Raw genomic sequence first — 43,391 nt, forward strand, 5'->3', positions numbered from 1 at the left:
GCGTCGCCATGAACACCGGCACCTCCGCCGCCAAGGAGGCCGGGAACATGGTCGACCTGGACTCCAACCCCACCAAGCTCATCGAGATCGTCGAGATCGGCAAGCAGCTCCTGATCACCCGAGGCGCGCTGACCACCTTCTCGATCGCCAACGACGTCGCGAAGTACTTCGCGATCATCCCGGCCATGTTCGCGACCGTCTATCCCGGCCTGGACCGGCTCAACGTCATGCGGCTGCACAGCCCGACCTCCGCGGTGTCCTCGGCGATCATCTTCAACGCGCTGATCATCGTCGCGCTGATCCCGCTGGCCCTGCGCGGCGTGCGCTACCGCCCCGCGTCCGCGGCCTCGCTGCTCAGCCGGAACATCTGGGTCTACGGGCTCGGCGGGCTGGTCCTGCCGTTCCTCGGCATCAAACTCATCGACCTGGCCGTCCAGTTCGTGCCCGGCCTGCACTGATCGCGGAGAGAAGGCGTCACATGCTCCTGCACCTTCCGTCGCTGCTGCGGCAGCACCTGTCGGCCCTGCGCATGCTCCTGGTGTTCACCGTCGTCACCGGCGTCGGCTACCCGCTGGCGGTCGCCGGCGTCGGCCGGCTGGCGTTCCCGCACCAGGCCGACGGCTCGCTGATCGAGGATCACGGCAGGCCGGTGGCCTCCGTCCTGATCGGACAGAACTTCGCCCTGCCGAAGAAGAACCCCGACGACCCCCGGGAACCGCTCCGGCCCGACCCCAAGTGGTTCCAGCCGCGCCCCTCCGCGGCACTGTACGACCCGCTGAACTCCACCGCCTCCAACCTCGGCCCCACCAGCCCCGCGCTCCTCAGCGCGATCGACGAACGGCGGGCCGCCGTGGCCGCGTTCGACGGTGTCGCCCCGTCGGCGGTCCCGGTGGACGCCCTGACGGCCAGCGGCTCGGGCCTCGACCCGGACATCTCCCCGGACTACGCGTACGAACAGGTCCAGCGCGTGGCGCGGGAGCGCGGCCTGCCGCCGCAGCGGGTCGCCCGCCTCGTCGCCGCGCACGTCCAGAGCAGGGAACTGGGCTTCCTGGGCGAACGGCGGGTCGACGTCGTCGAGCTCAACCAGGCCCTGTCCAAGGCCGGTTGACGACTTCTCGGGTCAGCCCCTGGTGTCGAGGGCCGACCCCACCTGGTCCGCGAGGGTCACCGCGACCAGCCGCGCCTGCAGGGGCGGCGTCACCCCCGGGGTCGGCCGGAGCATGAAACGGCCGAGGAAACGGCCGTTGCCGAAGGCCCGCAGTTCGATCTCCTCGGCGGGGAGGCCGTGCCGCTCGACGTCCCACGTCCGCCGCCCGACCACCACGGACCCGTCGGGCTCCAGCCGCGGCGGGTGCCCGAGCAGCGTGCCGTACTCGAAGCGGCACTCCCGCAGCGTCAGCAGGTCGACGAGCTCGCCCCGCACGTGGTCGACGACCGCGGCGCTCGACTTCGTCGACTGCGCCAGGTCGGCCGTCGCGTGCAGCCGGGCGAGGTAGCCCGCGTCGGTGATGGCGACCACCTCCAGGCGCCGGGCGCGGGCGGCCAGTTGCGAGACGGCCACGCCCACGAGCAGCAGCAGGACGGCGGTCCTGATGTCGGCGGACTTGGTGATGGCGAACCGCTCGTAGGGCCGGGTGAAGAAGAAGTCGAACCAGGCCGCGGCCGACACCGCCGAGAGCACCCCGGCGGGCCGGTGCCCGTTGGCGGAGACGGCCACGACGATGACGACCAGGACGAGGGCGACATCCGTGTTCGAGAGGGTGTCGCGCAGTGGCACGAGCACCGCCGCCACGGCGAGCGGTGCGAGCAGAGCGGCCACGAGCGCGATGCGGTCCCTGTGCTGCCGCACGTATCCAGGCATGCGCCACACCTCCAGTCCTGCGTCCAGCATGCCCCTCCGGAGCCTCCCGCGACAGGAGGCTCACCCCGCCCGGTGCGCCGCCGTCGGGAGGCTGAGGGTCACCGAGAAACCGTCCGCGGCCGTGGGCTCCAAGGTGCCGCCCATGGCCTCGGCGAGGTCCCGGGAGAGCCGCAGGGCCAGGCTGGTGGCCCGGTCTCCGCGCACACCCGGGGAGCCGGGGTCCGTCCCGTCGGTCACGCGCACGGCCAGCCGGCCGGCCAGCACGTCCGCGGTGAGGGTGGGCGACCGGTCGGCCGGGCTGTTGCGCAGCGCGTCGGCCGCGAGGGCGGTGAGCGCCCGGGTGAGGAGGGCCGCGTCGGCGATGACGTCGGGGAGCTCCTCCGGCAGGGACAGCCGGAGGGTGTGGCCGCCGGGCCCGAGGTCGTCCAGGACCGTGGTGAGCACCTCGCCGACGTCGACGGGGCGGAGGTAGAGGTCGAGCGCCCCCGCGTGCAGCCGGGCGAGGTCGTCGAGGTCGGTGACGAGCTGCCGGGCGCGGGCCACCGACGCCCGCGCGGACGCGAGCGGCGGTGCCCCGTCCGGGCCGGGCCGGCCGTGCAGCCGGTCGAGGGCGTCGGCCGCCGCGCCCAGGCAGGCCCGCAGGTCGCGGGCAGCGACGTCGAGCACGGAGGCACGGGTGCGCTCGGCGGCGGCCAGGGTGTCCGTCTCGGCGGCCCGCCGGGTGAGCCGTCCCTGGGCATGGGCGACGCCGAGTTGCGCGGCGCACGCGGCGAGGATGCGCCGGTCGTCGGCGCTCAGGCCATGGCCGCGGGCGGCCAGGGTCAGGGCCTCGTCGACGGGGCACTCGACGTCGGCCTCGTAGGGCCGTTCCGGGGGCCGCGGCCCGGCGCTCGCGACGACGAACCAGCGGGGCCGGGCACCGGATCCCGGGTCGCGTTCGAGGAGGCTGACGGCTGTGAGGCCGAAGTTCTCGCGGATCTGCTCGACGAGGGACGGCAGGTCCCGCCCGTGCGTCATCGCGGTCGCCAGCCCGCTCAGCGCCTGGGCCTCGGAGGTGGCGCGGAGCGCCTCGTACGTGCGGCGCGCGGCCGTGCCCGCGGCCGTGCCGACGAGGGCGGCGACGGCGACGAAGACGGCCAGGGCGAGGACGTCGTCGCCGCGCGCGATGTCGAAGGAGTGCCGGGGCGCGGTGAAGTAGTAGTCGGCGAGCAGCCCGGCGGCCACGGCGGTGAGCAGGGCGGGCCACAGCCCGCCGACGAGGGCGGCGACCACGACGACGAAGAGGTAGAGCAGCAGTTCGCTCGCGAGGTGCGGGCCGCCGCGGAGCCGGGTCAGGAGGAGGGTCAGCGCGGGCAGGGCCGCGGCGGCGCCGGCGGTGGCGAGCCAGAAGCGGCGGCGGCCGGTGCCGTGGCCGGGGTGCGGCAGGCCGGGGGCGGCGGAGCCCGCCGCCTTCTCGTGGGTGACGATGTGCACGTCGATCGGTCCGGAGCCGTGGATCGTCCGCTGCCCGACGCCCGCGCGCAGCAGGGAGGACAGCCTGCCCCGGCGGCTCGCGCCCAGGACGATCTGGGTGACGTTCTCCGCCCGCGCGAACTCCAGCAGGGCCTGGACGACGTCGTCGCCGGTGGTCTGGTGGAAGCTGCCGCCCAGTGCCTCGACGAGCGCGCGCTGTTCGGCCAGGACGGCGGGGTCGCCGCCCGGGAGGGCGTCGCCGGGCACGACGTGGAGGGCGAGCAGTTCGCTGCCCGGGGTGCGCGCGGTGATGCGGGCGGCGCGGCGGATGAGGGTCTCGCCCTCCTTGCCGCCGGTCAGGCCGACGAGGATGCGCTCCCGGGTCTCCCACGCGGCGGCGATGCCGTGCTCCGCGCGGTAGCGCTGGAGCCCTTCCTCCACCCGGTCGGCGAGCCACAGGAGGGCCAGTTCGCGGAGGGCGGTGAGGTTGCCGACGCGGAAGTAGTGGGTGAGGGCGGCCTCGATGCGGTCGGCCGGGTAGACGTCGCCGTGCGTCAGGCGGCGGCGCAGGACCTCGGGCGGGAGGTCGACCAGTTCGATCTGGTCGGCGCCCCGGGCCACCTCGTCCGGCAGCCGCTCGCGCTGCTTGACGCCGGTGATCTGCTCGACCACGTCGTTGAGGGACTCCAGGTGCTGGATGTTGAGGGTGGTGACGACGTCGATCCCGGCGTCCAGGAGTTCCTCTACGTCCTGCCAGCGCTTGGCGTTGCGGCTGCCGGGCACATTGGTGTGGGCCAGTTCGTCGACGAGGGCGACCTGGGGGCGGCGGGCGAGCACCGCGTCCAGGTCCATCTCGGTGAACTCCGCTCCCCTGTGGACCATGGTGCGGCGCGGCAGCGTCTCCAGGCCCTCCGCCAGGGCGGCCGTGAGCCGGCGCCCGTGCGGCTCGGCGATGCCGATGACGACGTCGGTCCCCTGGGCCCGCAGCCGCTGCCCCTCCTGGAGCATGGCGTAGGTCTTCCCCACCCCGGGTGCGGCCCCGAGGTGGATCCGCAGTCTTCCGCGCGCTGCCATGGGCGGGCTCCCGCCGGTTCGCCGGTGGCCGTGCGGCCACCGGTTCCATGGTGCTCCGGCGGCGGGGCGGGCGCCGGGGCCGACACGGCGCGGGTCACCTCAGGGCGGGCCTGCGGCCGTGCGGGGCGGTGTCGTGCGCCGGGGCGCCGACGGCGTAGTGCACGTACTCGCGGATCAGGCGGAAGCCCGACGCGGCGGCGAGGCCGCGGCTGGGGTGGTTGTCGCGGGAGCAGGTCCAGCTCGCGGTGCGGCCGCGGGCGGTGATGTCGGCGCAGAGGGCGCGTACGCAGGCGGCGGCCAGACCGCGGCCGCGCTCCTCGGGGAGGGTGGTGACGGCGATGTCCTCGTACCGGCCGCCGGTGAAATAGGTGCAGGCGAGGGAGAGCAGCCGGGTCCCGCGGAAGGCGCCGACGGCCCGGCCCGAGGCGGCGAGGCCGTACGGGCCGCCCCAACTGGCGGCGATCCACGCCGGCTCGGCGCCGAGGTCCCGGACGGCCGGGGCGTCGCGCGGGGTCAGGCGGCGTACGGTCACGCCGGGCGCCGGCCGTACGGCGGGGGCGGGGTCGTGGTGGACCCAGATCATGCGCTCCCACGGCACGATCCGCTCGAACGCGGCGCCGAGGACGGGCAGGAAGCGGTCCGGGGCGGCGATGTGGCTGTGCGCCAGGGGCGCGAGCCCTTCCGGGCGCGTCGGCCGGGGATCGCCGCCGAGGATCGCGTACCCCGCGCAGGACACGGCGGCGGCGCGGGGCCGCGCGGGGTGGTCGGCCCACCAGCGGCCGTGCCCGGTGGACCGTACGTGTTCGGGGAGCACCCCGAGGCCCGGGTGGCCGGTGGCGAACCAGGAGGTCCACGGCCCGGTGGCCGCGGCGGGACGAAGAAGCTCGATCACGGGAACCGCTCCGCTGGTGCGTGGGGAGCGGGCGGGGCGGAGCCGCTGTCCGGCTCCGCGCCGCCCGCCGACCATGGGTGACACTACGTCAGCAATTGACCTTCTTGCCGTGGTTGGCGCTCTTCTTGCGGCGGGCCTTCTTCTTGCGGGCGCGCTTGGACACCTGTGTTTTTCCTTCTTTCGGGTGAGATGAATTCGGGTTTCAGGCGGACTTCGCGACCAACTGGTCGGCGAGTTTGCACAGTCGGCGGACCGTGCGCTCCTCCAGGGCCACGGGGGCCGCCGGGGAGAGCGCGGTGCGGTCGTAGTAAGCGCCGGGGACGAGTTCGGTCGCCGGGTCGCAGAGGCGTGCCACCCGCTCGGCGCCCTCGACGGCGGAGTCGCCCTCGTGCGCGTACAGAGGCAGCAGGGCGGTGTCGCAGACGCCGGGGTGCACGCTGACGGAGGTCCAGGGCGCCTCTTCGCGGGCGAAGATCGTCAGGGCGAGCTGGGACTGGGCGTACGCGGCGAGGCGGGAGTAGCGCTTGGTGCGGTGCGGGTCGCCCCAGGAGATGGACGCGGTGCGGTGCATGGCGGAGGACACGTTGACGACGCGGCTGCCGGGGCGGGCGCCGAGCGGGCCGGAGAGCTCGTGGGTGAGGAGGTAGGCGGCCAGGAAGTTGACCTGGAGCGAGAGTTCGTTGCCGTCGGCGGTGAGGGTGCGGCGCTCCGGGGCGGCGCAGGCCGCGTTGTTGACGAGGACGTCCAGCACCGGGTGCTCGTCGGCGACGCGCGCGGCCATGGCCCGCACCTCGTCGAGCCGGGAGAAGTCGGCGACGGCAAGGCGCAGCCGCAGGGTGTCGGCGCCGGCCGCCACCAGACGGGCGACGGCGTCGTCCCCGGACGCCTGGTCCGGCGCGTGGACGACGACCGTGTCACCTCGCCCGGCGAGCAGGCGGGCGGTCTCCCATCCGATGCCGGAGGTGGCGCCGGTGACCAGCACGGTCCGGGAGGCGGGCGGGACAACTGAAGACATGGTGATCCACTCCGGGAAACGGGTGAAACGGCAGCTCCCGTCAGGGTGATGGGCTGCCGTGGTGGTGGGTGCGGCCGGGCTGAACGCGGCCGCCTGTGCGAACGGTGCGTCAGCGCACCGGGAGCGAACAGGCTGCGGGACCGGGCGTCGCCGTATGAGGCGGCCGGTCGTCATGGCGCAGACGGCTGTTCACAGGGATATCGAATGCGCCGGGCGGCCCGGACTCAAGCGACACGCACGATCCCTGACGCGCCCCTGACGCTTCCGTCCGCGGCGCCGGACGGCCGGGTCCGTGGCACCGGACGGCCGGGTCCGTGGCACCGGACGGCCGGGGCGAAACCACCGACCCGGCAGCCCGCATATCACCGCATACACCCGATATCCGGCATACCCTCGGCCCGTGCTCAACCTGACAGGTCTCCTCAAGCGGCTCGCCATCGGTCCCGCCATGCGCAGCGAAGAGCTGCACGAAACGCTGCTGCCCAAGCGCCTCGCCCTGCCCATCTTCGCCTCGGACCCGCTGTCGTCGGTGGCCTACGCCACGCAGGAGATCCTGCTGGTGCTCACCCTCGGCGGCCTGGCGTACCTGCACTTCACGCCGTGGATCGCGGCGGCGGTCGTGGGGCTGATGGCGGTGGTGGTGCTCTCGTACCGCCAGGTGGTGCACGCCTATCCGAGCGGTGGCGGCTCGTACGAGGTCGTCTCGACGAACCTGGGCGCCTCGGCGGGCCTGGTCGTCGCCGCCTCGCTGCTCGTCGACTACGTGATGACGGTGGCGGTGTCGGTCGCCTCGGGCGTGGACAACATCATCTCGGCGGTGCCGCGGCTGGCGGACCACCGGGTGGCGATGGCGATCGTGTTCGTCGCCCTGCTCACCGCGGTGAACCTGCGGGGCGTACGGGAGTCGGGCCGGGCCTTCGCCGCGCCGACGTACCTCTTCATCACCGGGGTGCTGATCATGGTCGGCACCGGCCTGGTGCGCTATCTGCTCGGGCACGCGCCGACGTCCGAGAGCGCCTCGTTCGGGGTCACGGCGAAGCCCGCGGACGCGGGGCTGGCGGGCTTCGCCCTGGTCATGCTGTGCCTGCGGGCCTTCTCCAGCGGGTGTACGGCCCTGACGGGCGTGGAGGCGATCTCCAACGGCGTACCGGCCTTCCGCAAGCCGAAGTCGAAGAACGCGGCGAGCACCATGAGCATCATGGGCATCATCGCGGTGGTGATGTTCGTGGGCGTCACCGCGCTCGCGCTGATCACCAAGGTGCACATCACCGAGGACTCCTGCCGGCTCACGGGCCTGCCGGGCGACTGCGGCTCGTACACCCAGCGCACCGTCATCGCCCAGCTCGCGGCGGCCGTCCTCGGCGGGGAGAACAGCGTCGGCTTCTACGTCATCCAGGCCGCGACCGCCCTGGTGCTGATCCTGGCCGCGAACACGGCGTTCAACGGCTTCCCGCTGCTGTCCTCGATCCTCGCCCAGCACCGCTATCTGCCCCGGCAGCTGCACAACCGCGGCGACCGGCTCGCCTTCTCCAACGGCATCCTCGCCCTGGCGATCACCGCGGGCCTGCTGCTGTGGTTCTACAACGCGGACGTGACCAGCCTCATCCACCTCTACATCCTGGGCGTCTTCACGTCCTTCACGCTCTCCCAGACCGGCATGGTCCGGCACTGGAACCGCGAGCTGCGCGCCGGGGCCGACCCGGAGGTGCGCCGCCGCGGGCAGGTGGCCCGGGTCATCAACGCGCTGGGCGCCGTGGTCACCGGGCTGGTGCTGGTGATCGTGCTGGCCACCAAGTTCACCCAGGGCGCCTGGCTGGCGGTGGTCGCCGCGGTCGTGCTGTGGGTGATGATGCGGGGCATCCGCCGCCACTACGACGCCGTCGCGGCCGAACTCGTGGTCACCGATCCGCGCGCCGAACTCGTCCGGCCCTCGCGGGTGCTGGGCATCGTGCTGGTGTCCACGATCCACAAGCCGACGCTCCGGGCGCTGGCCTACGCCCGCGCCTTCCGGCCCGACCAGCTGGAGGCGCTCACCGTGGCCGTGGACCGGGGGGAGACCGCCGGGCTGGAGCGGCAGTGGGCGGAGCTCGACGTGGACGTGCCGCTGAAGGTGATCGACTCGCCGTACCGGGAGATCACCCGCCCGGTCGTCGAGTACGTGCGCTCCGTCCGGCGCACGAGCCCCCGGGACGTGGTCGCGGTGTTCATCCCCGAGTACGTGGTGGGCCACTGGTGGGAGCACCTGCTGCACAACCAGTCCGCGCTGTGGCTCAAGAGCAGGCTGCTCTTCACGCCCGGGGTGATGGTGACGAGCGTGCCCTGGCAGCTGACCTCGTCCACCCGCGCCGACCACCCGGCCCGCCGCGCCCCGGGTGCCACCCGCCGCGGCGAGCCCGCCCCGGGAACGCAGCGGCCCGTCACCCACGACACGAGGCCGGGGGACGGGCCGGAGAGCTGAGCGCGGGCAGGCGCTACGGACGGGCGGCGGGCTCGGCCCGGCGGGGTCCGGGCACGGCCGCGTCGGCCGGGTCCGCCGCGTCGAGGACCGGGTCGGGGTCCGGGAGGCCCGCCTCGTGGGCGCGGACGCCGGCGCGCACGGCCCAGAAGTAGAAGCCCAGGGCCGACAGGCCCACCAGCGCGATGTCGAGGCCGCCCGGGATCACCCCGTGGCCGCCGAAGTCGGCGCTGCCGAGCGCGGACAGCAGCGCCAGCCACAGCAGGAAGCCGATCATCCACCAGGCGGGCGCGAACTGGGCCCGCATGTTCCGCTCGCCCCGGCGGTACAGCACCACCGCGGCGATCGGCACGGAGACCAGGGTGAGGAGGGCGACCTTGCCGGTGTTGGGCCACCGCGACCAGTACAGGGCGCACGCGGCGAAGGCGAAGGTGACGGGGCAGAGCACCTTGGCGGCGGGGAGCCGGAAGGGGCGCGGCAGCTCCGGCTTGGTCTTCCGGAAGACGCCGACCGCGATCGGGCCCATGAGGTAGGAGACGACCATCGCGGCGGAGACGACGCTCGCGAGCGCCTCCCAGCTGTGGCCGATGGTGAGGAGCAGCAGTACGGAGAAGCCCAGGTTCAGCCACATCGCGGGGCGGGCGACGCCGTAGCGGGGGTGCACCTCGGCGATCTTCTTGGGGAAGAAGCCGGTCTCGGCGAGGTTCTGCGCCAGGTATGCGGACGACGCGACGTTGCCGATGTTGGCGCCGGACGGCGAGATGAAGGCGCCGAACTGGAGCATGGTGACGACCCAGTGCAGCATCAGCAGCTTGGCGAGGTCGGCGAACGGCGAGGCGAAGTTGATGCCGCTCCAGCCGCCGGCCCGCGCGAGGGTCTCCGGCGGTACGGAGCCGAGGAAGGCGATCTGGAGGGCCAGGTAGATCACCAGGCCCAGGGAGAGGGCGCCGACGAGGGCAAGCGGGATGGCGCGGCCCGGGTTCTTGGCGTTGCCGCCGAGGTTGACGACGGCCTGGAAGCCGTTGAAGGCGAAGACGACGCCCGAGGCGGTGACGGCGGTGAGCACGGCGGACCAGCCGTTGGGGGCGAAGCCGCCGTGCTCGGTGAAGTTGCCGGTGTGGAAGCCGGAGGCGATGAGCGCGGCGACGGCCAGGACCGGGATGGCGAACTTCACCAGGGTCAGGATGTTGTTGGCCCGCGCCAGCAGCGCGACCGACCAGTAGCAGGCCAGCCACAGGGCGACGGTCAGGAAGAGGGCCACGGCCATGCCGCTGCCGGTGAGCCGGCCGTCGGCGACCAGGCCCTGCGCCCAGCCGAAGCTCCAGGACGACATGTACTGGGTGCCGGCGATCGACTCGATGGGGATCAGGGAGGCCGTCGCGATCCACACCGCCCAGCCGGTGACGAAGCCGAGCACCGGGCCGTGCGAGATGGAGCCGAAGCGGGCCATGGCGCCCGGCAGCGGATAGGCGGCGCCGACCTCGGCGTACGACATGGCGATCATGCCGATGAAGATCGCGCCGATCACCCAGGCGACCAGGGCCGCGGGCCCGGCGACCTGGGCGGCCTGGCCGGCTCCGAAGAGCCATCCGGAGCCGAAGATGGACCCCAGCCCTATCATGATCAGGGCGAAGAGGCTGAGGCCCTTCCGGTTGGCCGCGCTCACATCCACGATGTGCGTTCCGTTCTGCCTGGAGACAAGGACAGGAAGCCCCTATGCGCCTCTCCGGCATACGGCCGCCAGGCCCCGTTTCATCGGCTCGCGGAGCGGAACCGGGTTGCACGCGACGGACCCCGAAGGGATTCGATCAGCGGTTGCCCTGGGCTCGGCGACGACAGGATGATCGAGAACGCAATAGCGGTGCGGGACATACTACGCCAACCATCGGTAACAGCCCCAATCGGCCGGTGCCCCGTACCCGGGTCAGGAGGACTCAGGAGGACAGGGCCCGGCGGATGAGGTCGACCAGATGCGCGGGGTGGGCGGCCTCGTCGTAGAGATCCAGTTCCACGGGGGCGGCGGGGGCCCCGCCGCCGAGGCGCAGCAGGGACCACGCGGCGTGCTCCCGGTGGAACGACCACTCCTCGCCGCGGCGGGTGAGGCGGATCTCGCAGCGGCAGCCGGGCCCGGGGCCGTCGACCGGGTGGTGGTCGACGAGGGTCGCGCCCGCGCCGAGCAGGTCGGCGACCCGGGCGAGGGTGTCGTGCGGGTCCGTGGGCAGGGGCAGCCGGGGCCGGGCGGCCCGGAGGGTGGCGACGACGGTGGCGGCGTGCTGCGCCACGTGCGCTTCGATCTCCCGGGAGGCCGTGTGCAGGCGGTCGTCGACGCCCGTGCTGATCACGGCGTCGCCGCGGTCGGCCATGCGCCGCACCGCGCCGCCCAGTTCGCGCAGGGCGGCGGCGCCCGCCTCCAGCTGCGCGAAGAGCGCGGAGGCGACGGCCGCGGCCTGCTGCGGGGTGTACAGCGCCCACTCCTGCCGCAGCAGGGGGTCCAGGGCCCGCGCGGCCTCGGTGACGGTGCAGGCGAGGGTGAGGGTCTCGGCGGGCCCGTGGGGGCCGCACTCCGCGGCGAGCCGGATCTCGTCGGCGAGGCCCGCCGTGTACGGCTCACCGGCCGCCTGCCGCCAGGGTTCCCGCCAGTCCTGTGCCATGTCGCGCTTCCTCACTGTCCACTGTCCACTGTCTCCGGTCTCGGTCTCGGTCTCGGTCTCGATCTCGGTTTTGGTCTCGGTCTTGGTCTCGGCGGGGAGGCGCTGGAAGCCGCCCCGGTAGAACAGCAGCGGCCGGCCGTCGCCCCGGTGGTCGAACTCCTCGACCCGGCCGACGAAGAGCGCGTGGTCTCCCCCGTCGTACTCCGCCCAGGGCGAGCAGGCGATGGTGGCCAGCGTGTCGGGGAGCCGGGGGGCGAGGCCGGCGGCGGGCCGTACCCAGCGGGGTACGGCCGCGGCCGCGCGGCCCGCGAAGTGCAGGGCGAGGCCGTCCTGCCCCTCGCGGAGGACGTTCACGGTGAACGGCCTGCCCTTGAGGTGGCGGCCCGCCTTGCTGTCGCGGTGCAGCGAGACCAGGACCAGCGGCGGGTCCAGCGACACCGCGGTGAAGGCGTTGACGGTGGCGCCGTGCGGGGCCCCGTCCCCCTCGCAGGTGACGACCGCGACGCCGGTGGCGAAGTGGCCCAGGCAGGCGCGCAGTCGCCGTGCGTCCGCGGCCATGGCTAACCGGCCGCCCCGCGCCGCCGGCCGGCCGCGGGCAGGTCGAACCAGAGATGGACCTGGCCGGTGCCGATGCCGCTCTCGTACGCGCTGAAGCGGCGGCCCCGCGCCCGGCACTCCGCGCCGCCCAGGGCTCCGGCCAGCATCAGGTAGTGGCCGAAGCGGGCTTCCGGGGCGAAGCGGCGGTACTCCGGCATGGTGGCGACGACCCGGTCGTGGCGGCCGTCCTCCAGCCAGGCGATGCGCTGCTCGTCCGCCGCGCGCGCTTCGGGGGTGACGATGTTGTCCGGGTCGCCGGACATGCGGGAGCGCAGTTCCGCCAGCGGACGGAAGCGGTGGGACAGCCCTCCGGAGGCGAGCAGCAGCACCTTGCGGTCGAGGTGGCCGACCGCCTCCGCGATGACCTCACCGGCCTGGAGGTAGTCCTCGGTGGTCGCGGTCTGGCAGACGGAGACGGAGAGCCAGGGCGTGCCGGGCCGCCCGAGGTACGTCCAGAGGTTGATCGTCGCGTAGTGGACCGGCAGGTACGGGTCGTCGTTCGCGGCGAGCCACAGCGCGCGCTTGTCCGCGAATTCCGCGACGGCACCGGCCAGTTCCGGATCGCCGGGGAGGTCGTACGGCAGCCGGTTGATCGCGCCCGGCATCTCGTCGGAGGTGAACAGGCCCGCGCGGCGGGGGTGGGCGGTGATCACCGTCTCGGTGGTCGTCGCCCAGTGGGAGTCGAGGACCACGACGGCGTCGTGCCCGGACGGGTCCACCACGTCCCGCCGGAGCCGTTCGAGCCCGGTCGCGAGGGTGAAGTCGCGGCCGCCGTTCTCCTTGATCCGTATCTGTTCGGGGAACATGATGACGGGCGCGTGCGAGAGCAGGCCCGCACCGACGATGTCGCCCATGGGCGGTCTCCTTTCGGGACGGTCTCAGGGGAATTCCGGGACGGTCTCAGGGAATTTTCGGGACGGTCTCAGGGGATGAGGAGGAGCTTTCCGGAGGTGCGGCGGGCGGCGAGGTCGGCGTGCGCGCGGTGCGCCTCGGCGAGCGGGTAGGTTCCGGCCACGGTGAACGTCAGCGTGCCGTCGGCGATGCCGCGGAACACCTCGCCCGCCCGCCACTCGAACTCCTCGGCGGTGGCCCGGAAGTGCTCCAGGTAGGGCCGGGTCAGGGTCAGCGAGCCGCCCCACAGCAGCCGCATCGACGGGTAGGCGGCCTTCTTCCGGCGCAGCACGGACTCCGGCAGCAGGTCGGCGGCGGCCTCGCGCAGCAGGCCCTTCTCCTGGCCGCCGACGGTCTTCATCTCCCAGGGGACGTTGAAGACGTACTCGACGAGGCGGTGGTCGCAGAACGGCACCCGGCCCTCCAGGCCGGTGGCCATGCCCATGCGGTCCTTCTTGTCGAGCAGGATGGGGAGCCAGCGGGTCAGGGTGAGGTGTCCGAGCTCGCGGGTGCGCCGCTGCCCGTCGTTCTCGCCGTCGAGGTGCGGCACTTCGGCGAGCGCGGTGCGGTAGAGGTCGGCCTCGTACTCCCCCAGGTCGATGCCGTCGATGAACCAGGGGTGGAACAGCGAGCGGGGGTCGAGGCCGCGGTGGGCGCCGAGCCCGAGCCAGGGGAAGGTGCCGGCGCTCCGGGCCCCGGGGTCGGAGAACCAGAGGTAGCCGCCGAAGACCTCGTCGGCGCCCTCGCCGGACAGGGCCACGGTGGCGTGTTCCCGGACGGCGGCGAAGAGCAGGTGGAGGGAGACGTCGAGGTCCGCGAAGTTGAACGGCAGGTCCCAGGCGCGGAGTACGGTCGCGCGGACGGCCGGGGCGAGGAGCCGGGCGCGGTCGAGGACGATCGCGTGGTGGTCGCTGCCGATGTGCCGGGCGACCTCCAGGGCGTAGGGGCCGTCCGGCGTGGGCCGGATGGGGTCGGCGACGAAGTTCTCGGTGTGGCCGGTGAAGTCGACGGAGAACGTGGACAGTCGGCGCCCTTCCGCGGCGCGGGTGCGGGCGGCGAGCGCGGCGACGGCGCTGGAGTCGAGGCCGCCGGAGAGCAGGGAGACGAGCGGCACGTCCGCGGCCATCTGGCGGGGCACGATGTCGTCGAGCAGCTCGCGGACGGTGGCCACGGTGGTGGGCAGGTCGTCGGTGTGCGGGCGGGACTCCAGGGCCCAGTAGCGCTCCTCGCGGATGCCGTCGCGGCCGGCCCGCAGCAGGTGGCCCGGCCTGAGTTCGCGCATGCCGCGGAAGGGGACGCGCCCGGGGGTGCGCAGGAACAGCAGCGCGTCGCAGAGCTCCTCCGCCGAGGCGCTCGCCCGCACCAGGGGGTTGGCGAGGATCGCCTTGGGTTCGGAGCCGAAGAGCAGGCCGTCGGGGGTGGGGTGGTAGAAGAGCGGTTTGACGCCGAGCCGGTCCCGTACGAGCAGCAGTTCCTCGTGGCGGGTGTCCCAGACGGCGAGGGAGTACATGCCGTTGAGGCGCTCGGCGAGGCCCGCTCCCCATTCCAGGTAGGCGCGCAGCGCGACCTCGGTGTCGCTGCGGGTGGTGAACCGGTGCCCCTTCAGGGTGAGTTCCTCGCGCAGCTCGCGGTAGTTGTAGATCTCCCCGCCGTACGAGACGACCGCGCGGGGCAGCCGTCCGGGGCCGCGTTCGGGGCTGCGCATCGGCTGGGTGCCGTGTGCGAGGTCGATGACGGACAGCCGCCGGTGGCCCAGCGCGACGTGGGTGTCCGTCCAGACGCCGCGGGCGTCCGGCCCCCGGGCGGTCAGGGTGTCGGTCATGGCGTCGACGACCGGGGTCTGTGCCGTGAGGTCGCGGGCGAAGTCGACCCAGCCCGTGATGCCGCACATGTCACACACCATCACTTTCGTTCCAGGGGCCGCGGCGCCAGCCGTCGAGGTCGTAGTCGTCGAGGCAGTCCTGCACGAACGCCTCGTAGCGGGCGAGGCTGCCGCGCTTGGTCGCCCACTTCAGGGCGTCCAGCCGGACCTGTTCGCCGTTGCCCGAGTAGTTGCGCTCGTACAGCTCGTGCCGGCCGCCGAACTCGGTGCCGATCGCGTCCCAGACCAGCTTGAGCAGCTTGATCCGGTCGAGGGCGGTGGTGTCGGCGCCGCGGTAGAAACGGTCGATGAGCGGCCGGAGTTCGGGGTTGGCCAGGTCGCGGCCGCTGGAGGGGACGGCCAGGGGTGCCCCGCCGAGGGTGGTCTCGAAGAGCTCGTGGACGCGGTCCCACACCTGGGCGTTGTACATCCGCATCGCGGAGGCGTGTTCCAGCCGGGGGACGACCGTGTCGCCGCTGCCGGGTTCGGGGTCGTGGGCCATCGCCGTGGTGAGGGCCCACACCATGTCCCGCATGGTGATCAGCTCGCCGACGGCGGCCTGCACGCCGCGGAACGCGTCGGTGCCGTTGGCCCTGGTGCCGCGGGCGAGCAGCCCGGCCATGAGCTCCAGTTTGACGCTCAGCCGGGTGCCGGACTGGAAGTTGTAGAGGTTGGGGAAACCCGAGGAGGCGTAGAAGCCGGTGGCCCGCCGGATGTCGCGGTATACGAGGACGTCCTCCCAGGGGATGAGTGCCTCGTCGAGCAGGAGGACGCTGTCGTTCTCGTCGAACCGGCTGCTCAGCGGGTAGTCGAAGGGGCTGCCACCCCGCGCGTACGGGGTGCGGCAGACCAGTTTCACCCCGGGGTTGTCCATGCGGACGAAGAAGACGAGGGCGAACGCCTCCGCCCTGCCGGGGGCGAGGGCCGCCGAGCCGACGGGGGCGACGAACCCGGCGTTGGTGATGGCGGAGCCGGTGGCCAGCATCTTCGCCCCGCTGACGACCACTCCGGCATCCGTCTCGCGCACGGCGTGCACGAAGACGTCCTCCATGTCGTGGACGGCCCGCTTGCGGTCGACGGGCGGGTTGATGATGACGTGGTTGAGATAGAGGGCCTTGCTCGCGAACTCCCGGTACCAGGCGGTGGCGTTGGCGGCGTACGGCCCGTAGTAGTCGGCGCCCGCGCCGAGGCCCGCCATGAAGGACGCCTTGTACTCGGGGGTGCGGCCGAGGAAGCCGTAGCCCATCCGCGCCCAGGCGGCGATGGCCTCGCGGGCCTCGACGAGCTCGGCCGCGGACCGGCTGGGCCGGAAGAACTTGTGGGTGCGGATGCCCGTCGCGGTGTCGACGCCGGTGAGCACACCGGCGGTGGCCGGGTCGTGCAGGGCGTCGTAGAGCCTGGCCACGGACAGGGCGGGGTTGCGGAAGGCGGGGTGCCGGGTGACGTCCTTGACCCGCTCGCCGTCCAGGTAGACCTGGCGGCCGTCGCGGAGACTCTCCAGGTAGTCCTCGCCCGTCATGAGCGCGCCGGTGGCGGTCATCGCACCAGCCCCGGGTTGGCCAGCGGCGGGGTGCCGAGCACCTGGACGCGGCGCAGGTGCCGTGGGGCGCCGCTGGTGAAGGCGTTGCGGCCGTGCAGCAGCGCGTGGTTGTCGGTGATGACGAGGTCACCGGTGCGCCAGGAGTGGGCATAGAGGTGCGCGGGGTCGTGGAGCGCGGCGCGCAGAGTGCGGTGGGCCTCGGCGAGTTCCCCGTCGGGGAGGCCGGAGAAGGTGATGTCGGGGTGGTTGACGAAGCCCGCGTCGTCGGCGGCGGTGGGCTCGTTGTAGCGGATGACGGGGGCGCCGTGCACGGGGTGGGTGTCCACGACGGGCGCGACGCAGGTGCTGTCGTAGTACTCCATGGCCCGGTGGTAGGTGCCGGTCATCTTCGCCCACTGCCCGGCGGTCGCGGGATCGGTGTGCTCCAGGACGGCGGTGGTCCGGGAGAACGTCGTCTCGCCGCCGTTGCCGGTGCCGGGCGCGTGGACGCACTGGAACACCTGGAACTCGGGGACGTGTTCGCGGTACATGCCGTCCCAGTGCATCGGCATATAACTGGAGTCGAAGATGTGGTCCTCGGGCTGTTCCTTCTCGACCAGTTCGAGCACGGTGCCGAACGGCCAGACGCTCAGCTCGCCCCAGCGCTCGCAGTACGCGGAAAGCTCGTCCGGTCCGGCAAAGGCGTCGAAGCCGCGGAGGAGGACGAGGTGATGCTCCCGGACGAACGACCGCAGGGTCCCGACGTCGAGACCGGCGACGGCGACACCGGGCTCCGACGCCCGTATCGCCAGCCCGAAGGGCGAGATCGGAAAAATGTCTGTGGGCATGCCACTTCCTGTGGGGTAGGGGGTACGCATATGGAGGGGCTGCGCCCCGAAAGGGGCGCGGGGAACTGCGCGACCAGCCACAGACGACCAGCAGCCGCCAACCGGGCTCTCCGGGCAGACACTTGGGCGCCCAGCACTCAGGCGCGAGCCCGAACCGCACGCTCCAGCACGTAGTGCGTGACACGCCCCGCCCGGAACACAGGCAAGGCGCCAGCCGCCAAGGCTTCGGCGCGCTTCATGAGAGTGAAGCGCCCGCCGGTCTCGACGGCGACGCTGTGCCAGGGCGTCAGCCAGGCGTCGGGGGTGTCCGCGAGCAGGATGCCGATCTTGTCCGTGCTGCACGGCTGGGGGTGGATCGACAGGCGTACGGCCGCGGGGAAGAGCTCGTCCAGCAGATTTCCCCAGGCCCGGCTGCGCTGGATGACGCGGTAGGCGAGGTCGCGGCACTTGCGTTGGAGGGCGGAGCGGGTGCCGGTCCAGTGCGGGCCGGAGAGGTCCTCCAGCATGAAGCGGGTGATGCCGCGGTACATGGCCAGCGGCGCGCCGCCCGCCCGTACCTCCGCGCGGAGTTCGTCGAGCGGCGGGGCGTACCCGGCGGTGAGCATGGCGCGCATGTCCTCGTGCCCGGCGCCGCGGTAGACGTCGTCGAGGGCGAACTGTTCGAGGTGGGTGGCCCCGATCCGGGTGATCATGGCGTCGAGGGCGCGGGCGTAGCCGGTGACGTTCTCGTCGCCCACCCCGAGCAGGTCGTTGAAGACCCGTCCGTCGGAGCAGATGGTGATGACCGCGCCCGGCGGGTGGACCTCGGCGATCCGCCCGCACAGCTCGTCGAGGAAGCGCAGCGCGAGTTCCTCCGCCATGTCGGGCAGGGGGCCGCTGACCTTGGCCGGATTGGGGGACTTCACCGGGAACGCGGGCAGGACGAACTCGATGCGCCGTCCGCTTTCCATGGCGCCGCGCACCGCGTCCAGGTGGTGGCGGAGGCACCGCAGGCAGACCCTTCCGGCGCAACCGCCCTCGCGCAGTCTGCGCTGGTGGACCAGGACCTCCCGGATCACTTCCACAGCGGCCAGTTCGATATCGGGTGCGGCGAGATCGGACACCGCGCCTCCCTTCGTGGACTGGCATCCACCGTTCACCCCGCGCGCATGAGAAACGCACAAGAGCCGTGCACGGGCCCTATGCGGGGTCGTGCGCGGCCGCCGCGCCGGCCCCTTCCCGCTGCGCGTGTTCCCGTTGCGCGTACGCGAGCCAGAACGGCATGCCGAGCCTGCGGAAGGCGGCGATCGCCTCCTGGTGGTGGGCGGTGCCCCGGGCGGGGTCGCCGAGCGCGGTGCGGGTCTTGCCGAGCCAGTAGGCGGTGAGCGCCTCGCCGCGGTGCTCACCGATGTCGGTGAAGATCGCCGCGGCCTCGTCGAGCGGGCCGACCGCCCGCGGGGCCTGGTCCGGTCCGAGCTCGACGTGGATCCGGCCGAGCGCCAGCAGCGCGTACGCCTCGCCGGGGCGGTGCCGCAGCAGGCGGTATTCGGCGAGGGCGCGGTGGAGGTGGCGGGCGGCGCGGCCGAACCGGCCCAGGCCGATCTCCGACCAGGCGAGCAGTTGGAGGACGTCGGCGAGGGCGAGCGGTCTGCCGAGCCGTTCCGCCGCTTCCAGCGCGGGTTCCAGCACGGCGACGGCGTCGGCCTCCCGGCCCTGGCAGACGAGCGCGAAGCCGAGGCTGCGCAGGGCGAGGACGCGGCCGTGCGCGTCACCGAGCCCGCCCAGCACCTCGGCGGCGGACTCGGCGTCGGCGTGGGCGAGTCGGGCCATGCCGCGGTCGGCGACCGCGAAGCTCCGGTGGATCCGCAGCCAGGCGGCGTGCCGGGACTCGCCCAGCTCGTCCAGCCGCTCGACGGCCGCGCCGAACCGGGTCACGGCGTCGTCGACCCGGCCGCGCACGGCGGAGGCACGGGCGAGGGAGCCCTGGGCGAGGGCGGCGGTGACCTGGTCCCCGTCGGCTCTGGAGCGGTGGAGCACGGCCCGCGCGGCCCGTTCCCACTCGTCCCACCAGTTCCGCAGGTGGCAGACCTCCTCCATGGCGGCGGCGAGTTCGGCGGCCCGGTCCCCGTAGCCGGAGCTCGCGGCGAACTCGACGGCGGTGACCAGTCCGGCCCGCTCGCCCTCCAGCCAGCCGTCGGGGTCGCCCATGCCGCCGCAGGTGGCGTCGGGGGTGCCGCCGCGCACGAGCTGGTCGCGGGCCGTGCGCAGCCGGGCGAGCCAGCCGTCGAGGGCGCGGGCCACGGCGGCCCGCCGCCAGGACGGGGGTTCCTCGTCCCGGGCCCGTTCGGCCGCGTGGGCGTGCACCACGTCGTGCACGCGGTAGCGGGGGCGCCCCTGGTCGTCGGTGCGGACGACCTGCACCAGGTTCGCGTCGAGCAGGGCGTCGGTCGGCCGGTCGGTGTCGCGGGCGTCGAGCAGGGCGGCCAGCTCCCAGCCGGGGAACTCCAGCGACGGGAGCAGGCCGATGGCCCGGAAGGCCTTGGCGGCCTCGGGGGCGAGCTCGCGGTAACCGGCGGCGACGCAGGCGCGGACGGCGTCCGTCGTGGCATCCGGCGTGGCGTCCGTCATGGCATCCGTCGTGTCCTGTGTGCCGGACTGCCGTTCCCGGGTGCCCTGTTCGCCGGCGAGCCGGTCGGCGAGGCACCGGACCCGCAGGTCCGGGCGGCTCGCGAGCCGCGCCCCGGTCACCCGCAGGGCCAGCGGCAGACCGGCACAGCCGTCCAGCACCCGCTCGGCCGCCCCCGGTTCGAGCGCGAGGCGCTGCGGGCCGACGATGCGTCCCAGCAGGTCGCGCGCCTCCTTGTCGTCGAGCGGGGCCACGTCGACCAGGTGCGCCCCGGCCGGGCCGGCCGCCCGGTCCCTGGTGGTGACCAGGACCGCGCAGCCGGGGATGCCGGGCAGCAGCGGGCGGATCTGGGCCTCGTCCCGGGCGTCGTCGAGCACCACCAGCACCTTGCGGCCGGTCAGCAGCGAGCGGAGCGTCGCGGCGCGGTCCACCGTGGCCTCCGGGAGGGACGAGACGGACACGCCGATGCTCAGCAGCAGTTCCGCGAGGAGCTCGCGGGGTGCGCGCTCGGGGCCGCGGGCCCCGTCGAGGCGCAGGAACAGCCGGCCGTCGGGGAAGGTGTGCCGCATCAGGTGGGCGAGCCGGGTGGCCAGGGCGGTCTTGCCGACGCCGGGCGGCCCGGCGAGGACGACGACGGGCGCCGCCTGTGCCCCGGCGCCGTTCGGTGCCGTGGCGGCCGCGGGTTCGAGCAGTGCGGCGACCCTCGGCATCACCATGTGTCTGCCGACGAAGTCGACGGTGTCGGAAGGGAGTCGGTGCACCGGCTGCCAGGCGGGTGCGGGCCGTACCGGCTGGACGGGGGCGGGTTCGGCGCCGAGCAGCGTGTCCCTCGTCAGGACCGCGCGGTGCAGGCGGCGGAGTCCGGCGCCCGGTTCGAGACCCAGCTCGTCCCGCAGCGCGGCGCGTGCGAGGGTGTACGACTCCAGCGCGTCCCCGGGGCGCTGGGAGCGGTACTGCGCGATCATCAGCTTGGCCCACAGCGACTCGCGCAGCGGGTGCCGGGCCACCTGGGCCTGCAACAGGCCCACCATGTCGTGGTGTTCGCCGAGTGCCAGGCGCGCGTCGGCGTAGTCCTCGAAGGCGGTGAGCCGTGCCTCTTCGAGCCGGGCGGCCTCGATGTGCAGGGCGTCGTGCTGCACCAGTCCGTCGAACGCGTCGCCGCGCCACAGCTCCAGCGCTTCCCGCAGGTGACAGACGGCCACCCGGTGGTCCCCCGCGGCGAGCGCGGCCCGGCCCCGTGCGACGAGCCTCTCGAACCGGAGCAGGTCCACCTCGTCGGGGAGCGCCCGCAGTTGATAGCCGCCGTGCCCCTGGCTCAGCCGCTCCCCGCCGGAGTCGGGGTCGAGCACCCGGCGCAACGCGGCCGCGTAGCTGCGGACGTTGGCCTGCGCCGAGGCCGGCGGGGCCTCGCCCCAGATCGCGTCGCACAGCCGGTCCGCGGTCACCGCGGTGTTGGCGTTCACCAGCAGCACGGCCAGCAGCGTCCGCTGCTTCGGCCCGCCGAGCGGCAGCACCCGCCCGTCGGCCACGGCCTCCAGCGGTCCCAGCACCTTGAACTCGACGCGCGGAAGCCCCGTCCGCTCCACCCGCTCCACCCGCGAGACCGCCTTTCTCCCGACCGCACGACGGAACACGTGCGCGCACTGCCGTAGCTGTTTCGAACACCGATGGCCTGACCTTACGGTGCGCGGCGGGGGCGGTGCCGTGGCCGGTCAGGGCAGCAGGCGCTGTTCCTTCGCCACGGCCACCGCGCCCGCTCGCGTGTCGACGCCCAACTTGTCGTAGATCCGGCCCAGATGGGTCTTCACGGTGGCCTGGCTGATGAACAGCGCGCGGGCGATCTCGCGGTTGCCGAGACCGTGGGCGAGTTGTCCGAGGATGTCGAGTTCGCGGGTAGTCAGGGTGGGCCGGGCCGCGCCGCGCATACGGCTCATGACGCGGCTGGCGACGGGCGGGGACAGGGTGGTGCGGCCCTGGGCGGCGGAGCGGATCGCCGCGAAGAGCTCCTCGGGGCGTTCCGCCTTCAGCAGGTACCCCGTGGCGCCGGCGGCGATCGCGCGGGTGATGTCGGCGTCCGTGTCGTACGTGGTGAGGACGAGGACGTGGACGCCGGTGCCCGAGATACGGCGGGTGGCCTCCACCCCGTCGATGCCGGGGCCGAGTTGAAGGTCCATCAGCACCACGTCCGGCGCGAGCTTCGCCGCGGCGGCCACCGCCTCCTCGCCGCTGCCCGCCTCCCCCACCACTTCGATGTCGGGTTCGCTGCCGAGCAGGGCGAGCAGTCCGGCGCGGACGACCGCGTGGTCGTCGCAGAGCAGGATGCGGACGGGGGTTCGCGTCATGGCAGTGGTTCCAGGGGGATCGCGGCGGACAGGACGGTGCCTTCGCCGGGTGCCGATTCGACGGTGAGGGTGCCGCCGAGCTGTCGTACCCGGGCGTGCATCGCGGGCAGCCCGTGGCCCCGTGCGCCGGGTGCGGGCGCGGCGGCCGCCGCGTCGAAGCCGCGGCCGTCGTCCGCGACGTCGAGGACCACCTGGTCGCCGAGGTAGCTGAGGGTGAGTGCGGCCGTCGTGGCCCCGGCGTGCTCGCGCACGTTCGCCAACGCGCCCTGGGCGATGCGCAGCAGCGCGGAGCCGACCCGGTCGGGGAGCGGGCGGAGCGGTGTGCCGTCGACGTGGCAGCGGACGGTGAGGGTGCCGGACTCCGCCGACTCGCGGGCGGCCAGCGTGCGCAGGGCCTCGTCCAGGCCGCCGCCGTCGGCGAGGTCGGCGGGTGCCAGGTCGCGCACGAAGCGGCGGGCCTCCGCCAGGTTGCGTTCGGCGATCGACCCGGCGGTGCGGACGTGGCGGTGGGCGGCCTCCGGGTCCGCCGCCCACACGCGGTCGGCGGCCTGCAGCAGCATCCGCTGGCTGGACAGGCCCTGGGCGAGGCTGTCGTGGATCTCCATCGACAGCCGCTGCCGCTCGGCGAGGGTGCCCTCGCGGCGCTCGGTGGCGGCCAGTTCGCGCCGGGTGCGGAGCAGGTCGTCGATCAGCTGCCGCTGCCGGTCGGCCTGGCGCTGCATATGGACGAAGACGGCGGCGGCGATGGCCGCGACGGCGGGCGGCGCGAGGACCAGGTTGGGGTCGAAGCCGTGGGCCGACAGCTTCAGCTGGGCGGCGACCACGAAGGCGGTGAGGACGGCGACGAGGGTGAGCGCCGCGCGCGGGGGCAGGGTGCGCAGGCCCGTGAAGAACAGCGGCACCGCGCACCACGCGAAGCTCGGCGCGAGCACGACCAGGACCATCCAGACGGCCACCACCGCGACCAGCCAGCCGAGCGTGCGCGGCGTACGGCGTGCGCCCGGCGCCGGACCGAGCACGTACAGCAGGGCCAGCCCGGCGGACAGCGCGATGATCCAGGGAGTGCGGGGCTCGCCGGGGTGCCGGATCAGGAACCGGGCCAGCGAGGCCCCGAGCAGGAGGAAGAACGCGGCGTGCATGACGACCGCGAGCCGGCGCTCGCCGGGGACCGCGGCGCCGGGGGCGGGGTCGTGGAGGCCGGGTGCCACCGTTGCCCCGGGGGCCCTTTCCCCCGGCTCTCCTTGCCGCATCTCCAACGCTCCTCACCTGCGCATATGTACTCATCCTCACCCGGTTCGGCCACCCCCGCATCAACCGATCGGACGACAAGGGGGTCGGCCGACCCGCGCGGCGCGAGCAGCCGGTGGGCCGAGGCCCGGGGCCCGGGTCCGGCCCGAGGATCGAACCATGAACACCACCAAGAAGTTCCTGACCGTCTCCGCCGCCGCCATCGCCGTCGCCGCGGCCGCCGGTGCCGCCACCGCCGGTGCCGCGGCCACGCCGGCCGAGGCCAGGAGCACGGTCAAGGCCGACGCCGCCGACGGGAACCTCGCCCGGTCGACGCACCTGACGATCGCCGCCGCCACCAAGGCCGCGCAGGCGAGCCTCGACGCCGCCGAGAAGGAGGGCCAGAAGGTCTCGGTCGCCGTCGTCGACCGCGACGGCAACACCGTCGTCACGCTGCGCGGCGACGGTGCGGGCCCGCAGTCGTACGGGTCCGCCGAGAAGAAGGCGTTCACCGCCGTCTCCTGGAACGCGCCGACCTCCGTCCTGGTGGGCCGCCTCTCCCAGACCCCGAACCTGAAGGACATTCCGGGCACCCTGTTCCTCCCGGGCGGTGCGCCGGTCCAGGCGAAGGGCGCCCCGATCGCGGGCGTCGGCGTGGCCGGCGCCCCGAGCGGCGACCTCGACGAGAAGTTCGCGCAGGCGGGCGTCGCGGCCCTGAACAAGTAACTGAACAAGCAACCGAACCCGGACAAGCAACCGGACAGGCAGCGGCGGACGGACCGCACGCGCGGAGTCGCCGGAGCGGGATCAGCGGTCGCTCTTCCCGCTCCGGAGTTCGGGGGGCAGCGGTGCGGGGCTCAGGTGCGGGAGGACACTGAGCGCGATGTCGACGAGGCACTCCTGCTGTTCGCGCGTGAGGTGGTCCAGGAAGTAGCGCCGGACGGCGTCCACGTGCGCGGGCGCCGCGGCGCGCAGGATCTCCGCGCCCCGGTCGGTCAGTACGGCGTGGGCCCGGCGCGGATCGGCCGCGTCGTCCGTCCGTTCCACCAGTCCGCGTTCCTGCATGCGACGGATCTGGTGGGAGACCCGGCTCTTGGACCACTGGGCCTCGGCGCACAGTTCGCCCAGCCCCATGCGGCGGCCCTTCGCCTCGGAGAGCAGTACGAGGACCGTGTAGTCGGCGCTCGACAGGCCGGCCTTGCGCAGGTCCTGTCCGAGGCGCGCCTCGAGCATCTCGCTCATGGCGATGTATCCCCGCCACGCCCGCGTCTCGTCCCGGTCCAGCCATTTCGTCTCGCTCACGGGTTCACCCTAGTGAACCGGGCGAGCCGCCCTCCAGCGTGATGCGGGGGCCGGACCGGGAACCATGACGGCTTCAGCACACGGTCTTGAAGGTGCCCCTGAGGTCGAGGCGTTCCTTGGTGCCGTTGTTGTCGAACTCGATGACTGCCGTGACCGTGCGGTCGCGCCAGTTCTGGACCTGCTCGACGGTCGTGCCGTCGGCCTCGGTCCACTTCAGCCGGTAGACCCCGGGGGCCTCCTCGCGGTGGTCGACCGTGACGGTGCCCTCCGCGGGGTCCTGGCCCGCGAGGACCTTCCAGTGGGCGGTCCGGTCGCCCTGGAAGTCGAGCCGGAACCGGAAGCCGTTGTCGTAGGAGATCTCCAGGGTGCGGTCGGCGAACCTCGGCTCGCTCGCCCGGCTCGCGGCGGCCTTGCCCGGTATCCGGTGCGGCGCGGCCTGCGCCGCCGCCGGGCTCACTCCGAGCGCGGCGGCGGACAGCAGCACTCCGGCGCCGATGCGCACGGCCGTCTTGCGGTTCTTTCGGGACATTGGGGAACCTCCCATGGTTGACGTGTCAACCGTGACCCTACGGAGCAGTGGTTGATGCGTCAACTCGATCGGCGGACCGCGCCCTGGCGACGGCGCCGCCCCGGTCAGGACTCCGTGGCGGGCACCGGGAGCGCGGGGTTGGGGGTGAGGATGCGGCGGAGGACGTCCTCGACCTCCGTGCGCGTGGGCGACCGGCTGGCGGCCAGGCCGCGCAGGGTGAGCCCGTTGGCGGCGACGGCGGCGGCGCGGGCGGTGAGGAGGTCGGTGTAGTGCGCGAGGGCGGCGGCGCTCAGCTCCATGTACCGGTCGGCCACCGGCCGCAGGGCCGGGCGGCGCAGGGCGGCCAGGTAGAGCTCGAACTCCATGACCTGCTGGTCGCGTTCGGGCCCGAAGCACCGCATGAGGGCGTCGGTGAGCAGCACGGTGAGCTGCTCGGCGGTGAGGCCGGGGCGCTGGGCGACCCAGTCGTCGAGGTAGACGGCGAAGCGGTCGACGCAGCGCGTGAGCGCGGCCTGGATGAGGTCGTCCTTCGTCGCGAAGTGGTACGTCGTCGCCCCGAGCGGCACCCCCGCCCGCTCCGCGACGGCCCGGTGGGTCAGGCCCTCGATGCCGCGCTCGGCGATGACCTGCTCGGTGGCGGCGGCGATCTCCTCGATCCGCCGCTGCGGATCCCGCCGCCGCCTGGGTGCACCCGCACTGGTCATGAGCCGCCCTCCGGGCCGTCGCATCGGTCTTCGTTACAGTACGAGCGTACCGGCGGGCGCCGGTGAGGACGGTTCCGCGACGGCCGAACCAGGCGGCATGGCCACGGTACGTACGTACACATCGGCCTCCCGGCGGCGGGAAGCGCCATGGACGGTCCGCGACCGCGTGGTCACAATGAGCGGCATGGTCCGCGAAGCCGTCCGGCCGGAAGACCCGGAAAACACAGAAGTCCCAGAAGGCCCGGAAAACCCTGAAGGCCCTGAAGACATCGGCACGGCGTTCCCCGATGCCTCCGGGAGTCGCCCATGACCGGCTCGCGGCCCCGTGTCGCCCTCGTGCTGAGTGGTGTGGCGGGGCAGAACGGGGGCATCGGCACGAGCGTGCTGCGGCTGGCCCGCGGGCTGGACGCCGACGGCCGGTTCGCCGTGGACGTCGTGGCCCTGCGCCCCGCCGACAGGGCGCCGGCGGGCGCCGGTCCCCTGCCCGAGCAGCCGCACGGGACGGATCACGGGGTCTGCTTCTTCGATCTGGTTCCCGACGGGGCGACGCCGCCGGGTCCCGAGGGTGAACTGGCGGTCCAGCAGGCCCTGGTGACGCTGGCGCGCCGTCGCCGGTACGCCCTGCTGCACGGCTTCTACGCCGGTTCCGCCGGGTACCACGCGGCCTGGGCCGCGGCCGACTGCGGAGTGCCCTCGGTGGTGGGCATCCGGGGCAACGACATCTACGGCGACGTCTTCGACCGCGGCCGGCTGCCGCGGCTCCAGTGGGCGCTGTCCCACGCCACCCGGATCATCGCGGTGAGCGGTGAGGCGGCGCGCAGGGCCGACATCCTCACCGGCTGCGGACCGCGCACCACCGTGGTGCTCAACAGCATCGCGCCCGCGGCCTACCGGCCCGGCACCGTCCGCGTCCCCGGTGCGCCGGTCGTCGGCACGCTCGGGCTGTTGCGCGCCAAGAAGGCCGTCCACCTGCTGGTCCAGGCCTTCCCCGCGGTGCTGGAGCGGCACCCGGACGCCCGTCTGGTGCTGGCCGGGGAGATGCGCGAGGACGTCTCCGCGCTGCCGGAGCTGGTCGCCGCCACCGGTATCGCCGACCGCACCGTCCTCACCGGGTGGCTGCCCCGGGAGGACGCCCTGCGGCACCTGCGCGGCATGGACGTCTTCGTCCTGCCCTCGCTGCACGAGGGCTGCCCCAACGCGGTGCTGGAGGCCATGCTGGCGGGGACGCCCGTGGTGGCCACCGCTGTGGGAGCGGTGCCCGAGATGGTCGTGGACGGTGTGGAAGCCGTACTGGTACCGGTCACCGGCTCCGCGCGGGCGGTCGCCGACGGGATTCTCACCATGCTCGCCGCCGACCGGAAGGCCATCGCCGAGCAGGCCCGTCAGGCCGTGCTGACCCGGTTCGACCTGTCCCGGGAGATCGAGGAGAACGCGGCCGTCTACCGCGACTGCCTCGGCTGAACCGGACGGTGCGTCAAGCCCGAACAAGGATGCGGTACTCGCCGAACATTCTTACCTCGTGGATCCACCACACTCCGGCCATCGAGTCACTAGTCTCTGACCAGTGGCAGCCAGCAAAGCGAACGACGAACACACACGTCACGGACTCCCGGCCCATGGGCCGGCCCTGGACGCGGATCTCGACCGGCTCGGTGACCAACTGGCCGAATTCGCCCGCACGCAGGAGAGGATGCGCGGTCTCCTGGGGGCGATACTCACCATCAGCGGGGAACTCGAACTCCCCGTGGTGCTGCACCGCATCGTGACCACCGCCATGGAGCTGGTCCGCGCCCGCTACGGCGCCCTCGGCGTGCTGGACGAGGAGGGCACCGAGCTCGCCGAGTTCATCCCCGTCGGGCTGAGCGACGAGGAGACGGAGCGGCTGGCGGGAGTGGCGTTCCCCCACGGACGCGGGCTCCTGGGCCTGCTCATCAGCGACCCGCGGCCGCTGCGCGTCGACGCGATCGCCGCGCACCCGCAGGCCACGGGGTTCCCGCCGGGTCACCCTCCGATGCGTTCGCTGCTCGGGGTCGCCATCACCCTGCGCGGGAAGGTCTACGGCAACCTGTACCTCACCGACCGCGAGGACGGCGGCTCGTTCGACGCCGACGACGAGGCCGTGGTGGTGGCGCTGGCCGGCGCGGCGGGCGTCGCCATCGAGAACGCCCGCCTGTACGGCCAGGTCCGCGCCGGTGCCGAGCAGTTCCAGCGGCTGCTGCTGCCGAGCCTGCCCGACCTCGCCCCGTTCGAGTCCTGGGCCGTGTACCAGCCCGCGGCGGACCCGGCGCTGCTGGGCGGCGACTGGTACGACGCCCTGGTCCTGCCCGACGGCACCCGCGTGATGATCGTCGGCGACGTCCTCGGGCACGACGTCCGGGCCGCCGCCACCATGGCCCAGATCCGCAACATGCTGCGCGCCCTGGCCTACGACTCCGACGCGCTGCCCAGCGAGCTGCTGGCCCGCCTCGACCGCACCCTGGCCGCCGTCACAGAGCCCACGATGGCCACCGTGTGCCTGGCCCGCATCATCCCCTGCGACGGCGGGTGGTCACTGGTGTGGAGCAGCGCCGGCCACCCTCCGCCGCTGGTGGTGACCGCGGACGGCGACGCGTACGCCCTCGACGCCGAGCCGGACCTGCCGGTCGGGGTCGACACCGGGCTCGCCCGGAACGACCACCGGCATGTGCTGCCCCCGGGTGCCACCGTCCTGATGTTCACCGACGGCCTGGTCGAGCACCCGGGCCGCGATCTCGACGAGGGACTGCGCACGGTCGCGAAGGTCGCGGCGGCCCATGCCGGGGAGCCGCTCGACGCGCTGGGCCGGGCCGTCGCGGAGGCCCGTCCCGGCGACGGCCACGACGACATGGCCATCCTGGCCCTGCGCGCGCCAGGCAGTACATGACCCTCCGTCACAGGACTGTCCCTGCCGCCCTGTTCACCCCGCTCACTCCGTCACGAGCACCGCGGCTCCCGTGACCCGGTCCGCGGCCAGGTCGGCGAGCGCGTCGTCGGCGCGGCTCATCGGATAGCGCTGGACGTGTACGACGGGCGGGCGCTGGGCCACCTCGGCGAGATAAGCACGGCCGTCGGCACGGGTGTTGGCGGTGACACTGCGCAGCGCGCGCTCCTGGAAGAGGTGCCGCTGGTAGTTCAGGGCCGGGATGTCCGTGAGGTGGATGCCGGCCACGGACAGCGTGCCGCCGCGGTCGAGCGCGGCGAGGGCGACGGGGACGAGGTCGCCGACCGGCGCGAAGAGGATCGCCGCGTCGAGGGGCTCGGGAGGCGTGTCGTACGCCCCGGACGCGGAGGCGGCCCCGAGGTCGAGGGCCAGGCGGCGCGACTGCTCGGCGCGGGTCAGTACGTGGACGGTGGCGCCGCGGCCGATCGCCAGCTGGGCGGTCAGGTGGGCGGAGGCGCCGAAGCCGTAGATGCCGAGCCGGCCGCCGGGCGGCAGCGCGGCGCGGGCGAGGGCCCGGTAGCCGATGATCCCGGCGCACAGCAGGGGTGCCAGTTCCTCGTCGGGCGGGCCTTCGGGCAGGTGGTAGACGTAGCGGGCGTCGGCCACGGCGTGCTGGGCGTAGCCCCCGTGGACGTCCCATCCGGTGTAACGGGAGTTCGGGCAGAGGTTCTCCCGGCCCGCCCGGCAGGAACGGCACGTGCCGCAGGTGCCCGCCAGCCACGCGATGCCGACCCGGTCGCCCTCGGCGAACCCTTCGGCCTCGGGCCCCGCCGAGAGCACCCGGCCGACGACTTCGTGGCCCGGGGTGCAGCGCGGGACGCGGGGTGCCAGGTCGCCCTCGGCGAGGTGCAGGTCGGTGCGGCACACCCCGCAGGCACGCACCTCGATCAGCAGCCCGGTCGGCCCCGGCGGGTCGAGGGCGCGTTCCACGCAGCGCAGCGGACGCTCCGCGGCGGGCGCGGTGTGATCGACCACCCAGGCCAGGGTGGTCGGGCCGTCATCCGCTCCACTCGGCATCTCCGGGCCCCTTCCACCGGACACCGGCCACCACCGGGCCCTCCTCGCGTTCGGCCACCCGTCTCATGGTGCGCCGCCGCGGCGACCCTTGCCAGAGATACGACCGCCGCGCGGGAGCGACCGGGGGCACGCGCGAACAGCACTGGGCCGAACGGACGACCCGGCCGCCCCGCTCCCGCCCTCTGACGCGGCATCGCGTCAGAGCCGGCTCCCCGCCCGTTTGACCGCCCGCCCCACCACGGTCGTCTCCGCCCGGGAGATGCCGAGCGGGGCGAGCACCTCGGTCGTGAAGCGGTACAGCCCGCCGAGATCCGCGCAGAACAGCGCCACGAGGAGGTTCGACGGTCCGCTGGTGGCCAGCACTCCGTGCACCTGCGGGTGCGCGGCCAGGACCCGCCCTGCTTCCGCCAGCCGCGCGGGCGGCACGTCCAGCCACAGGTTGGCGTCCACGGCCAGGCCCAACAGCCGTGGATCGACGGTGACATGGGTACGCAGGGCGCCGCACTCCACCAGCCGTCCCATCCGGCGCCGGACGGTGCTCTCGGGTGCGCCCACCGTCGCGGCGAGCGCGGCGTGCGAGGCACGCGCGTCGCGGTCGAGTGCGGCGAGCAGCGACCGATCCAACTCATCAACTGCTGAGGATTGTTGACAGTTTGTCACATGTACCGGGGCCAAGGCGTCCACCTGCGCTTCGTCGAGCCACCCGGCCCGCCAGTGCGCGGCGTCCGCGTACACGTGCAGCACGGCGTGCACGGTGCTGGCGGTGACCGCTTGCGTCGCCGGGAGCTGCCGGTAGAGCAGCCGGTCCCGGTCCCCGGGGCTCGGCACGACCACCGCGCTGATCTCCTCACCACCCTGGACCCCCGCCTCCGACAGCTTCCTCGCGGCCTCCCCCACCCTTCACGGCCCACTGCTGGAGCTCCTCTCCCCGGTCGCCCGGACCGACGTGTGAAGGGGCCCGAGCGGGGGCCGTTCCACCGGGCAGCGCCGCCGGGTGGTCGTGATCTGGAACGCGCCCCGCGTGCAGGGCATAAAGGCGTTCTATGGGTCCATCGACTCATAGCCACTAGCCGCACCCGGCGCCCCGGCGGAAGGTGAAGCCGAGACCTTCCAACGATGCAGGGACACCATGTACACCCTTCTCTTCCTCCTGATCGCCATATGCGTCCTGGCGGTGCTACGCGACTGGTCGGACCGGTCACGGATGCTGTTGTGGGCAGGAACCCTTGTCGTCACAGCGCTCGCGTTCCTCCCCCACGTCATCGACCACACCTTCCGCCTCGCCCTCTGAGCCACCGAGTTTTCCGGAGGAGGAGACCTCACCATGAGCACCATCACCCCGACCCCCGCCACCGGCACTTCGGCCCGGCTCCCCAACCGCCTGGGCCTCTGGTTCGCCCATGCCTACGTCATCGGCATGTGCGGCACCCTTGCCGGTGCGTACTTCTTCCAGTTCGGGCTGTGGGAGTACCCCTGCCCGCTGTGCCTGCTGCAGCGGATGTTCTTCCTGCTCAGCGCGCTGGGCCCAGCATGGATCATCGCCCGCTCCCGCAAGGGCGAGGTGACCACGAAGGAGTGGGCCTCCGGCTGGGGCTGGGCCATCATGGCCGCCCTGACCGGGTCCACCGTCTCCGCCGCCCAGGTTCTGATGCACATCGTGCCCCCGGACCCCGGCTACGCCGGCGCCCTGTTCGGGCTGCACCTGTACACCTGGGCCCTGATCGCCTTCCTCGGCGCCGCCCTCGCCGCTGGGGCCGCCCTGTTCCTCACCCCGCAGGCCGAGCCCCTGGACGCCGCCGGGGCCTCCCCTCTCCTGCGCAAGGCCGCCACCGTCACCCTGGTCCTGATCGCGGCCTTCGCCGCCACCAACCTCGTCGCCTGCTTCTTCGAGCAGGGCTTCCACTGGCAGATGCCCGGTGACCCCACCGGCTACCGGTTCTTCACCGACCTCGGCCTCTGAGGAACCCTGAATCGCTCCATAGGGTCGGGCCCGCGGACAGAGCGGGCCCGGCCGGATCGGTCCGTGGTGCCGATCCGGCCGGGCGGGCCGGGGAAGGTGGCCGGCGGTCAGCCGCGGGGCAGCCACTCCGGGCGGCAGGCGCCGCGCGGGAGGAGGATCTGCCGGTACGCACCCGGGGTCTCCGACATCCGCACCTGGTCGGTGACGCCCTGGTAATGGCCGAGCGGGGTCTGCGCGGTGAAGGTCTCCGGGGCGGGGTAGGCGTGCTCCTCACCGGTACCGGCGATCGCGGTGGCGTACGCCTTGTCGAAGACGCCCATGCTCAGGATCCACAGGGCGACCCGGGACAGGGAGACGTGGACGCGGTAGCTGCCGCCGTCGACGGCGCGGCGGCGCAGGGCCTCCACGATGCCGGCGGTCATGAACCACGAGACCAGGTAGTCGTTGACCACCGTGATCGGCGGCAGAGCCGGCCTGTCGCCGTCGCCCTCCAGGTGCAGCAGCCCGGTCAGCGCGCCCGCGGTCTGGTCGAAGCCGAGGTAGTCGGCCCAGGGGCCGCTCCTCCCGTTCAGCGAGACGGTCGCGTACACCAGGCCCGGCCGCCGGGCGATCGCCTCGTCCTCCGACAGCCCGACGGACTCCAGGAAGCCGGGGCGGCGGTTGGCGAAGAAGACGTCGGCCCCCGCCTGGAGTTCATGGATGCGGGCCAGGCCCTCGGGGGTGTACGGGCTCACCGTCGCCGAGCGGACACCGACGTTGGCCGTCCGGTACGTGACGTCGTGCTCCAGCTCGTTCGGCCGCCACAGGTTGAGCACGTCGGCCCCGTGCAGGGCCAGCGCCCGGCCCGCGCCGGCGCCCGCGATGATGTGGCCCATGCCCAGCGCCCGCACCCCGTCCAGCGGCGCCGCCGCACCCTCGGGCAGCGGCTCGGGCACGCTGTCGCCGACGCGCGTGATCTCCACCAGCGGCATGTGCGCGAGGTGGTCGGTGTATTGACGCTCCGTCAGAATCTCGCTCGGCGTACGGACCATGGGCATCACCGCGCCGGCCTCGGCCCCGGCCCGCTCCAGCTCGCGGGCGTCCCACTTGGCGATAGCGGCGGCGACCGCCTCGGGTACCTCCGGTGCGCCCAGCAGCTTCTGCGCGGCCTGCTTGATGTTGGGGTAGATGTTGAACGGCATCATCCAGCGGTCGTCGGCCGTCCGGTAGAACGCGTTGGCATAGGCCATGTTGGGGATGGACGGAGTGCCGGCGGGATAGCCGTTGAGCAGCTCCCACTTCTGGTCGTAGAAGGGGCAGAGCCGGTGCGGGCCCACCCGCAGGTCCATCGCGATGTCCTGGCCCGAGCCGCCGCGCTGCCGCCACAGCGCGGCGATGGCGGCGGACTTGGCGACGAGGGCGATGCCGGAGGCGGCGCCGAGCCGCAGGGTGCTGGGCACCACCGGGTCGGCTCCGTAGTACGTGATCGTGCCACCGGTGTCCTCGGGCTTCAGCCCGATACCGGCCAGGACGTCGGCCGTTTCGGCATGGACGTCGAACGCGTCGTCCGTCGCGGGGGCGGCGATCGCCTGGGTGATCCTGTCGGTGAGAGACATGGTGCGTCGTTTCCGTTTCCCGGATGCGTGAGGTTCGGTGGAGGGAAGGTCAGTCGCGGGTGGGAGCAGGTGCGCCGGGGACATCGGCGCAGGCATCGCCGGGGACATCGCCAGGGACATCGCCGAGGACGCGCATCAGGGCGACCTGCGCGCGGTCGCGGCGGGCCGCGAGCTCACCGACCGGCACATCGCCGAAGGCCTGCCGGGCCTGCTCGGTCAGCCGGGCGACGGTGGCCCCGTCGAAGGCGGGGCTGCCCAGGCCCGGCCACGTGGCCTCCATGGCGCGGCCGAGGTGCTCGATGAAGTGCGGCAGGCCGCCGGGGCCGCCGCCGAGGTGGAAGGTGCGGAAGGGGCCCGCCACGGCCCAGCGCAGACCGATGGAGGCGGTGACGATGTCGTCGAGCTCCTGCTCGGTCACCACTCCCTCGGCCACCAGATGCACGGCCTCCCGGAAGAGAGCGGACTGCAGCCGGTTGGCGACGAAGCCGGGGATCTCCTTGTGCAGGACCTGCGGCCGCTTGCCCAGCGCCGTGTAGAAGTCGCGGGCCTGCTCCACGGCGGCCCGGGAGGTCCGCTCTCCGGGCACGATCTCCACCAGCGGCACCAGGTGCGGCGGGTTGAAGGGATGGCCGACGACCAGACGCTCGGGCTGCCGCATCGCCTGCGCGATGGCGGTGGCCGGGATGCCGGAGGTGGAGGTGGCCAGCAGCGCGTGGGCGGGCGCGGCCCGCTCGACGGTCTGCCAGATCTCCTGCTTGACCTCCAGGCGCTCGGGCCCGTTCTCCTGGACGACGTCGGCGTCCGCGACGGCGGTGGCGAGGTCGGCCTCGAAGCGCAGCCGGCCGGTCAGGCCCTCGGTGGGCAGCCCCAGTCCGGCCAGGCCCGGGACGATCTCCGCCAGGCCGTCGAGGACCAGCTTCTCCACGTCGGGGCGCGGGTCGCTGACGACGACGTCCATACCGTGGGCGAGGAACAGGCCGGCCCAGGAGATGCCGATCACCCCGCCGCCGATGATCGTGGCCCGCCGGCGCCCGCCCGGGAGGCGGACGGCGTCCACGGCTGCCGGTTCAGTGCTGTTGTCCATGGTCTTCACGCTTCTCTTGATGTCTGTGATGCCGATACCGATGCCGACGATGTCGGTGCCGGGAGCCCTCAGTCGGCGAGGTAGTCGTGGACCGCCTCGGCGGGGCTGAGGGTGAGGTCGGCGACGATATGGCTCGCGCCGACGACCTCCAGGACGGGCAGGTCCGCGAGCGGCGCCAGCGCGTGGGCGAAGAGCTGCAGCCGGGCCGGGCCGCGGAACGCGCTCTTGACCGTGATGTCGTCGATCCGGGTACGCACCAGCTCGCAGATGCGCGGCGTGCCGTCGTAGCCGAGCGCGGTCTTGACCATGAACGTGGGCGTACGGATCTCCGCGCGGGCCTCGTCCGGGTCCATCGGGTCGTGCTTGTAGCCCATGGTGGCGGTGGCCACCCGCAGCGAGCCGTAGTCGAGGGTGCCGACCAGCGTGTCGGAGTCGACGCGGAGCACGGGGGAGCCGAACTTCTTCGGGTACGCGCTCAGTTCACGGCCGCTGCTGATCGCGGGCACGCTGTCGACGTACATCGCCAGGTTGAACTCACCGTGCTCACCGTCGTGTTCGACGGAGATGAGCTGGCCGGCCTCGGTGTAGTCGCCCAGGCCCGTCACGTCCGGCATCCGGATGACCTCGAAGCGGACCAGCGGCTCGGTGACGGTCAGCGGCTCGGGGACGATCCGGCGCAGGGCCTCGGGATCGGTGCGATAGGTGATGTTGAGGTACTCGCGGTCGGTGAACCGGTACCGGGTGGGGGCGTAGGCAGGCGCGTTCACCGGGGTGGTGAACAGGCGCGCGACGTCTTGCGAACGCATCGGAGGACTCCAGGAGGACCGGGATTCTCGGGAGGGGAAGGAGCGCCGGACTCGTCGGCCGGAGCTCCCACGACCGAGTGAACGCCCCGGGCGGGATGTCTGTCCAATATATGTTTTCGTAGATCGAGATATGGTTGACCATATGGAACTGACCAGGCGCCTCCTCGAACAATTCCTGGCCGTGGTCGACGAGCAGCACTTCGGCCGGGCCGCGGAACGTCTCTCGATGAGCCAGCCACCCCTCAGCCAGGCCATCCAGCGCCTGGAGCGGGGCATCGGCGCGCCCCTCCTGGAGCGCGGGCCGCGCGGTGTGCGCCCGACCCCCGCGGGCGCGGTCTTCGCCACGGACGCACGGCGGATGCTCAACCTCCAGGACGCCGCTCTCGAACGCGCGCGGCGCGTCGCACACGGACTGGAGGGCGATGTGCGGGTGGGGTACGTCAGCATCCTCAGCCACCGCTACCTGCCCCGACTGCTGCGCGCGGCCGCCCGGGAGATGCCCGGCCTGCGGATCAAGCTGCGCCAGGACTCCTCGGCCTCCGTCGCGGAAATGGTCGCCTCCGGCGCCCTCGACCTGGGGTTCCTGCGCGACCCCGCACCCGTACCGGCCGACCTGGTCACCCGGGACGTCGCCGTCGAACGCCTCGCCGCCGCGCTCCCCACCGACCACCGGCTGGCCGGCGAGGAGGCGATCGGGCTGGCGGACCTGCGCGAGGAGGACTTCGTCCTGCCCGACGCCACGGCACTGCCATCGCTCGCGCAGCAGCTCCAACTCGCCTGCCACGAAGTGGGCTTCACCCCCCGGCCCCGGGCCAGCGCCGACGACCTCACCGGCCTGTTCAGCTACGTGGCCTCCGGCCTGTGCGTCAGCGCCCTCCCCGAGGAACTGAGCGAATTCGCCCTCCCCGGAGTCACCTTCGTCCCGCTCCGAGGCACATCGCCCAACCTGGACACCCATGTCACCGCCGTCCTCCGCCCGGACGCGGACGCCGCCGTCCAGCGACTACTCGAACTGATTACCCGTCACATACCTGGCTGAGAGTCGCCGTTGGGCCGATCCGTCCGTTCCAGACCCCCTGGCCCGGAGAGCGATCCGGGGCGGCTACGGCGGGGAGACGGCCCGCTGACCCCTGCCCCCGCAGGTCGGGCAGACGCGCCGCCTGCGACACTTCCGACAGACGGTCGTCCGCGGGCCGGGCAGCCGACCACGTCCACCGCATCCGGGGCACGCGCCGAGGCCGTCACGCCCGCAGTACAGCACATATCCGGGCGCGAGGGCTTCGGCTGTTCGCACCGGCTCCGGCCAGGGGAACTCCTCCGGCGCGCGCAGGGCCGGCGCCGACGTCCGCGCGCCGAACATCGCGGCGGAAGCATGGCCGCCCACACGGATCTTGACACTGCCCGCCATCATGACGCCCGGCTACCGCGACGCCACGCCCCTGCGGCTCACCCGGCATCCCCCGACCCGATCGCCGGTATCTCCTTCGCCGCCCGCCCGGAAGGGCATGATCTTGACTGGCCACGGGGCCATGCGTCACCGAACAGGGCAGAGGCCGCCCTCGGCGACGCGAAGGCCCTGAGCGCTTGCGGCCACTTCGCGACCGCAAGCCGACACAACATCAGAAAGGCCGCCCCCGCATCATGCGAGAACGGCCTCCGACCTGCGAAAATCGCTGGTCGGGACGGCGGGATTTGAACCCACGACCCCTTGACCCCCAGTCAAGTGCGCTACCAAACTGCGCCACGTCCCGGTGCTTGCCCGGCTCGGGCTTTTCCCCTTGCCGACCGCGCACGAGAACAATACCGCACATCAGCGGGTGATCGCGCACGCCTTTCTCCGGGGGCCAGGGGGCGGCCCCGGCCCTGATCGAGGTGTCCGTTGATCCACGGGGCGGCGGGGCCCGCATGCGGCCTGTACGCGGCCCGTACGCGGCCCGTCCCGTCCGTCGCGGTGTTGACCCGCGGCCCGTACGCCATGCAACCATCGAGCCGTCTCGATTCCAGCTCGTGCACCACACAATTCCCCTGTAGCAGGAGGAAAGTTGGACACCTCTGGTCCGGCCGGCACGTCTCCCTTCGTCCTCTCGTCTCTCTCCCGTCGCAGGTTTCTCCAGGCCGCGGCGGGCACCGCCGCCGTGGCAGGGGTCGGCGTCGCCCTCCCTGTCGACGTGGCGGACGTGGCGACGGCGGTCGAGCCCCATGCGTCTCTTACATCTCTCGCGTCTCTCTCCTTCACCGCGGCCACCAATGGTTCCGCGTCGCTCTCCCCGGCCGGTGACCGGCTGATCGCGGAGGTGCAGAACGTCCTGTGGTCGGTTCCCCGCGCGGGCGGGGACGCCGTGGCGATCACTCCGGCCGATCTGGAGCCGACGCGTCCCGTCCACTCCCCCGACGGCAGGGCGGTCGCGGTGTGCGCGTACCGGGGCGGCGGGTTCCACCTCTGGACGCTGCGGCCGGACGGTTCCGGGCTGCGGCAGCTCACGGACGGGCCGTGGGACGACCGCGGGCCCGCGTGGTCGCCGGACGGCACGCGGATCGCGTTCGCCTCCGAGCGGGGCGGCGATCCGGTGGCGGGGAGTCCGTACCGCGTGTGGGTGGTGGACGTACGGACCCGGGCGCTCACCCGGATCACGGGGCTGACCGGCCAGGACGGGCCGCTGCAGGACGGTGCGTGGGAGGACTTCGACCCGGTGTGGTCGCCGGACGGGAAGCGGCTGCTGTTCGTCCGCGGGCGGGTCGCGGCGGGCGGGCTGGAGGCGCGGACGGTCGCGTCCGTGGCGGCCGACGGCACGGGGCCGGTGCGGGGGGAGCACACGGAGACGGCCGCGGCGCAGGTGATGACGCCCGCCGTCTCGCCGGGCGGCCGGCTGGCCTATCTCCGGACGACGGCGGCGCCCGCCGCCTCGTGCACGCTGGTGGTGGACGGTGCGGCCGTGGCGGTCGAGGGTGACGTGGAGCCCGTGCCGCCGCGCTGGGTGTCGCGGGACGAGCTGCTGCTCACGGTGAGCGGCCAGTTCCGGATCATCCGGCCCGGACGCGCGGACGACCGGGCCGTGGTCGTTCCCTTCGCCGCGAAGCTGCCGCTCGACCGGCCGCGCTACCGCGTCAAGCGGTACGACGTCGAGATCGGCGGCGTCCACCGGGTGCGTGCCGTGCACCTGCCCGCGCTGTCGCCCGACGCCCGGCAGGTGGCGTTCGCCGCGCTCAACGCCCTGTGGGTCGCCGACGTCTCCGGCGGGCGGCCCCGCAAGGTCGTCGCGGCCGATCCCTCGCACTATCTGCTCGGTCCGGTCTGGACGCGCGACGGGCGGGGGCTGGTCTACGCCGACGACCGCGACGGGCTGCTCGCCGTGCGCCGCCGAGACCTCGCCTCCGGCGAGGAAACCGTGCTGGCCGACGGCGGCCGCGTCCATCCGGCGCTGTCACCGGATGGAACGAAGCTCGCATGTCTGGACATGTCGGGCAATCTTCGGGTCCGTGATCTCGCCACCGGCACGGAGCGGGTGCTCGCGGCCCCGCTGGGCGCGGGCGGCCTGCCCGGCAGACCGAGCTGGTCGCCCGACGGCCGCTACATCGCGTTCTGCGACCGCAACCGGCTCAACCAGCGGTTCCGCGAGGGCTACAACCTCGTCCGGGTCGTCGACACCACCGACGGCGGCGCCCGTCTGCACGCGATCGCCCCGCACGCCTCGATCGCCGACCGCTACGACTCCGGGCCCGTCTGGTCGCCCGACGGCCGTCACATGGCGGTGATCTCCGAGTCGGCGCTGTGGCTGCTGCCCGTACGGGCCGACGGCACGCCCGACGGCGAGCCGCGCCGGCTGACGGACGAGGCGGCCGACCACCCGTCCTGGTCCGCCGACTCCCGCCGGCTCCTCTATCTCTCGGCGGGGCGGCTGCGGCTCCTGGACACGGCGGACGGGTCGGCCCGTACGGTCCCGGTCGCGCTCGACTACCGGAGGCCGACCCCGGCGGACACCGTCGTGCGCGCCGGGCGGTTCTGGGACGGCACGGGCGGGACCGTGCGGGAGGACGTCGACCTCGTGGTGCGCGACGGCCGGATCGCCGCCGTGGAGCCGCACCGGGCCCGGCGGGCGGCCCTGCGGACCGTCGACGCGTCCGGGCGCACGGTGATCCCCGGACTGTGGGACGCGCACACGCACCCCTGGCAGTACACCTACGGCGGACGCCAGACCGCGCTGCAGCTGGCGTACGGGATCACCACGGCGGTCTCGCTGGGCGGGTTCGCCTACGAGCAGGCGAGGATCCGCGAGGCCGTCGCGGCGGGGGCGCTGGCCGGGCCCCGGCTGCTGGCCACCGGCGAACTGCTGGACGGGGCGCGGGTCGCGTACAGCATGGGCCGCGCGCACCGGACCCGCGAGGGCCTGCGCAGATCGCTGGAGCGGGGTGCCGCGCTCGACTGGGACTTCGTCAAGACGTATGTGCGCGCGCCCGGTTGGGTGATGGAGGAGGCCGCGCGGTACGCGCACGAGCGGCTCGGGGTACGGGCGGGCGGTCACCTCTGCTCGCCCGGCGTACAGCTCGGGCAGGATCTGACGACCCATCTCCAGGCCACGCAGCGGCTGGAGTTCGGGCACGCCACGACGGCGACGGGGCGTTCGTACCAGGATCTGGTGGAGATCTACACCCGCGCGGACTTCCATATGATCGCCACGATCTTCACGTCGGTCCCGCTGCTGGGCGAGACCCCCGCCCTGGCGGAGGACCCCCGGGTGACGCGGCTGATGCCGCCGTGGGACGCGGCGGTCGTGCGCCGGACGGCCGGGGAGGCCCCGACCGAGGCCCAACTGTCCACGCTGGAACGGGAGATCGGCGTCTACCGCGCCGTCCTGTCCGGCGGCGGCATCGTCGCCCTCGGTACGGACGCCCCGCTGGTGCCCGTCGGGCTCTCCCTGCACCTGGGGCTGCGGGCCCTGCACCGCTACGGCCTGACGGCGGCGGAGGCGCTGCGGACGGCGACGGTCCTGCCCGCGCGGGCGTTCGGCGCGGAGCGGGACCTGGGCACGCTGGAGCCCGGGAAGCTCGCCGACGTGACGGTCGTGGACGGCGACCCGTTCACGGACTTCGGCACGCTCGTGCGGACGGTGTCGGTGCTGCGCGGCGGGGTGCCGTACGAGCAGGCGGAGCTGGTCGGCGCCTTCGGCGGTGCGGGCGATCCGAAGGGGTACGCGGAGCGGTCGCACGACGAGTGGCTGGAGGTCGGGCGGCAGCTGCGCCGCGACACCTGCTGCGACATGGAACTGCCGCACTTCTGACGGCCGTCGGGCCATCGCCCCGCGCGTCCCGGCTCGGGGGCGCGCGGGGCGACCGCCTCGCTACGCCCGCACGGTGACCTCTTCGGCGCTCGGCAGCTCGCGCGCCGGTTCGGGGTGGCCGGTGGCCGGGCGGAGCGCGATCGCCCGCCACCACGGGTCGAACGGCAGCCCCGTCACCGGCTCGAAGGGCTGCCCGGGGCGGGGCGTGACGGCCTTCGCGCCGTACCGGCCGGCCGCGGCGACCGTGCCCTCGACGGGCTCCTCCCAGGAGTGCGGGGCGAGGTTGAAAGTGCCCCAGTGGATCGGCAGCATGATTCCCCGGGCGGCCTCGCCCTGCAGGTCGACATGGGCCCGCATGCCCTCCTCGGGCGTCATATGAATATCGGGCCAGAATTCGCTGTACGCACCGATCTGCACCATCGTGGCATCGAACGGACCGTACTGGGCGCCGATATCCATGAAGCCCGGGAAGTAACCGGTGTCACCGCTGTGGAAGACGCGGTGCTCGGGCCCGGCGACCACCCAGGAGGCCCACAGGGTGTGCTGGGTGTTGCGCAGCGCCCGGCCGCAGAAGTGACGGGCGGGGGTGGCGGTGAGCGTGAGCTCACCGACGGTGGTGGACTCGTGCCAGTCGAGCTCGGTGATCCGCTCCGCCTCGATGCCCCAGTGCTCGAGGTGGGCGCCGACGCCCAGCGGTACGGCGAAACGGGTGCCCGTACGGGCCAGTGCTCCGACCGTCGCCATGTCCAGGTGGTCGTAGTGGTCGTGGGAGATCACCACGACGTCCACCGGGCCGACCTCGGCCAGCGGCACCGGCACCGGGTGCAGCCGCTTCGGGCCCGCGAACGCGAACGGCGAACAGCGCTCCGACCACACCGGGTCGAACAGCACCCGGTGGCCGTCGATCTCCGCGAGCACGCTGGAGTGGCCCATCCACGTCAGCCGCAGCCCGGAGGCGGCGGGCACCGCCAGGTCGGCGATGGTCGTGGGGTGGACCGGCACCGTACCGGCCGGGGTGCGGCGGGCCCGCTCCTCCTTGCGGAAGTAGGTGGGCAGGAACTTCAGCATGGAGCCGGACGGGGTCCGGTCGGCCGCCACGGGGTTGGTGAACACGCCGCCCACGAAGTTCGGCGACCGCCTGATGCGTTCCATCCGCTCCCCCGAGGGGTCCGCCCCGAACGCGGCCGGGCGCAGGGCGTCGAGCGGTGAGCTTTTCGGGCGGGAGCCGGTCACGGGCGCCTCCAGGACGGATCTGGCGGATCGGGCAGGTCATGCCATTATCTGCCCCACCGCACCGGCGCGCGGTTGGCCCCCTCCCTACGGCAGGGCCGCGCCCGCGCGAACTCCCCGTGCCGCCGCCCGGACCCACCCCCGTGTCGACGGTCCGGACGGCGGCAGCGGAAACCGCCCCGTCCGCCCACTGTGCAGGGTCGCGCCCCGGCGCGCACGTGAATTTACGTGGGCATGCCGCGCGGGCTCAGAGCCCGCTGACCCGGAGGGTGAGGTTCAGCCGTCCGGACAGCCCGAGCGCGGGCGGCGCGGTGCCCGGGTGTGTCCGGGGAACGCCGTGGAAGGCCGGGCGCGCGGGTCCGCCGAAGACGAACAGGTCGCCACTGCGCAGCTCGACGTCCGTCCAGGGCCGGCCGCGGCCACTGGCGGTGCCGAACCGGAAGACGCAGCTGTCGCCGAGGCTGAGCGAGACGACCGGGGCGTCGGACCTCTCGTCGCGGTCCTGGTGCATGCCCATCCTGGCGTCGGCGCCGTAGAAGTTCACGAGGGCGGTGTCGTACGGGGGCAGACCGACGGGTTCCGCGCCGTACGCCTCGGTCACGGCCGCGCGGGCGAGGGCGTCCAGCCGGGGCGGGAACGGTTTGACGGGGGCACCGTCGCCGTCCACGACGGTGCGTGCGTAGCCGTAGGGGAACCAGTGCCAGCCGAGGCAGACGGTGCGTACAGACATCTCGCCGCCGCCGGGCATGCGCACGGTCCGCAGTCCCGCGGGGGGCCGGGCCCAGTCCGCGGCAGGCCGCGAGCAGTTCCGCCTGCGCGGCGGCGTCGAGCCAGCCGGGCACGTGCACAGCGCCGGGAGCGACGACGGCCCGTTCCCGCGGAAACAGTTCGTCACCCATGCCGCCAGCGTAATCGCCGGGACATGTCACGGATCGGGGGAGCCGTTCCGTCGTACGGGCGGAAGCGTCACCCGCACACACCACGGAGGCACCCGACATGGCCCGCATCCCCCTCGACCCCAGGCCCACCCTGCTCGTCCGCGCCGTGCGCCGGTACTGCGAGCGTGCCTACGGCAAGGCCCTCGAACCGGTCATGGCCGCCGCCCACAACCGCCGGGTGCTCATGACCACCAGCCGTCTGGAGCTGTCCGTCAAGCGCTGGAAGGCCCTCGACCCGCGGCTGAAGGAGCTCGCGGTGATGGCCTCGGCGGCGGTCATCGGCTGCTCGTGGTGCATGGACTTCGGCTACTGGGAGAGCCACCGGCACGGCATGGCGCCCGAGAAGCTGCACGACCTGCCGCGCTGGCGCGAGAGCGCGGTCTACACCCCGCTGGAGCGGGACGTCATGGAGTACGCCGAGGCGATGTCCGCCGCCCCGCCGACCGTCACGGACGAGCTGGTGGAGCGGCTGCGGGAGCGGCTCGGCGACGCCGGGCTCGTCGAGCTGACCTCGATGGTCGCGGTGGAGAACCTGCGCTCGCGCACCAACGCGGCGCTCGGGCTGACCAGTCAGGGCTTCAAGGACAGCTGCGACATCCCGCCCCGCGCCGCGCGACGCCGGGCTGATGGTGCACGCGGTCGCCCTGGAGAACTGGCAGCGCCTGCACCGCTTCTGCTCGCGCTGCGGCGAGCGCACGGTG

General features: G+C 73.4%; 33 protein-coding genes, 1 tRNA gene and 3 pseudogenes. 11 read left to right on the plus strand and 26 right to left on the minus strand.

From position 1 onward, the window contains the following. Together ACWD4A_RS24860 and kdpC are read left to right on the plus strand one after the other, a co-directional pair. Positions 1 to 458: pseudogene (locus ACWD4A_RS24860) on the plus strand (potassium-transporting ATPase subunit B); the annotation flags it as partial. Positions 459 to 478: 20 nt separating this feature from the next. Then, positions 479 to 1,108, plus strand: a complete 630-nt coding sequence (kdpC, locus tag ACWD4A_RS24865) for a potassium-transporting ATPase subunit KdpC (RefSeq protein WP_451197292.1) — start codon at positions 479 to 481, stop codon at positions 1,106 to 1,108. A 12-nt stretch (positions 1,109 to 1,120) separates the two neighbouring features. Here kdpC and ACWD4A_RS24870 read toward each other — a convergent pair whose 3' ends face one another. The 5 genes from ACWD4A_RS24870 to ACWD4A_RS24890 form a co-directional block, all read right to left on the minus strand. Beyond that, positions 1,121 to 1,861, minus strand: a complete 741-nt coding sequence (locus ACWD4A_RS24870) for a DUF4118 domain-containing protein (RefSeq protein ID WP_451197294.1) — start codon at positions 1,859 to 1,861, stop codon at positions 1,121 to 1,123. Positions 1,862 to 1,921: 60 nt separating this feature from the next. Continuing rightward, positions 1,922 to 4,387, minus strand: coding sequence for a DUF4118 domain-containing protein (locus ACWD4A_RS24875; protein ID WP_451197295.1), 2,466 nt, complete (start codon positions 4,385 to 4,387; stop codon positions 1,922 to 1,924). 94 nt (positions 4,388 to 4,481) lie between these two features. Beyond that, positions 4,482 to 5,279 carry a GNAT family N-acetyltransferase gene (locus tag ACWD4A_RS24880; RefSeq protein WP_451197296.1) on the minus strand — a complete coding sequence of 266 codons (798 nt, stop codon included), beginning with the start codon at positions 5,277 to 5,279 and terminating at the stop codon, positions 4,482 to 4,484. An 88-nt stretch (positions 5,280 to 5,367) separates the two neighbouring features. Then, complete coding sequence (locus ACWD4A_RS24885) at positions 5,368 to 5,442, minus strand: 50S ribosomal protein bL37 (protein WP_451197339.1); 75 nt, start codon at positions 5,440 to 5,442, stop codon at positions 5,368 to 5,370. Positions 5,443 to 5,481: 39 nt separating this feature from the next. Further along, positions 5,482 to 6,294, minus strand: coding sequence for an SDR family NAD(P)-dependent oxidoreductase (locus ACWD4A_RS24890; RefSeq protein WP_451197297.1), 813 nt, complete (start codon positions 6,292 to 6,294; stop codon positions 5,482 to 5,484). A 448-nt stretch (positions 6,295 to 6,742) separates the two neighbouring features. On the opposite strand from ACWD4A_RS24890, the gene ACWD4A_RS24895 reads away from it, so the two are divergent. Then, entirely contained in the window at positions 6,743 to 8,752 is a 2,010-nt protein-coding gene (locus tag ACWD4A_RS24895) for an APC family permease (RefSeq protein ID WP_451197340.1), read from the plus strand. Positions 8,753 to 8,765: 13 nt separating this feature from the next. Here ACWD4A_RS24895 and ACWD4A_RS24900 read toward each other — a convergent pair whose 3' ends face one another. From ACWD4A_RS24900 to ACWD4A_RS24945, 10 genes are all read right to left on the minus strand, one after another. After that, positions 8,766 to 10,421, minus strand: coding sequence for an APC family permease (locus tag ACWD4A_RS24900; RefSeq protein WP_451197299.1), 1,656 nt, complete (start codon positions 10,419 to 10,421; stop codon positions 8,766 to 8,768). Between the two features lie 262 nt (positions 10,422 to 10,683). Then, positions 10,684 to 11,958, minus strand: coding sequence for a flavin reductase family protein (locus tag ACWD4A_RS24905; protein WP_451197301.1), 1,275 nt, complete (start codon positions 11,956 to 11,958; stop codon positions 10,684 to 10,686). A gap of 2 nt (positions 11,959 to 11,960) precedes the next feature. Next, positions 11,961 to 12,851, minus strand: coding sequence for a DODA-type extradiol aromatic ring-opening family dioxygenase (locus ACWD4A_RS24910; protein ID WP_451197302.1), 891 nt, complete (start codon positions 12,849 to 12,851; stop codon positions 11,961 to 11,963). Positions 12,852 to 12,919: 68 nt separating this feature from the next. Further along, positions 12,920 to 14,779, minus strand: coding sequence for an asparagine synthase (glutamine-hydrolyzing) (gene asnB, locus ACWD4A_RS24915; protein WP_451197304.1), 1,860 nt, complete (start codon positions 14,777 to 14,779; stop codon positions 12,920 to 12,922). A 1-nt stretch (position 14,780) separates the two neighbouring features. Further along, positions 14,781 to 16,289 carry a 4-hydroxyphenylacetate 3-hydroxylase family protein gene (locus tag ACWD4A_RS24920; RefSeq protein ID WP_451197305.1) on the minus strand — a complete coding sequence of 503 codons (1,509 nt, stop codon included), beginning with the start codon at positions 16,287 to 16,289 and terminating at the stop codon, positions 14,781 to 14,783. Beyond that, positions 16,286 to 17,116, minus strand: a complete 831-nt coding sequence (locus tag ACWD4A_RS24925; protein WP_451197307.1) for a TauD/TfdA dioxygenase family protein — start codon at positions 17,114 to 17,116, stop codon at positions 16,286 to 16,288. Before ACWD4A_RS24925 ends, ACWD4A_RS24920 begins: the two co-directional genes overlap by 4 nt. A 137-nt stretch (positions 17,117 to 17,253) precedes the next feature. Further along, on the minus strand, positions 17,254 to 18,219 hold the full coding sequence (locus ACWD4A_RS24930; RefSeq protein ID WP_451197309.1) for an L-tyrosine/L-tryptophan isonitrile synthase family protein: 966 nt from the start codon (positions 18,217 to 18,219) through the stop codon (positions 17,254 to 17,256). A gap of 76 nt (positions 18,220 to 18,295) precedes the next feature. Further along, positions 18,296 to 21,316: a BTAD domain-containing putative transcriptional regulator gene (locus ACWD4A_RS24935; protein WP_451197311.1), complete on the minus strand. Its 3,021-nt coding sequence runs from the start codon at positions 21,314 to 21,316 to the stop codon at positions 18,296 to 18,298. 117 nt (positions 21,317 to 21,433) lie between these two features. Next, a complete protein-coding gene (locus ACWD4A_RS24940; protein WP_451197312.1) occupies positions 21,434 to 22,063 on the minus strand; it encodes a response regulator in 630 nt (209 codons plus the stop codon). Beyond that, the gene (locus ACWD4A_RS24945; protein ID WP_451197314.1) at positions 22,060 to 23,313 is read right to left on the minus strand and encodes a sensor histidine kinase; all 1,254 of its coding nucleotides are present in this window, start codon (positions 23,311 to 23,313) and stop codon (positions 22,060 to 22,062) included. The genes ACWD4A_RS24940 and ACWD4A_RS24945 overlap by 4 nt, the downstream gene beginning before the upstream one ends. A gap of 157 nt (positions 23,314 to 23,470) precedes the next feature. Between ACWD4A_RS24945 and ACWD4A_RS24950 the strand changes: the two genes are divergently transcribed. After that, positions 23,471 to 24,016, plus strand: a complete 546-nt coding sequence (locus ACWD4A_RS24950) for a GlcG/HbpS family heme-binding protein (RefSeq protein WP_451197316.1) — start codon at positions 23,471 to 23,473, stop codon at positions 24,014 to 24,016. 81 nt (positions 24,017 to 24,097) lie between these two features. Here ACWD4A_RS24950 and ACWD4A_RS24955 read toward each other — a convergent pair whose 3' ends face one another. From ACWD4A_RS24955 to ACWD4A_RS24965, 3 genes are all read right to left on the minus strand, one after another. Next, positions 24,098 to 24,592 carry a MarR family winged helix-turn-helix transcriptional regulator gene (locus ACWD4A_RS24955; protein WP_451197318.1) on the minus strand — a complete coding sequence of 165 codons (495 nt, stop codon included), beginning with the start codon at positions 24,590 to 24,592 and terminating at the stop codon, positions 24,098 to 24,100. Between the two features lie 73 nt (positions 24,593 to 24,665). Next, a complete protein-coding gene (locus ACWD4A_RS24960) occupies positions 24,666 to 25,121 on the minus strand; it encodes a MoaF-related domain-containing protein (RefSeq protein WP_451197319.1) in 456 nt (151 codons plus the stop codon). A 104-nt stretch (positions 25,122 to 25,225) separates the two neighbouring features. Continuing rightward, positions 25,226 to 25,825: a TetR/AcrR family transcriptional regulator gene (locus ACWD4A_RS24965; RefSeq protein ID WP_451197320.1), complete on the minus strand. Its 600-nt coding sequence runs from the start codon at positions 25,823 to 25,825 to the stop codon at positions 25,226 to 25,228. 306 nt (positions 25,826 to 26,131) lie between these two features. Between ACWD4A_RS24965 and ACWD4A_RS24970 the strand changes: the two genes are divergently transcribed. Then, positions 26,132 to 27,286 carry a glycosyltransferase gene (locus ACWD4A_RS24970; protein WP_451197322.1) on the plus strand — a complete coding sequence of 385 codons (1,155 nt, stop codon included), beginning with the start codon at positions 26,132 to 26,134 and terminating at the stop codon, positions 27,284 to 27,286. A gap of 103 nt (positions 27,287 to 27,389) precedes the next feature. Further along, positions 27,390 to 28,727 (plus strand): PP2C family protein-serine/threonine phosphatase, encoded by a 1,338-nt coding sequence (locus ACWD4A_RS24975; protein WP_451197323.1) that lies wholly within the window; start codon positions 27,390 to 27,392, stop codon positions 28,725 to 28,727. A 42-nt stretch (positions 28,728 to 28,769) separates the two neighbouring features. Here ACWD4A_RS24975 and ACWD4A_RS24980 read toward each other — a convergent pair whose 3' ends face one another. Then, on the minus strand, positions 28,770 to 29,801 hold the full coding sequence (locus ACWD4A_RS24980; protein WP_451197324.1) for a zinc-binding alcohol dehydrogenase family protein: 1,032 nt from the start codon (positions 29,799 to 29,801) through the stop codon (positions 28,770 to 28,772). A 198-nt stretch (positions 29,802 to 29,999) separates the two neighbouring features. Then, positions 30,000 to 30,635 carry an Lrp/AsnC family transcriptional regulator gene (locus ACWD4A_RS24985; RefSeq protein WP_451197325.1) on the minus strand — a complete coding sequence of 212 codons (636 nt, stop codon included), beginning with the start codon at positions 30,633 to 30,635 and terminating at the stop codon, positions 30,000 to 30,002. A gap of 295 nt (positions 30,636 to 30,930) precedes the next feature. Between ACWD4A_RS24985 and ACWD4A_RS24990 the strand changes: the two genes are divergently transcribed. Beyond that, positions 30,931 to 31,092, plus strand: a complete 162-nt coding sequence (locus tag ACWD4A_RS24990) for a hypothetical protein (RefSeq protein WP_451197327.1) — start codon at positions 30,931 to 30,933, stop codon at positions 31,090 to 31,092. Positions 31,093 to 31,125: 33 nt separating this feature from the next. Further along, positions 31,126 to 31,761, plus strand: coding sequence for a disulfide bond formation protein B (locus tag ACWD4A_RS24995; RefSeq protein ID WP_451197329.1), 636 nt, complete (start codon positions 31,126 to 31,128; stop codon positions 31,759 to 31,761). Positions 31,762 to 31,868: 107 nt separating this feature from the next. Here ACWD4A_RS24995 and ACWD4A_RS25000 read toward each other — a convergent pair whose 3' ends face one another. The 3 genes from ACWD4A_RS25000 to ACWD4A_RS25010 form a co-directional block, all read right to left on the minus strand. Further along, positions 31,869 to 33,356, minus strand: a complete 1,488-nt coding sequence (locus ACWD4A_RS25000; protein WP_451197330.1) for a CoA transferase — start codon at positions 33,354 to 33,356, stop codon at positions 31,869 to 31,871. Positions 33,357 to 33,405: 49 nt separating this feature from the next. After that, a complete protein-coding gene (locus ACWD4A_RS25005; RefSeq protein WP_451197332.1) occupies positions 33,406 to 34,440 on the minus strand; it encodes a 3-hydroxyacyl-CoA dehydrogenase family protein in 1,035 nt (344 codons plus the stop codon). A 68-nt stretch (positions 34,441 to 34,508) separates the two neighbouring features. Continuing rightward, the gene (locus tag ACWD4A_RS25010) at positions 34,509 to 35,246 is read right to left on the minus strand and encodes an acetoacetate decarboxylase (protein ID WP_451197333.1); all 738 of its coding nucleotides are present in this window, start codon (positions 35,244 to 35,246) and stop codon (positions 34,509 to 34,511) included. Positions 35,247 to 35,388: 142 nt separating this feature from the next. On the opposite strand from ACWD4A_RS25010, the gene ACWD4A_RS25015 reads away from it, so the two are divergent. Then, positions 35,389 to 36,285 (plus strand): LysR family transcriptional regulator, encoded by an 897-nt coding sequence (locus ACWD4A_RS25015; RefSeq protein WP_451197334.1) that lies wholly within the window; start codon positions 35,389 to 35,391, stop codon positions 36,283 to 36,285. A gap of 635 nt (positions 36,286 to 36,920) precedes the next feature. Here the strand turns inward: ACWD4A_RS25015 and ACWD4A_RS25020 are convergent. Continuing rightward, a tRNA-Pro gene (locus tag ACWD4A_RS25020) sits at positions 36,921 to 36,997 on the minus strand. 291 nt (positions 36,998 to 37,288) lie between these two features. On the opposite strand from ACWD4A_RS25020, the gene ACWD4A_RS25025 reads away from it, so the two are divergent. Next, positions 37,289 to 40,522, plus strand: coding sequence for an amidohydrolase family protein (locus tag ACWD4A_RS25025; RefSeq protein WP_451197336.1), 3,234 nt, complete (start codon positions 37,289 to 37,291; stop codon positions 40,520 to 40,522). Between the two features lie 60 nt (positions 40,523 to 40,582). On the opposite strand, the gene ACWD4A_RS25030 is transcribed toward ACWD4A_RS25025, so the two are convergent. Beyond that, complete coding sequence (locus ACWD4A_RS25030; protein ID WP_451197338.1) at positions 40,583 to 41,755, minus strand: MBL fold metallo-hydrolase; 1,173 nt, start codon at positions 41,753 to 41,755, stop codon at positions 40,583 to 40,585. Positions 41,756 to 41,999: 244 nt separating this feature from the next. Continuing rightward, a pseudogene (locus tag ACWD4A_RS25035) lies at positions 42,000 to 42,651 on the minus strand (alpha-ketoglutarate-dependent dioxygenase AlkB family protein). Between the two features lie 298 nt (positions 42,652 to 42,949). Between ACWD4A_RS25035 and ACWD4A_RS25040 the strand changes: the two are divergent. Beyond that, positions 42,950 to 43,054, plus strand: a pseudogene (locus tag ACWD4A_RS25040) (carboxymuconolactone decarboxylase family protein); the annotation flags it as partial. Positions 43,055 to 43,391: the final 337 nt, after the last annotated feature.

The sequence above is a fragment of the Streptomyces sp. NPDC002537 genome (assembly GCF_053594975.1).

What these genes read in the sequence shown, in the direction of transcription:
- kdpC (WP_451197292.1), top strand. Translation starts at nt 479, where the DNA reads ATGCTCCTGCACCTTCCGTCGCTGCTGCGGCAGCACCTGTCGGCCCTG.
- ACWD4A_RS24870 (WP_451197294.1), bottom strand. Translation starts at nt 1,861, where the DNA reads ATGCCTGGATACGTGCGGCAGCACAGGGACCGCATCGCGCTCGTGGCC.
- ACWD4A_RS24875 (WP_451197295.1), bottom strand. Translation starts at nt 4,387, where the DNA reads ATGGCAGCGCGCGGAAGACTGCGGATCCACCTCGGGGCCGCACCCGGG.
- ACWD4A_RS24890 (WP_451197297.1), bottom strand. Translation starts at nt 6,294, where the DNA reads ATGTCTTCAGTTGTCCCGCCCGCCTCCCGGACCGTGCTGGTCACCGGC.
- ACWD4A_RS24895 (WP_451197340.1), top strand. Translation starts at nt 6,743, where the DNA reads ATGCGCAGCGAAGAGCTGCACGAAACGCTGCTGCCCAAGCGCCTCGCC.
- ACWD4A_RS24905 (WP_451197301.1), bottom strand. Translation starts at nt 11,958, where the DNA reads ATGGCCGCGGACGCACGGCGACTGCGCGCCTGCCTGGGCCACTTCGCC.
- ACWD4A_RS24910 (WP_451197302.1), bottom strand. Translation starts at nt 12,851, where the DNA reads ATGGGCGACATCGTCGGTGCGGGCCTGCTCTCGCACGCGCCCGTCATC.
- asnB (WP_451197304.1), bottom strand. Translation starts at nt 14,779, where the DNA reads ATGTGCGGCATCACGGGCTGGGTCGACTTCGCCCGCGACCTCACGGCA.
- ACWD4A_RS24920 (WP_451197305.1), bottom strand. Translation starts at nt 16,289, where the DNA reads ATGACCGCCACCGGCGCGCTCATGACGGGCGAGGACTACCTGGAGAGT.
- ACWD4A_RS24925 (WP_451197307.1), bottom strand. Translation starts at nt 17,116, where the DNA reads ATGCCCACAGACATTTTTCCGATCTCGCCCTTCGGGCTGGCGATACGG.
- ACWD4A_RS24940 (WP_451197312.1), bottom strand. Translation starts at nt 22,063, where the DNA reads ATGACGCGAACCCCCGTCCGCATCCTGCTCTGCGACGACCACGCGGTC.
- ACWD4A_RS24945 (WP_451197314.1), bottom strand. Translation starts at nt 23,313, where the DNA reads ATGCGGCAAGGAGAGCCGGGGGAAAGGGCCCCCGGGGCAACGGTGGCA.
- ACWD4A_RS24950 (WP_451197316.1), top strand. Translation starts at nt 23,471, where the DNA reads ATGAACACCACCAAGAAGTTCCTGACCGTCTCCGCCGCCGCCATCGCC.
- ACWD4A_RS24960 (WP_451197319.1), bottom strand. Translation starts at nt 25,121, where the DNA reads ATGTCCCGAAAGAACCGCAAGACGGCCGTGCGCATCGGCGCCGGAGTG.
- ACWD4A_RS24965 (WP_451197320.1), bottom strand. Translation starts at nt 25,825, where the DNA reads ATGACCAGTGCGGGTGCACCCAGGCGGCGGCGGGATCCGCAGCGGCGG.
- ACWD4A_RS24970 (WP_451197322.1), top strand. Translation starts at nt 26,132, where the DNA reads ATGACCGGCTCGCGGCCCCGTGTCGCCCTCGTGCTGAGTGGTGTGGCG.
- ACWD4A_RS24980 (WP_451197324.1), bottom strand. Translation starts at nt 29,801, where the DNA reads ATGCCGAGTGGAGCGGATGACGGCCCGACCACCCTGGCCTGGGTGGTC.
- ACWD4A_RS24990 (WP_451197327.1), top strand. Translation starts at nt 30,931, where the DNA reads ATGTACACCCTTCTCTTCCTCCTGATCGCCATATGCGTCCTGGCGGTG.
- ACWD4A_RS24995 (WP_451197329.1), top strand. Translation starts at nt 31,126, where the DNA reads ATGAGCACCATCACCCCGACCCCCGCCACCGGCACTTCGGCCCGGCTC.
- ACWD4A_RS25000 (WP_451197330.1), bottom strand. Translation starts at nt 33,356, where the DNA reads ATGTCTCTCACCGACAGGATCACCCAGGCGATCGCCGCCCCCGCGACG.
- ACWD4A_RS25005 (WP_451197332.1), bottom strand. Translation starts at nt 34,440, where the DNA reads ATGGACAACAGCACTGAACCGGCAGCCGTGGACGCCGTCCGCCTCCCG.
- ACWD4A_RS25010 (WP_451197333.1), bottom strand. Translation starts at nt 35,246, where the DNA reads ATGCGTTCGCAAGACGTCGCGCGCCTGTTCACCACCCCGGTGAACGCG.
- ACWD4A_RS25015 (WP_451197334.1), top strand. Translation starts at nt 35,389, where the DNA reads ATGGAACTGACCAGGCGCCTCCTCGAACAATTCCTGGCCGTGGTCGAC.